This window comes from Acetobacter sp. ESL1128, from assembly GCF_058505085.1.
Map to the genome: position 1 here is coordinate 115,343 of NZ_CP196370.1, position 55,200 is coordinate 170,542.

At 58.6% G+C, this 55,200-nt stretch carries 60 protein-coding genes and 1 pseudogene (2 of these 61 only partly in view); 34 read left to right on the top strand and 27 right to left on the bottom strand.

What is annotated here, in order from left to right; all coding sequences use genetic code 11:
• The 3 genes in view from ACSYTG_RS13575 to ACSYTG_RS13585 are tightly spaced (at most 29 nt apart) and all read right to left on the bottom strand, a layout consistent with a single transcriptional unit that may run on beyond the window.
• Positions 1-1,377 carry the 5' portion of a hypothetical protein gene (locus ACSYTG_RS13575; protein WP_489784086.1) on the bottom strand. The gene continues 456 nt to the left of window position 1, outside the view, so only the first 1,377 of its 1,833 coding nucleotides appear in the window; the start codon lies at positions 1,375-1,377; the stop codon falls past the left edge of the window.
• A gap of 16 nt (positions 1,378-1,393) precedes the next feature.
• On the bottom strand, positions 1,394-2,539 hold the full coding sequence (locus ACSYTG_RS13580) for a conjugal transfer protein TraW family protein (RefSeq protein ID WP_491706484.1): 1,146 nt from the start codon (positions 2,537-2,539) through the stop codon (positions 1,394-1,396).
• Positions 2,540-2,568: 29 nt separating this feature from the next.
• Positions 2,569-2,988: a hypothetical protein gene (locus ACSYTG_RS13585; RefSeq protein ID WP_491706476.1), complete on the bottom strand. Its 420-nt coding sequence runs from the start codon at positions 2,986-2,988 to the stop codon at positions 2,569-2,571.
• Positions 2,989-3,410: 422 nt separating this feature from the next.
• Here ACSYTG_RS13585 and ACSYTG_RS13590 point away from each other — a divergent pair, with 422 nt between their 5' ends.
• The 26 genes from ACSYTG_RS13590 to ACSYTG_RS13715 all read left to right on the top strand — a co-directional run bounded on the left by ACSYTG_RS13590 (position 3,411) and on the right by ACSYTG_RS13715 (position 28,769).
• Positions 3,411-3,701 (top strand): nucleotidyltransferase family protein, encoded by a 291-nt coding sequence (locus ACSYTG_RS13590; protein WP_165926259.1) that lies wholly within the window; start codon positions 3,411-3,413, stop codon positions 3,699-3,701.
• 35 nt (positions 3,702-3,736) lie between these two features.
• A complete protein-coding gene (locus ACSYTG_RS13595) occupies positions 3,737-4,060 on the top strand; it encodes a HepT-like ribonuclease domain-containing protein (RefSeq protein ID WP_472231469.1) in 324 nt (107 codons plus the stop codon).
• A 1,066-nt stretch (positions 4,061-5,126) separates the two neighbouring features.
• The gene (locus ACSYTG_RS13600) at positions 5,127-5,765 is read left to right on the top strand and encodes a DotI/IcmL/TraM family protein (RefSeq protein WP_489784083.1); all 639 of its coding nucleotides are present in this window, start codon (positions 5,127-5,129) and stop codon (positions 5,763-5,765) included.
• A 23-nt stretch (positions 5,766-5,788) separates the two neighbouring features.
• Positions 5,789-6,709 (top strand): DotH/IcmK family type IV secretion protein, encoded by a 921-nt coding sequence (locus tag ACSYTG_RS13605; RefSeq protein WP_491706477.1) that lies wholly within the window; start codon positions 5,789-5,791, stop codon positions 6,707-6,709.
• The gene (locus ACSYTG_RS13610; protein WP_489784081.1) at positions 6,706-7,989 is read left to right on the top strand and encodes a DotG/IcmE/VirB10 family type IV secretion system protein; all 1,284 of its coding nucleotides are present in this window, start codon (positions 6,706-6,708) and stop codon (positions 7,987-7,989) included. Before ACSYTG_RS13605 ends, ACSYTG_RS13610 begins: the two co-directional genes overlap by 4 nt.
• 623 nt (positions 7,990-8,612) lie before the next feature.
• Positions 8,613-9,119 (top strand): hypothetical protein, encoded by a 507-nt coding sequence (locus tag ACSYTG_RS13615; RefSeq protein ID WP_491706478.1) that lies wholly within the window; start codon positions 8,613-8,615, stop codon positions 9,117-9,119.
• 12 nt (positions 9,120-9,131) lie between these two features.
• Positions 9,132-9,692 (top strand): hypothetical protein, encoded by a 561-nt coding sequence (locus ACSYTG_RS13620; RefSeq protein ID WP_489784079.1) that lies wholly within the window; start codon positions 9,132-9,134, stop codon positions 9,690-9,692.
• Positions 9,693-9,711: 19 nt separating this feature from the next.
• On the top strand, positions 9,712-10,101 hold the full coding sequence (locus tag ACSYTG_RS13625) for a hypothetical protein (protein ID WP_472231476.1): 390 nt from the start codon (positions 9,712-9,714) through the stop codon (positions 10,099-10,101).
• On the top strand, positions 10,101-10,631 hold the full coding sequence (locus ACSYTG_RS13630; RefSeq protein WP_472231477.1) for a hypothetical protein: 531 nt from the start codon (positions 10,101-10,103) through the stop codon (positions 10,629-10,631). Before ACSYTG_RS13625 ends, ACSYTG_RS13630 begins: the two co-directional genes overlap by 1 nt.
• Entirely contained in the window at positions 10,628-13,753 is a 3,126-nt protein-coding gene (locus ACSYTG_RS13635; RefSeq protein ID WP_489784078.1) for a type IV secretion protein DotO, read from the top strand. The genes ACSYTG_RS13630 and ACSYTG_RS13635 overlap by 4 nt, the downstream gene beginning before the upstream one ends.
• A gap of 41 nt (positions 13,754-13,794) precedes the next feature.
• Positions 13,795-14,760 (top strand): TrbG/VirB9 family P-type conjugative transfer protein, encoded by a 966-nt coding sequence (locus ACSYTG_RS13640; RefSeq protein WP_489784077.1) that lies wholly within the window; start codon positions 13,795-13,797, stop codon positions 14,758-14,760.
• Complete coding sequence (locus tag ACSYTG_RS13645; RefSeq protein WP_086647389.1) at positions 14,757-15,575, top strand: toxin co-regulated pilus biosynthesis Q family protein; 819 nt, start codon at positions 14,757-14,759, stop codon at positions 15,573-15,575. The genes ACSYTG_RS13640 and ACSYTG_RS13645 overlap by 4 nt, the downstream gene beginning before the upstream one ends.
• Positions 15,572-17,293 carry a secretin GspD/PilQ domain-containing protein gene (locus tag ACSYTG_RS13650; protein WP_489784076.1) on the top strand — a complete coding sequence of 574 codons (1,722 nt, stop codon included), beginning with the start codon at positions 15,572-15,574 and terminating at the stop codon, positions 17,291-17,293. The genes ACSYTG_RS13645 and ACSYTG_RS13650 overlap by 4 nt, the downstream gene beginning before the upstream one ends.
• Entirely contained in the window at positions 17,290-18,246 is a 957-nt protein-coding gene (locus tag ACSYTG_RS13655) for a hypothetical protein (protein WP_489784075.1), read from the top strand. Before ACSYTG_RS13650 ends, ACSYTG_RS13655 begins: the two co-directional genes overlap by 4 nt.
• 33 nt (positions 18,247-18,279) lie before the next feature.
• Entirely contained in the window at positions 18,280-18,792 is a 513-nt protein-coding gene (locus tag ACSYTG_RS13660; protein ID WP_489784074.1) for a type 4 pilus major pilin, read from the top strand.
• Positions 18,793-18,797: 5 nt separating this feature from the next.
• Positions 18,798-19,265 carry a type IV pilus biogenesis protein PilM gene (pilM, locus tag ACSYTG_RS13665; RefSeq protein ID WP_415420814.1) on the top strand — a complete coding sequence of 156 codons (468 nt, stop codon included), beginning with the start codon at positions 18,798-18,800 and terminating at the stop codon, positions 19,263-19,265.
• Positions 19,266-20,513 (top strand): shufflon system plasmid conjugative transfer pilus tip adhesin PilV, encoded by a 1,248-nt coding sequence (pilV, locus tag ACSYTG_RS13670; RefSeq protein ID WP_086647392.1) that lies wholly within the window; start codon positions 19,266-19,268, stop codon positions 20,511-20,513.
• 104 nt (positions 20,514-20,617) lie between these two features.
• A complete protein-coding gene (locus ACSYTG_RS13675) occupies positions 20,618-21,319 on the top strand; it encodes a transglycosylase SLT domain-containing protein (RefSeq protein WP_472231486.1) in 702 nt (233 codons plus the stop codon).
• A gap of 152 nt (positions 21,320-21,471) precedes the next feature.
• The gene (locus tag ACSYTG_RS13680; protein ID WP_489784073.1) at positions 21,472-21,870 is read left to right on the top strand and encodes a DotD/TraH family lipoprotein; all 399 of its coding nucleotides are present in this window, start codon (positions 21,472-21,474) and stop codon (positions 21,868-21,870) included.
• Between the two features lie 208 nt (positions 21,871-22,078).
• Positions 22,079-22,792 carry a type IV secretion system DotC family protein gene (locus ACSYTG_RS13685; protein WP_489784072.1) on the top strand — a complete coding sequence of 238 codons (714 nt, stop codon included), beginning with the start codon at positions 22,079-22,081 and terminating at the stop codon, positions 22,790-22,792.
• Positions 22,789-23,937, top strand: a complete 1,149-nt coding sequence (locus tag ACSYTG_RS13690; protein WP_489784071.1) for a secretion/conjugation apparatus DotM-related subunit — start codon at positions 22,789-22,791, stop codon at positions 23,935-23,937. The genes ACSYTG_RS13685 and ACSYTG_RS13690 overlap by 4 nt, the downstream gene beginning before the upstream one ends.
• Positions 23,934-24,305, top strand: coding sequence for a hypothetical protein (locus ACSYTG_RS13695; RefSeq protein ID WP_354859868.1), 372 nt, complete (start codon positions 23,934-23,936; stop codon positions 24,303-24,305). Before ACSYTG_RS13690 ends, ACSYTG_RS13695 begins: the two co-directional genes overlap by 4 nt.
• Positions 24,302-25,417: a type IV pilus twitching motility protein PilT gene (locus ACSYTG_RS13700; RefSeq protein ID WP_489784070.1), complete on the top strand. Its 1,116-nt coding sequence runs from the start codon at positions 24,302-24,304 to the stop codon at positions 25,415-25,417. The genes ACSYTG_RS13695 and ACSYTG_RS13700 overlap by 4 nt, the downstream gene beginning before the upstream one ends.
• Entirely contained in the window at positions 25,417-25,665 is a 249-nt protein-coding gene (gene icmT / locus ACSYTG_RS13705; protein WP_489784069.1) for an IcmT/TraK family protein, read from the top strand. Before ACSYTG_RS13700 ends, icmT begins: the two co-directional genes overlap by 1 nt.
• On the top strand, positions 25,662-26,060 hold the full coding sequence (locus ACSYTG_RS13710) for a hypothetical protein (protein WP_472231490.1): 399 nt from the start codon (positions 25,662-25,664) through the stop codon (positions 26,058-26,060). Before icmT ends, ACSYTG_RS13710 begins: the two co-directional genes overlap by 4 nt.
• 453 nt (positions 26,061-26,513) lie before the next feature.
• Positions 26,514-28,769, top strand: a complete 2,256-nt coding sequence (locus tag ACSYTG_RS13715; protein WP_489784068.1) for a type IV secretion system DNA-binding domain-containing protein — start codon at positions 26,514-26,516, stop codon at positions 28,767-28,769.
• Between the two features lie 15 nt (positions 28,770-28,784).
• On the opposite strand, the pseudogene ACSYTG_RS13720 reads toward ACSYTG_RS13715, so the two are convergent.
• Positions 28,785-28,913 (bottom strand): annotated as a pseudogene (locus ACSYTG_RS13720) (IS5/IS1182 family transposase); the annotation flags it as partial.
• Between the two features lie 98 nt (positions 28,914-29,011).
• Positions 29,012-30,481 carry a glycine betaine/L-proline transporter ProP gene (gene proP / locus ACSYTG_RS13725; RefSeq protein WP_489784067.1) on the bottom strand — a complete coding sequence of 490 codons (1,470 nt, stop codon included), beginning with the start codon at positions 30,479-30,481 and terminating at the stop codon, positions 29,012-29,014.
• Positions 30,482-31,087: 606 nt separating this feature from the next.
• On the opposite strand from proP, the gene ACSYTG_RS13730 reads away from it, so the two are divergent.
• Positions 31,088-32,145 (top strand): IS630 family transposase gene (locus ACSYTG_RS13730; RefSeq protein ID WP_148299137.1). Its coding sequence is split into 2 segments (ribosomal slippage): positions 31,088-31,580 and positions 31,580-32,145, totalling 1,059 coding nucleotides; the frame shifts between segments, so codons are not numbered across the junction.
• Positions 32,146-32,204: 59 nt separating this feature from the next.
• Here ACSYTG_RS13730 and ACSYTG_RS13735 read toward each other — a convergent pair.
• From ACSYTG_RS13735 to ACSYTG_RS13755, 5 genes are all read right to left on the bottom strand, one after another.
• Positions 32,205-32,519, bottom strand: coding sequence for a hypothetical protein (locus ACSYTG_RS13735; protein ID WP_354859852.1), 315 nt, complete (start codon positions 32,517-32,519; stop codon positions 32,205-32,207).
• A complete protein-coding gene (gene mobF, locus ACSYTG_RS13740; protein ID WP_489784170.1) occupies positions 32,516-35,737 on the bottom strand; it encodes a MobF family relaxase in 3,222 nt (1,073 codons plus the stop codon). Before mobF ends, ACSYTG_RS13735 begins: the two co-directional genes overlap by 4 nt.
• Positions 35,734-35,994, bottom strand: coding sequence for a hypothetical protein (locus ACSYTG_RS13745; protein WP_489784171.1), 261 nt, complete (start codon positions 35,992-35,994; stop codon positions 35,734-35,736). The genes mobF and ACSYTG_RS13745 overlap by 4 nt, the downstream gene beginning before the upstream one ends.
• 81 nt (positions 35,995-36,075) lie before the next feature.
• On the bottom strand, positions 36,076-36,441 hold the full coding sequence (locus ACSYTG_RS13750) for a type II toxin-antitoxin system PemK/MazF family toxin (protein WP_489784172.1): 366 nt from the start codon (positions 36,439-36,441) through the stop codon (positions 36,076-36,078).
• Positions 36,428-36,757 carry a type II toxin-antitoxin system PrlF family antitoxin gene (locus ACSYTG_RS13755; RefSeq protein WP_489784173.1) on the bottom strand — a complete coding sequence of 110 codons (330 nt, stop codon included), beginning with the start codon at positions 36,755-36,757 and terminating at the stop codon, positions 36,428-36,430. The genes ACSYTG_RS13750 and ACSYTG_RS13755 overlap by 14 nt, the downstream gene beginning before the upstream one ends.
• A 231-nt stretch (positions 36,758-36,988) precedes the next feature.
• On the opposite strand from ACSYTG_RS13755, the gene ACSYTG_RS13760 reads away from it, so the two are divergent.
• From ACSYTG_RS13760 to ACSYTG_RS13770, 3 genes are all read left to right on the top strand, one after another.
• A complete protein-coding gene (locus tag ACSYTG_RS13760; protein ID WP_489784174.1) occupies positions 36,989-37,846 on the top strand; it encodes a hypothetical protein in 858 nt (285 codons plus the stop codon).
• A 191-nt stretch (positions 37,847-38,037) separates the two neighbouring features.
• Positions 38,038-38,724 carry a hypothetical protein gene (locus ACSYTG_RS13765; protein WP_489784175.1) on the top strand — a complete coding sequence of 229 codons (687 nt, stop codon included), beginning with the start codon at positions 38,038-38,040 and terminating at the stop codon, positions 38,722-38,724.
• Positions 38,712-39,341, top strand: coding sequence for a hypothetical protein (locus ACSYTG_RS13770; protein WP_489784176.1), 630 nt, complete (start codon positions 38,712-38,714; stop codon positions 39,339-39,341). The genes ACSYTG_RS13765 and ACSYTG_RS13770 overlap by 13 nt, the downstream gene beginning before the upstream one ends.
• Positions 39,342-39,391: 50 nt before the next feature.
• Here the strand turns inward: ACSYTG_RS13770 and ssb are convergent, their stop codons facing one another.
• From ssb to ACSYTG_RS13790, 4 genes are all read right to left on the bottom strand, one after another.
• The gene (ssb, locus tag ACSYTG_RS13775) at positions 39,392-39,847 is read right to left on the bottom strand and encodes a single-stranded DNA-binding protein (RefSeq protein ID WP_489784177.1); all 456 of its coding nucleotides are present in this window, start codon (positions 39,845-39,847) and stop codon (positions 39,392-39,394) included.
• A gap of 53 nt (positions 39,848-39,900) precedes the next feature.
• Positions 39,901-40,290, bottom strand: a complete 390-nt coding sequence (locus tag ACSYTG_RS13780) for a hypothetical protein (RefSeq protein WP_489784178.1) — start codon at positions 40,288-40,290, stop codon at positions 39,901-39,903.
• Positions 40,291-40,996: 706 nt separating this feature from the next.
• Positions 40,997-41,128, bottom strand: coding sequence for a hypothetical protein (locus tag ACSYTG_RS13785; protein WP_257125309.1), 132 nt, complete (start codon positions 41,126-41,128; stop codon positions 40,997-40,999).
• Between the two features lie 509 nt (positions 41,129-41,637).
• Entirely contained in the window at positions 41,638-42,315 is a 678-nt protein-coding gene (locus ACSYTG_RS13790; protein ID WP_489784180.1) for a hypothetical protein, read from the bottom strand.
• A gap of 725 nt (positions 42,316-43,040) precedes the next feature.
• On the opposite strand from ACSYTG_RS13790, the gene ACSYTG_RS13795 reads away from it, so the two are divergent.
• Together ACSYTG_RS13795 and ACSYTG_RS13800 are read left to right on the top strand one after the other, a co-directional pair.
• The gene (locus ACSYTG_RS13795) at positions 43,041-43,457 is read left to right on the top strand and encodes a hypothetical protein (protein WP_489784181.1); all 417 of its coding nucleotides are present in this window, start codon (positions 43,041-43,043) and stop codon (positions 43,455-43,457) included.
• Between the two features lie 73 nt (positions 43,458-43,530).
• A complete protein-coding gene (locus tag ACSYTG_RS13800; protein WP_489784182.1) occupies positions 43,531-43,863 on the top strand; it encodes a hypothetical protein in 333 nt (110 codons plus the stop codon).
• Here the strand turns inward: ACSYTG_RS13800 and ACSYTG_RS13805 are convergent.
• Together ACSYTG_RS13805 and ACSYTG_RS13810 are read right to left on the bottom strand one after the other, a co-directional pair.
• Positions 43,830-44,684, bottom strand: coding sequence for a hypothetical protein (locus tag ACSYTG_RS13805; RefSeq protein ID WP_491706479.1), 855 nt, complete (start codon positions 44,682-44,684; stop codon positions 43,830-43,832). The two genes, ACSYTG_RS13800 and ACSYTG_RS13805, sit on opposite strands and share 34 nt — an antisense overlap.
• Positions 44,636-44,992: a hypothetical protein gene (locus ACSYTG_RS13810; protein WP_354859820.1), complete on the bottom strand. Its 357-nt coding sequence runs from the start codon at positions 44,990-44,992 to the stop codon at positions 44,636-44,638. The genes ACSYTG_RS13805 and ACSYTG_RS13810 overlap by 49 nt, the downstream gene beginning before the upstream one ends.
• 167 nt (positions 44,993-45,159) lie before the next feature.
• Between ACSYTG_RS13810 and ACSYTG_RS13815 the strand changes: the two genes are divergently transcribed.
• Entirely contained in the window at positions 45,160-45,549 is a 390-nt protein-coding gene (locus tag ACSYTG_RS13815) for a hypothetical protein (RefSeq protein ID WP_491706480.1), read from the top strand.
• Here ACSYTG_RS13815 and ACSYTG_RS13820 read toward each other — a convergent pair.
• The 9 genes from ACSYTG_RS13820 to ACSYTG_RS13860 all read right to left on the bottom strand — a co-directional run bounded on the left by ACSYTG_RS13820 (position 45,474) and on the right by ACSYTG_RS13860 (position 53,514).
• Entirely contained in the window at positions 45,474-46,400 is a 927-nt protein-coding gene (locus ACSYTG_RS13820; protein WP_489784185.1) for an ArdC family protein, read from the bottom strand. The genes ACSYTG_RS13815 and ACSYTG_RS13820 overlap by 76 nt on opposite strands.
• A gap of 247 nt (positions 46,401-46,647) precedes the next feature.
• Positions 46,648-46,905 carry a DUF2312 domain-containing protein gene (locus ACSYTG_RS13825; RefSeq protein WP_415499135.1) on the bottom strand — a complete coding sequence of 86 codons (258 nt, stop codon included), beginning with the start codon at positions 46,903-46,905 and terminating at the stop codon, positions 46,648-46,650.
• Between the two features lie 74 nt (positions 46,906-46,979).
• On the bottom strand, positions 46,980-47,432 hold the full coding sequence (locus tag ACSYTG_RS13830; RefSeq protein WP_415499085.1) for a transcriptional regulator: 453 nt from the start codon (positions 47,430-47,432) through the stop codon (positions 46,980-46,982).
• 79 nt (positions 47,433-47,511) lie between these two features.
• Positions 47,512-48,894: a DUF1173 family protein gene (locus tag ACSYTG_RS13835; RefSeq protein WP_489784186.1), complete on the bottom strand. Its 1,383-nt coding sequence runs from the start codon at positions 48,892-48,894 to the stop codon at positions 47,512-47,514.
• Entirely contained in the window at positions 48,851-49,381 is a 531-nt protein-coding gene (locus ACSYTG_RS13840; protein WP_489784187.1) for a hypothetical protein, read from the bottom strand. The genes ACSYTG_RS13835 and ACSYTG_RS13840 overlap by 44 nt, the downstream gene beginning before the upstream one ends.
• 21 nt (positions 49,382-49,402) lie before the next feature.
• The gene (locus ACSYTG_RS13845) at positions 49,403-50,065 is read right to left on the bottom strand and encodes an HD-GYP domain-containing protein (protein WP_491706481.1); all 663 of its coding nucleotides are present in this window, start codon (positions 50,063-50,065) and stop codon (positions 49,403-49,405) included.
• A 44-nt stretch (positions 50,066-50,109) separates the two neighbouring features.
• Positions 50,110-52,137, bottom strand: a complete 2,028-nt coding sequence (locus ACSYTG_RS13850) for an ATP-dependent helicase (protein ID WP_489784189.1) — start codon at positions 52,135-52,137, stop codon at positions 50,110-50,112.
• On the bottom strand, positions 52,115-52,828 hold the full coding sequence (locus tag ACSYTG_RS13855; RefSeq protein ID WP_489784190.1) for a hypothetical protein: 714 nt from the start codon (positions 52,826-52,828) through the stop codon (positions 52,115-52,117). Before ACSYTG_RS13855 ends, ACSYTG_RS13850 begins: the two co-directional genes overlap by 23 nt.
• Before the next feature lie 98 nt (positions 52,829-52,926).
• A complete protein-coding gene (locus tag ACSYTG_RS13860; RefSeq protein WP_489784191.1) occupies positions 52,927-53,514 on the bottom strand; it encodes a DUF3991 domain-containing protein in 588 nt (195 codons plus the stop codon).
• A 247-nt stretch (positions 53,515-53,761) separates the two neighbouring features.
• On the opposite strand from ACSYTG_RS13860, the gene ACSYTG_RS13865 reads away from it, so the two are divergent.
• Positions 53,762-54,025: a WGR domain-containing protein gene (locus ACSYTG_RS13865; protein ID WP_415499078.1), complete on the top strand. Its 264-nt coding sequence runs from the start codon at positions 53,762-53,764 to the stop codon at positions 54,023-54,025.
• 4 nt (positions 54,026-54,029) lie between these two features.
• On the opposite strand, the gene ACSYTG_RS13870 is transcribed toward ACSYTG_RS13865, so the two are convergent.
• The gene (locus ACSYTG_RS13870) at positions 54,030-54,290 is read right to left on the bottom strand and encodes a hypothetical protein (RefSeq protein WP_415499077.1); all 261 of its coding nucleotides are present in this window, start codon (positions 54,288-54,290) and stop codon (positions 54,030-54,032) included.
• Positions 54,291-54,295: 5 nt separating this feature from the next.
• Positions 54,296-55,200 carry the 3' portion of a DNA/RNA non-specific endonuclease gene (locus tag ACSYTG_RS13875; protein ID WP_491706482.1) on the bottom strand. The gene runs 76 nt beyond the window's last position, so 905 of the gene's 981 nt are visible here — the last part of the coding sequence; its start codon lies off the right edge, out of view; its stop codon occupies positions 54,296-54,298.

Sequence of the window (55,200 nt, forward strand, 5' to 3'; positions counted from 1 at the left end):
TTTGAGATCCTGATAGTTCGTGTCGGCTGTACGGATGTCACTGTCTACCGTTGCGACCAGACTATCGATCCGGCGCTGGTCAGATGCGACAGCCTGATTTGCTAACCACGATTTGGCAATATTGGCCACCTTGGACACAGCATGCCCTGCCAGACTACCTACAGGAGCCTGTGCCGGTTGGGCTTGCGTGGGTTGCGCTTGAGCCGTGGTCTGAGCCTGTTCAACCTGCGTCGCTTTAGCGTCTAATTGCTTATCACCTGCGCGTAGGGTTTGGCTCTGGGTGTTGCCCTGCCCCGTCTGCCCGTTGGTCTGCTCCGCCTGCTTCTGCTGAGTCCCTTGCTGCTGCTCAGGGGGGGTATTTTGGGCTTCCTGTTGGTTGTTCATGTCTTTGTTGCGGATATCGTTCTCTTGGTCTTCCGACATGCCGGCTGGCACAACCGGTTCCCCGGCTGTCTGATTGGCCGCCTGTGCGGGCTGTGGAGCCTTCGGCTCTCCTCCCGGCGCTTCTACTGCTTCGCCAGCACGGGAGACAGGATTACCGTTTTCGTCACCAAACGGAATATTCATGGAAGCATGGCCGTGTGAGGGATCATCCTGGTCCACGTCCGGATCGCTGGCAGGTCGCATGGTCTCACCCACCTCCTGTCGCGGATCAACTGTCGCCTCATGAGACGCCGCCTGCGTGGTGCTTTCGGCGACAACGCTCGCCGCAACCGCAGACACCGGCTCCACAACGCCGGGCTCGGACTGAGCGACAGCTGGGCCAGTCTGTGCAACATTTTCTGAAACAACTTCAGGAGCGACCACGGACGCTTCTGGCGCCACGACCGGCGCAGGCTGTGGAGCCGGAGCGGGTTGCGCAACAGGGACCTGCTGCTGTACGGGCGCGACACCGGCCTGCGCCGCTCTGGCCTCAAGGGCGTTTACCCCGGCCGTAATCAGAAAAGAGGTCTGCTGTTCCGCCGGTAAGGAGCCCAGCTCCACGCTGGCGTTACGAATATCCGCGACAAGCTGGCGGTCATTCATGGAAGCAGTCTGCTGGAGCATGGATGCCATCTGCGGATTGCTCATGCCGGGATACTGAGCCGCCATTGAGGTCAGTCCTGCCTGCAGAAGCGGGGACACCTGCACCCCCTGCCCCGTGCCACTGAATTTCGGCCAGTCCTGCATAAGCCATGCAACATGGGTGGCAAATTTCGGATCATTCTCCAATGAAGGATCGTTTTCGAGCTGCTCCTGCAACTCTTTCAGCCGGTCGGCCAGCCCACGCTGGTCTTCAGGCACAGATTGCTGCTGCTGCCCCATTGCCTGCAGCACACCGCTGATGGTTGAGGAGGGGGACGTCGTTGGCTGCACGGCCGAGAGTGCATCGGACATGGTGTTTCCTTATGGTTTAGGGAGAGGGAACCGGCAGGGTGCCGGCAGAATGGCGGCTGAGGGCCTCATCGGCCTCGATCGCAAGACGTTTTGCATCCGCGACTGCGGTCATTTCCCGAAGCTTGTAGGTGTTCCACAGGAGCCAGTTACGCTGGGCATCCAGAAGGGCGATCTGGATCAGAACGGACTTTTCCGATGACATTGCCTGCAGATCGGCCTGCCAGTCCGTGCCGGAATACTTCCGGTTAATCTCCAGCTCTGTCGCCTGCCACGATGACCCCTTATCGGACACCGTAAGCCCTTCACGCTGTGCTTCCGCCTTCTGGGCCGCTGTCAGAGTGATGGTCTCAGCGCGTTGGCTCAGAACGTGGTCAACAATCATGTGCGCCAGATGCATCGCCGCATTGTAGGAGCGGCGAAACGGCATAAGCTGTTGCCCCTGTGTGGAGGTGATGGCGCTACCGCGTTGCGCAGCTGGGGCAACCGGTTCGATCAGGGTGACGGCATAGGCATTCGCCCGGTCAATCGCGTCCTGACCGGTATAAACAGGGGGCGTAAACATGCTGGTCGCCGCCTCATCCGCCCCCTTCATCGTGGTGTCGGCAAGTTTGCACAGCCCTGCGTCCGCCTCCGCATCGTCGCAGTATTTGCCAAAATGGGCGTTGTTGTTGGCCTGTGCCCCCTGCCCGCCGCCAGCCCAGGAGGGCGTGCCTTTTTCAGCACGCGTACGCGCGCCCTTGACAACGTCGAGTGCTAACGCGACATCGCTGGATTGGCGGGCTGCGATAATCTGTGCTTGTCCGCCTTCGAGATTCAAACAGTCCTGACGATTTACCGCATGTAGATCCTGAATTTCTGCATGGCGAATTTCCTTGGCGAGCTGCGCCTGCACCATGTTATTGGCGTCTGCGATCTGCTGCTGTGCGCCAATTTGGCCCTTCAGGTAGTTGGTGATCTGATTGAACCCCATCCCCAGCTTGTCATTAAGCAAACCCAGCGACCCATTAAGAACTTTCTGAGCGGTCGTGGTGACTGTGGTGATGGCGCTTTGAGCGGCAGCTATTGCAGCTACAATAGGGCCAATATCAAACCCAAAAGCCTGCGCTGGACGGGGCGCGGCCATCTGGCCCAGAAACAAACCACCCATGAGGATGAAAATCACCCCCAATCGGGGAGACGGTCGTGACATGGTCAGTCACCCCCCGAAAGGCCAAAAGCCTTGGCCGCATCGCCCAGCTTATAGCCGTCAGGCAACTGCAGGGTGCCATTCACATCCCAATGGTTCGTGCCCGTTCCATTGGTTCCACTGCTGATCAGCGTGTCGCCACCACCGCCGAAGCTCACCGTTGGACAGACGGTTCCCGAACCAAGACCAAGGTCGAAGTTTGTATCCGGCCCGGTGAGGGTCAGCCCGCATTCGACGGCACCTTGCAAGCTGTCCCATGCCGAAGTGAGCTGACTGCAGATTTTCCCCATTGCACTGCGGGCTATGGATTGTGCGCTGAGACCATTGGTCAGCATGTCCAGACCGACACCGTTAAAGAAGCTGTCGAGGCAGGTGAATTTGGTCACTGACTCCGGCATCTTGATCAGGGAATCATCAGCTTTCATCTGGGCCGCAGCACCTGTCGCCGCCGCCTGAACCAGCGCCTGGCAGCCTTCAGATGTGGCCGAGGCAACGCCAGCCGAGATAACCAGCCACCCCGAAGCACCAAGGACCAGTCGCGATACAGGCCCCCATCTCATGATGTCGTCTCCTTCTGCTGTGTCTGCGCAGCAGACGAAATAGCAATGAGAGGCTCGTCACCCGGGAAGGCAATGGCATCGAGAATACGCTGGGCATAGTCACGTGTAAGCCACTCAGGCGTAGGGGAAGCCTTTTGGGATATGGATTGAGGAACGGTCATGGTCTGTCCTTGTGAGGTTTCACAAAGTCAGTATGCGCTCGGCCGTTGTGACGGCGGACGTGTGCTCAGGAAGGGCTACAACATGCCGTCATTCTTATGATATACTGAACAAGAGGAGACCGGATCATGCGCCCATCAGAAGTGCTTGCACTGCATCGTGACGCCATTGTGAAGCTAACGGCACACTGGAATCTTACAAACCCTCGGGTGTTCGGCTCTGCTCTGAAACACCATGACAATGATCAGAGTGATCTGGATATTCTTGTCGATGCACCAAATGGTGCAACGTTGTTGGCACTAGGCGGCCTACAGAACGATCTCGAAGAACTCCTTGGAGTGCGTGTTGATTTATTGACACCTACCGAATTGCCCGTGGGATTTCGTGACAAAGTTCTGGCTGAAGCCCGCCCCGTATGAGAGGCGCCTTCCGTTTTCAGGACTATTTGATTCATATGCGCGATGCACAGGCTGATGCGGCCAGCTTCATAGGTACCATGTCGCGTGAGGAATTTCTTCAGGATCGGCGAACCCAACAGGCTGTTGTGATGAGTCTGATCATTATAGGTGAAGCGGCGTCGAAAATTATCAATGCATGGCCGGAGATCAAGGATACCTACCCAGACATTCCATGGGGCGCGATGCGCGGCATGCGCAATCGTATCGCGCACGGTTACTTTGCCGTTGATTATGGCATGGTATGGGACACGGTAAGAGAAGCTCTTCCCGCCTTAGGACAGCAACTGGATTTATTACTGAAAGAAATTCAGAGACCTTAATTCTGGAAGATATATTCTATTAACCACTCCACTGGCGGCAAAAAATAAGAGTGATGATACGTGTAATTTTTGGACACGGATGGCCGCACCAGCTATGCGCCAAGTACAAGCCAGACTAGACGAAATGTGAACCGAGGCAGAAAACGGTAATATATCTACAGATTGTAAAACCCCGTTTCGTTTTTCCGCCTGTTCAAAACAGATAAAAAAGGATGCGGAATACGATTCCGTTATGATAACGAAGGGAGATATTCAATTCCGACATTGCTGGAGCCCACACAGTGCAGAGCCTGTCCCGGAGAACGACCCAAACCACCCAACTGGCGTGGTTCTTTCCCACTACACAGCAAGTCGCACTGGGGACAGGCTTTCGTGGCCCCCCAACAACGCGCTCCGGCTGGTCCCGTGATGAAGAACTCTATCTCGCGCGGACCTACCCTACGAAAACGGAAGCCCCTTTCATTTCAAAATTGATCGGGCGTACACTTGGTGCCGTACGCCGCAAGGCTCAGCGCCTTGGGCTACGGCGACCGCTACGCGGTCGGGCGGCTAAAGCCGCCTTTGCATTGACGCCCCCCCCCCCCCCCCGCACAATCTGGGGATAACTTCAACACTTGCCCACGCATTTTCTGATTACTTTTCTGCCATTCGTCGTACATCTTCCGGACGACTGATATGGGATGGCACGGCGATTGATCTTCTCGCCGATCTCTGGAAACGCCTGTTTTCCGTCACCTGTATTGCCCGGATGCTGGGTATCAAACGCACAGCAGTTTCAGAAGCCGCACGGCGTGCCGGGCTTCCTGAACGTGCAGGCCTCACCTTGGAACATAACATCCCACAGGGTAGCCCTCAGGATGTTCCCGTTAACGATACAATCGCCAGCCAGATAATCCGAAAAATCTGCAAAATTACAGGACGGCCATTTTTCGTACGCCCCCGTGACGTGCGGAAAATCCATTACAGTTTCCTCGGAAAACTGTTTCTGGCACGGCGACGTGGCACTCTCGAGGGTATCGGCGAGTATGTATCACACGCGCTTGATACAGACCGCCTCGCCTGAGCCATGCGTAATACCTATGACGCCGTAACCAGACGGCTCAATGACCCAGCATTCGCACGGCAGGTCATCCGTTATCTGTCTCTTGTCCTTCTGGCGGCACTTTGTGAAAGCTTCACAGTGTCAACAGCCCTCTTTTACGAGGTCACCCACAGGCCAAAGCCTCAGCACATCTATCATGACCCATTTGGCAAGCCCCGCGAACTGATCGTGACCGACCAACCGTATTTTACGGACTCTCAGGTCATGAACTGGACTGCGGACAAGATTACCAACCTCTACACGTTCAATTATCTCGACTACGGCAAACATCTCGACAGTTGCGCCGGATACTTTACCAGTGATGCATGGAACAGCTGGGCCGCCGCCTTTCAGGGGCCGGGCAATATTGAATTCATTCGCACGAAACAGGTGCTCCTCACAGCCGCCCTGAAAACGGCTGCCAGCGTCGAAAGTTCAGGTCTAAACCGGCATGGCGTGTTCGAATGGCACGTCGCATTCCCCATGTATCTGAAATGGACTAACGCGGCCGGTGAAAAAACTGATGTGCTTGCGGTAAGGGTTACGATTCAAAGGACAAATGATCCGCTTCATCCCGATGGCCTGATCATCACGCAGCTCAACGCACCCAAGGCAACAACCTGATGCGTATAAACAGGATTTTTCTCGTGCTCATTCTGGGCATGATGGTCTGCGCATCCTCCACAGCGTTCGCGCAGTCTCGCCAGAACGGCGGTCCCGATGATCGGGAGAAGGATCATCTTGATCCAATCTATGCCGGGTCATTGCCGCCACCTCCAGCAGCGCGCCAGAACCTGTATGACCGCTACGACACAGGCCAGAAGTCTCTGGATGCGGAGGACGATCCGCATATGCTCGCAAGTCCCACCTCGCGATCTCTGAACATATCTTTCGAGCCGGGCGCGCAAATTCCCATAGTGCGCCTCGCACAAGGCTATCCAGCAGCGATTACCTTTCTGGATGCGACTGGTCAGCCCTGGCCAATTGCATGGGATCTCGCCACCAACAAAGCTGCAAGCTGCGACGAGAAAGGTAACGGCGATAAATCCACCGTGCGCGCAGTTGGCATCAATGCCTGTGTTCCACAGCCTGACTCCAATGTTCTGCAGATCACCCCGGTATCGCGCTATCCGCGCGGCGGCATACTGGTGACGCTCAAGGATGCCCCAAAACCCATAAGTTTCATGATTGTCGCTGGCACGGGCACCTATGACGCAGATCTTACCGTCAGGATCACCCGAAGAGGGCCAAACGCCAAAGATCAGGCTTCAACGCTGGGTGCAGTGCCAGACACCTCTGATCCGGTCCTGAACAATCTGCTTGATGGCATTCCCCCCGTAGAGGCGGTGCCATTGCTCGTTTCTGGCGTGAGCGCTGACCGTTTGCGCGCCTGGAAGCTGAAAAACATCATGTATATCCGCACAACCTTCGAGCTATCTTCACCGGCTGCCACCGCGCATCTCAGCGCGTTTGACGTGACGGCCTATGCAGCACCCTATTCTTCGCGGCTTCTTGTCTCAACCGGACAACGCCTGGTTCCGGTCTCCGTGCAGGAGGATGGGCCGTGAGCGACGAACCGCAGACGAGCGGCACACAACACCTCAAGTCCTCGTTCGACGGTACCCGTCGGCTACTTCCATGGGTGGGAGGCGTTGTTATTATTGTTGTGGTTGGGGGATATTTATTCTTTGGCACAACAGCCCATGTCCCTGAATCCGCTCAGATTACGCACCCGGACATGAAGAGCCCCGCAGGTGGCTCCAATCATTCAAAAACCATAGATGACCTCGCACGCAAGCGTGACGAACAGGCGGCCCAGGCTGCCCGCAAGGCGGGAAAGTCCTACACCAGTGCCCTTTCGGGACAGGATTTGCCTGATCCACAGGAAGTCGCCGCAGAAATAGGCGATACCCCGGACACCACCCAGAAGCCAGCACCTTCGCCGCCGCCTGCTCCCCCTGCGACTTTCACCACACCGTCACCCGCGCCGCCAACTCCGTCCTTCACGCCATCAACACCACCTCCCTCAAGCGGTCATTTCAACACGGCTCCCGCTGAAAAACCGGCACCGCCAGAGCAGATGTCTGAACGCGCAGAAATGGAACTGATCGCCGCATGGTCTGGCGGACCTCGGGTCGGCCTCGAAATACCTGGTGCAAAAGGCAGTCATGGCGGATCAGGTGACAGCGGGTTTCAGGCAGATGCCACCGAACCCGCAACATTCACACAGCCCTCAGTTGCGACGGCTACCACTACCCGCACGGATGCGGAACTCGCATCGCAGGCCACCCGGTCAGGGAAAGGTACACTCCTGCTCCCTGCCGGGCGGGGCGTTTATGGACACTCCATCCTCACCGTCAATAGCGACCTGGGGAATGCCGTGCTGATGCAGATCGATAGCGGACCATTCCGAAACGCACGCATCAGCGGAACATTCGAGATGAAAAGCGAGCGACTGGTCATCAAGTTCAACAGACTCATGATCGGTGATGCTGATCCCATTTCGGTCTCTGGCTATGCGGTATCGCCCCAAACCGCAGAAGTTGGTGTCGCCTCCGAAGTCAGGGAGCATCTGGCAACACGGATCATCCTCCCCGCTGCAGCCGCGTTCGTCGAAGGGCTGGGTAGTGCCATGTCGAACTCCAACACGACAAATTACAGCAATGGATCGGGGATGTCGTCCTTCACGCATCTTAATCTAGGCGAGCAGATGGGTGCTGCCGCCGGCACGATGGGGCAGCAAGTAGGCCAACTCATCCAGAAACAGACCCCTCAACAGGCCACCGTCATCCTCAAACAGAATGACAGTGTCGGCGTCATATTCGATGAGCCCGTCTACCGCCCCTGAACGGCGTCACAACGGAATGGACGATACTGAAAAGACAACCTCAAGGAGCCACCATGAGAGGCCTCGCCATGACCACCGAACACGAAACAGCATCTGTCACGATGCTACGCAAGCCTGGCACATCCGCAGCTGAACCACCCGCCAGCACACCGCCGCCCGCCACGACACAGGCGACACCGACAACCACACCCGCCCCAGAACCCGGTAGACGGATTTCTCAATCAAAAACCCTGCGGGCTGGCCTCGTCATTGTCGCAGCAGCGGGCATAGGCGCATCAGCCGTCTATGTCACATCATCCCACGGCCCTGCGCCACATACTCGGTCGGCCGCCCACGTGGCTGTTGCAAGTGAAGCACCTGTGAACAGCTCGGGCATCACCCCGCCCGATCTCGGTATGCCTCCAGCGTCACCCGCAAAGCAGGCGACAGCGCCAGCAGCGAGCGCACAGACGGCGGCGCCGACAAACACCGACAAGCCGCCCGTCCCGGCGTCAACCCCGCTCACACAGCCATCGCCGTCTCTGGATGCACCCGCGCAGGCAACTTCTGAAAAGACGGTATCCGGCAGCCAGATAGATCAGACAGCACCTACCCCCACAACGACCGCCGAAGATCAGCTTTTCATGGAAATGAGCCACAAGCTCACCGAGATGACAAACCGGCTGGACATGCTCGAACAGAAATTCAACAATAGCCAGCAGGCGCTGCACGATCAGCTCGTCTCCGGACTGGGCACCGTCGGCGGCCGCCTTGACGAACTGCGCCACCGTGAGGACACGCTGGAGGCCACTCAGAGCGTCCATGTCGCATCACCTCCCCCAACGGCTGCCAATGTAACTGCCAGCAGCACTGCGCCAGCAGCACCGGCACGGAATAACAGCCACAAGGCCACAGAAACAGCCGCCATGCATCATGCGTCTTCTGATGCGCAGCCCGCCGAACACCCGGCTCCACGTCCACACTACACCGTTCAGGCTGGCGCTCCAGACATCGCCATTCTCGAAAGCCCGCTTGGTCAGCCCGTGCGCGTACAGCCCGGCTCCATGCTGGATGGATGGGGTGCTGTCACAGCGATCACGCAGTCCGGTAGCGGCTGGGTGGTCCACACCGAACATGGCACCATCCGTTAAGGCGTACAAACCATGTTGCAGGACCTTGTGGATTTCGCAGGCTCAATTGGCAATGCCTTTGGGATCGCGCTGCCAACAGTACTCTATATTAGCGGCTCGGCCTGCCTGCTGGGCAGCCTGTTGGGTCTCTACAGCCGAGGCAAGGGTGCAACCGGAGCGGCAAGCAGCCTTCCCGTATGCGTTGCTCTGATCACAGCAGGGGCGACATTGCTCTCCTTTCCCGAATTCCTCAACATGGGCAACGCAACGCTGGGCCTGTCGGCAAGGGCTAGCGTAGGCGGCGTCAATTCGGCCGGGCAGGTGACGTTTTCGTCTGACAGCCTCAAAGCAGCGGTCTCTCAGGGGCCGACCGCAACACTGACCGCGATACTGCACATCTTCCGATACTACTTCATGAGTTACGGTGCCTTCTGGGTCTACGTCGCGATCATGCGCCAGCTCAGCTCCATGAAGGGCCGAAGCAATACGTCGACGACCACCAATCTCTGCATGGTCATTGGCGGGTTTCTTCTGATGAACGCCGACACCGTAGGGCCAGCACTCGCAAAGAAACTGCACTTACTGTCCTCTTAATTTTCCAAGGGTTCCCGTCATGAACATCCGAATCAACAACCGCGTTGTCATCGCTCTTTGTCTGGCCGCACTTGTTATGCCCGCCCTGACAGATGTCTGCCACGCACAGGACTTTGAGGAACTGGCGCGCAGCGCAAGCAACCGCGTGAACAACGGGTGGGGCTATCTGATAAATTCGTTCTGCTATATCGTTGGCGGTGGCCTTCTGATCGGCTCTCTAATCTTCGCCTATCGGAAACACAACCGTATGGGTAGCAACGACGTCGGCTATGGCAAGATCCTGATGGCCCTTGTTGTCGGCACCTGTCTTCTGGCCCTGCCACGCTACGCAGGGACGGCGAGTTCGACGATCTTTGGCCTCAAAGCGACGATCACGGGCGAACAGCAGACAATCAAATTCGACGAGTAATGGACGATCTGGTCATCCATTTCCGCGCGCCCAAAGGGAGCTTGACGACCCTCTCGCTTCCTACAGATGGCCAGACCGCATGCGTTTGCTGCGGTCTGGCAGGCGCAACCCTCACCGTCAACGAGACCCCACTCTGCCTTGTCTGTGCGCCTGCCTATGCCGCGGACGACCAGCAGATCGACCAACACGCAGCACTCATATGGCTCCCTCAACTCGATCAGGGCAGCCTGTCGCGGCTGATACGTGCCGCATGGACGGCCCTGCTGGTCTGGAGCCCCGGACACCCCGGACGAGACCGTGCGCTGACGATACTTGATGATCTGTCCGGACGTCGTGAAACCGCCGTCGAGAAGATCGGCACCTATCATCCGTCGCATCTGCGTCTCGCCGTGTCCACCCTCTCCCCCCATCACATGCTCAAACGCCAGAACGGGCTTTCAGGTCTGCGCATCCTACCTGTCGCCGCATGGCGCGAACAGAATAGCGAAGCCCTCAGCACGCTGCTGGTCAACCGGAGCCCTACCCCATGAAACGTCTGTGGCAGAAGAAGATCACCCAGGCACCAGCACCAGCATCCTCAGAGACACCCATCCGCACTACCGAGCGGGACAGTCCTGTTCCACTCAAAAGAGGTTTCCGGCCGCTGGATCTGCTGCTGCGGGGGATCGGCTATCTGTCGCAAATGTCCAAGCGGGATCTGTCGTCGTTCTGCGATCTCGCGACATGCGATGACCATGGCCTCATCACCTTCAGTGGCGACTACGTCACGCTGTTGCGGGTCAAGGGGCTGCGACAGATGGCAAGCCGCGCAGAGATAAAGGAAAAGGCCGAGACCTTGCGACAGGCCATCGGTGGACAGATGGACGGTCCTGCTCATGCCATGCAGTTTTTCTATATGGCCGAGCCGGACGCGTCCGCCTTCGTCAACCGCAACCTCGCTGATCGACGCAGAATTGCTGCGGCCCTGAATGCCCAGTTTGAAGACATTCTGACCGAACGCGAGCGCGTTCTCATTCCCAAAATGCGCCATGAGCGAACATGGCTGGCCCTATGGAGCCGTCAGGGATGCCTGTCCAAACAGGAAATTGCGGCAACCAAGGCCGCGCGCGCGGAGGCATCAAAATTACTCCCCGATCTGGGCGATGGACAAAACCCGCTTATGGGGTCAGTGGAACTCGCGACAATCCATACGGCCTTCGTGACCCATGTCCGCCACACCTTCGAACATCAGGGTATCCTGATGGATGAACTCACACCAGTGGATGCACTACGGGCTATCCGTGAGGAAATATATCCCGAGGTCCACGGCTCACGCTGGACCCCCTCCACACCCAGCAGACGCCCTCCCTCCATCATCCCCGACGAAGAACCTCCCGCCAACGCCGCAGATGCCCTCTGGGCGCCCTTGCGGGAACAGATTTTCATGGATGACGCCTATAAACCGGACTTCTCTACGGTGACGCTGGGAACCCGTGACTGGCGCCCTGTTGATCTGGAGGTAATGTCCGAGACCCCCACACCCTTTGTTGAACTGTCATCCCGGTTAGCCGCTCACCGCATGCCATGGCGGATGAACACGACCATCCAGGGAACAGGCCCACGCTTCATGGGGTGGAAAAAGGAGGTCGCAACCCTCTTACGCTTCGGGCCCAACCGCCTGGTCTATGAAGCGTTCATGGATCTGGAGCGCCGGCGCGAGGCAGGCGAGGCCGTCATTTCCGCCAGGACGTCCTTTGCCACCTGCGCAACCACCGGCGAGCGTATCCAGCTGGCCAGACGAGCCTCGACCCTCGAACAGGCTATTGGTGGCTGGGGAGGGGCGTCGGCCAGTCGCCTGTGCGGCGATCCGCTAGCAGGTGCCCTGTCGTCAATCCCCGGGATCGCACTGGCCTCTACAGCTCCAGCAACCGCCGCTCCGCTGGATGAAACCCTGATGACCATGCCCTGTTTCAGGATGGCAGCCCCCTGGCCGGACGGCGCGGCTCTGCTGCGCGCCAATGACGGCACAATCGTCCCCTTCGACCCGACCGGCAGCGGACGTGTCGCGACACTCGACCTCTTTGTCGCTCCGTCACGGCGCGGTAAGTCCATGCTTGCCAACTCCCTGCTACTGGCCACGGTTCTGAGCACTGCCTCGCTGACCGATGCCGGACCGCGACTTCCGTTGATCGGCAAGTTGGACATCGGCGACGCGGCAAGTGGCTTTATCGACATGATCCGTAACGGGCTGCGAGCCGAGGATGCCCATCAGGCGCTTTTTATCCCGTTCGATTTCCGCCCCGACCATGCCTACAATATCTTCGACACCGAAGCCTGCTGCCGCCAGCCCCTGGAACATCACCGCGCCTTTCTGACCAATTTCCTCTCAACCGTGTGCATGCCGCTCACAGGTGAGCCCTTCGAGGGGATGAACCAGATCATCGATGCGACCGTCAGCACGGCCTATCAGATGTGTTCGGACGAAACTTACTCGACACACATCAAAAAATACCGAACGGGCGACAACCCATTCGTTGATACAGAAGTGACACGACAGGGTTTGACGATCGACGACTACACCACGTGGTGGGATGTCGCAGACGGGTTTGCAGCGCGCGGCGACATCCGTATGGCACGGATTGCCACACAGCATGCCGTACCCATTGTGCAGGACCTGATCGCTGCAACTTACCAGCCTCAGGTGAAAGACAACTACGGCTCCAACACACCCACATCTGGCGGGGAAACCGGACTTGCAATCTTCCAGCGTTACGTAAAGACCTTCATTGGCAAATACCCGACGCTCAACCAGCCCACCCGTCTCGATCTGGGCGATGCCCGCGTCGTCGCCATCGACATCGGCCGTGTCGCCCCCGAAGGCCTTGGCGAGAATGCCCGCCAGTCGGAGCTGATGTATCTCCTCGGTTTTCAGATCATCGGACGGAACTTTTTCCTCGACCCCGATGAAGCCGAAAAAGTGCCTGCTCACGTCCGGGAGATCCATCGTGAGCGCTTCCGCGAATTCCGCGAAAGCTACAAACGCCTTGAATGCGACGAATTCCAGCGCGCGGCCGCTGCGCCCTTCGTGCTGAAGCTTTTCGAAGAAGCGGCACGAAGGGCCGCCAAGCTGGGTGTGCGTCTGGGACTGACCAGCCAGAAAATCACCGATTTTGGCAGCTTTCTCACCACCCATTCGACTGGCCGCTTCATTCTGGGGACAGCAAACCCGACGGAAGCAGATGACACCGCGAGGATACTCGGCCTGAGTGCCGCGGGACGACAGATTGTCCACACCGCCCTGCAGGGGCCACGCCCCGATGGTAGCGGCGCACCCCTGCTACTCCAGATCAAGGTCGGAGAGGACTGGTATGAAATGTTCCTCCTCAACACACTCGGACCAATCGAACTCTGGGCACTCTCGACACGACCCGAGGATGTCGCTTTGCGCAAGCGCGTCTATCACGCGCTCGGGTCAGTTGAAGCCCGCCGCCGCCTGTCGCACGTGTTCCCCAAAGGCAGTGCCGCCGATGAAATCGAGCGTCGCAAAAACGAACAGATGGCCGAAACAAACTCCCTTGACGCACAGGCCGCACTCGGTGGCGTCATCACCGGCCTGGCGGGCGAAATCTGTGACGCGGTCGGTCTGGGTGCGACACTCAGAGCCGCCGCCTGAGGGATGCACAGCGTCACAACGGTCTGCGCGATACTGAGGATATGAAGAAGGCACACCTCCTCGCAGCGCTATGTATCCTGAGTGGATGCGCGCACGACCATGACGCGGACACCGCTCCGGTGCGCGTCGATACCCCCGGGATGCCATCGGCTGAGCTTGCCTTGCAGCAGAGCATCGACCGCGTCCACGGCTTCATCGCCAATATGCGTCAGCGGCTGAGCGACGACCCGGCCCTACACATCCGGCCCGGTCTCGCAGTGCAGAGCGGCAGCGTCATGGCCAGCCATGTGCCGCCGCCAAAGCCTGCCACGACGCCCATACCACCAACCAGTGCGTCACCGCGCAATGCGACGCCAATCGTCGGCAAGGGAGGTGTGACCTGGTTCGCCTTTGGGGACGGCACGCCCACAATAAACTGTCACTATCCAGATATCTGCATCCTGCGACTGGATCGTAGCGAAACCGCCCTGAGCTCTGACCTCACGGTAGAAGATGCGTCCAACTGGCATGCCGATCTGGTTCGCGGGGGCAAAGGTATCCATCAGGGTTGGGCCGTCGCAATCGATCCCGGCGCAAGGGCTTCACGGACGACCCTGACCCTCAATGGCAGCCAGCATACTTACAAGGTGGTTCTGGACACCCGCGGAGACAGCATGAGAACCATCGCGTTCACACATGCCCCCGGCGAACCTCTGAGCCAGCCCGATATTGCACAGCGCTCCGGGATTACAGGCACGCCAGACTTTGCTTACCAGATGACGGGCGACGCTCCGTGGAAGCCCATGCGTGTCTACCGTGAAGGTGGGAAAACCTTCATTCAATTTCCACCCGGCGGAATCAATGCCGCCCCCCGGCTCGTTGTCGTGTCGCCTGGTGGCAAGACCACTCAGGATTATACCATCATTGGAGACTCTTACGTTATCCCCCGTGCCGTCGATGACGCACTGCTGGTTGGTAACGAAGCGGGTTCTCCTCAAATCCACATAACACATGGAGGAACGGAGTGACCCGCCTCACCCGCCACGCCGCAACGGGTATTCTGCTCGTCGGGCTCACAGGATGTGCTCAGAACGCACCATCGACGACCTCGCATGTCTCGGGTGCGACCTTCAGGGATGCCTCGGCACTGACTGTCTTTATCGCGGACATCCTCGCCAACAGCATGGATGCACCCAACAGCATCATTCAGCTTGCCCCATATGAAGGGCCTGATCCCAACCATACGGCCGTGCTGCTGATGGACACCTTGCGAGAACGGGGCTTTGCCCTCTCTCCTGACGGTATGGCGTATCCCGGTGCGCATAGTGTCCGTTATGCAGTCAGCCCCGTCGGCCAGAACCTCCTGCTCGAACTGGACACCGATGATGCGCAGGCAACCTGCCTGTACGGACATACAGAAGACGGCGCCCTGCAACGGGCTGGCAGTTGCACAATTCACAACGGGCAGAGCCTCGTTCTGAAAATCCCCAATATCGAGCAAGCCCGTCAGATACCCCTCAAGACAACACCAGTTGCGCCACAGCCCACACGGGCGGCCGTTCCCGCCATCGTCAAACCACCGGCCGAAGAATGGACACTCGTCGAGGGTCAGCCCATCCGCGAGCAGATGGTCGCATGGGGTGACCGCGCAGGCTGGAAAGTGTTCTGGCCCCACGATCTGAACTGGATGGTGCCAGCAATGACCACATACAGCGGGGACTATCAGAAGGTCATGACAGACATCATCCACACCATATCGGACGAAGGCAAAAGCATTCACGCCGACTTCCATACGCCCAATCACACTCTGGTCGTCACCAGCCCCGGGGGGCGCGGCGAATGAAACTTCTTCCTACACTCCTGACCACCGCATCATGCGTGACGCTGCTGAGCGGATGTGCAGATTTCAAGGCCGTACAGAAGGTCGAACGGGATGCCGAAACAGCGGACAAAAACTATAAAATTCCCCAAAACCCCGTCGTAACGGTGTCGGACAAACCATGGCTGCTTGGAGAAAACGTCCATGAGTCCGAGAAAATCCCGGAAATTCTCCTGCACCCCGCAGGGATTACCCTTTCACGACCAGTGTCATTGCGTGACGCCGCCATCATCGCCGGGCGCGTGACGCATATTCCCGTCAGTGTCATGCCCGATGCCGAAATGGACTTTGCTTCTTCCGGCGGCGGCTCCAGTTACAGTGCAGCAGATCTGCCACCACCACCGGCCGCGTCGGGAGGAACTTCCCGGTCTGACAGTGATGCCGGGCAAAACCGCTCGGCCCCGCGCTTTGAAAGCAAACCATCCAGCAATGAAAACTGGTCAGGTGTTGGGAACTGGCTCCAGTATCAGGGCACCCGTGAAGGTGTTTTCCAGACACTCGCCACTCGCTTTGGTGTGTGGCAACGCTGGACCAACGGGCAGGTTGAATTTTACCGCACGCTGACAAAGACGTGGTCAATCCCTGCATTTTCCGGGGACTCGACGTCTGACTCCTCAATCGTTGCCTACACTGGGGGTGGTAGCGGCTCGTCCGGTATGGGCATGGGAATGGGTGGCGGCAGCGCCATGATGTCCGGGGGAATGTCCGGTGGTGGCATGAACGGTAGCGGCGGATCCTCAGGTCAGTCGTCCGGCATGGCTTCCATCGTCGCACACAGTAAAACAAACCGCTGGCAGACGATCCAGAAAACCGCAGCGGTCATTGCTGGCGATGCTCATGTCATCGCAGATGAAGGACTGGGAACTGTTTCGGTCACTGGGACACCAGACCAGATTGCGCGCGTGGAAGACTGGGTTCAGGGACTGCGTGACGACATGCTCAAGCAGGTCGCTGTCGAAGTGCATGTCTATACTGTCAAGATTACCCGCGAGAGCAACTACGGGTTCAGCCCGACACTGTCTTTCTCCTCCCATGGAGGCCTGCTCGGCATCACATCCACGCCTGCCACCATGCCCCAGCTCCAGACCTCGGATACGCCATTTTCGTTCGGCGCATCCATTCTGGATACAGGGAAAGGGACAGGGGGGCTTTTCTCAGGATCGAAAGTGGTCGTGCAGGCGCTGCAGCAGCTGGGACATGTTACCGAGCAATACGACCGCTCTGTTGTCACGACGAACAATCAGACAGCGCCGTTCCAGAACGGCATCAATACGACCTATCTGGCCAACAGCTCGTCCGTGCTCGCCACCAACTCCGGCAGTTCCAACTCCCTGTCCCCCGGTGTCGTGATGTCCGGGTTCATGGGGTCAGTAACACCCAAAATCGTTGATAGCCGGATACTGCTGCACCTGAACTTCCTGCTGCAGACACTCCAGACCATCACCACCATCTCAAGCGGTGGCTCCTCCATCCAGGCTCCCAAAACATCCAGCACATCTTTGGATGATACCGTCGCATTGCAAAACAACAGCACGTTGGTTCTGAGCGGCTATGTCGATGACGCGACCTCCCGCAAACACAACGGCGTCGGTTCTGCCATGGACTGGTTCCTTGGCGGCGGTGGAGACGCAACCCTCGATAAAACCCACGTCGTCGTCACTGTTGAGGCCCATACCCTATGAAAAAAGCCCTGATCGCCTCACTCGCACTCACAGTGAGCCTCCCCGCCGTATCGCGGGCAGCACCTCCCGATTGCGCACAGCACCTGCAGGAGCCAGGAGCTGACGGCCGGCTCTCTCAGGAGCAGATCGATGCTAACAACGCCTGTCTGAACATCGTTGAAACTCAAAAGAAGATTTCAGAAGGACTGGCCGCCATCGCTGACAACGAGCGACGGACAAAAAATGGCGGGGCCGCTTATCAGGCCCCTGCTGTGCGCAATGATTCCGCATCCGCACATATGCCGTTCCTGCGGATAATGGGAACCGAAATTCTCCCCGGTCTGATCTCGGGGCCAATGGCACCCAAACATCCCAGTTCCAGCCAGAAGATACTTATGGTCGCATCCGACCTCGCGTCAGGTTGGTATGCTGCGATAACTCTTGGGCTGGTGTTGTCCATAGGGCTGATCGTCTGGTTCAGCCTGCGGCGCGCAACAGGACATTTCCGCGTTATCCTCGAACGCTTCCCGCCATGGTCTATCTACCGGGACGTTCAGGGATATGTCTGGATCACGGCGTTCCTCTCCCTCGTTCTGGCTAAAGTGCCAGACAAAGAGGCATTGCGGATTCAGGCTGTCGGAGCGTCTCCATGGCTTAAGGAGCGTCTTGACGCCATCCTGACCAACCTCACGATAAATGGCCTGACGTTTCCAGACTCATTGCTGGCAACTGGGTTCGAATTCCCATCTCCACGCATCATTGACGATGTGGAAGCCAACTGGGTGAGCAAGGAAGGCTACATCCGCCTACATGAGACAGCAACGGTCTGGGCCAATGCGACTGAGCAACGCACGATCGCCTTCGCAAACAAGGCGGAGAACGTCTTCCTCCTTATCATGATCGGCCTCGTCGTCATCCTTGGTGCTGCCTGTGACAATCTCGGTGCGGATTTGTCGCACTCCGTCTCCTTCTGAACATTCGTTTATTTTCCAAGAGGAAATCCTACTATGGACCTTATTGTTGCCATTCTCTCCAAATACGGCCTTCAAGCACTGGCTCTCGTTCTTGTCATGGGGAGTGTTTATGAAGCTTTTCACAAGTCCAACGCGCAGACGGCAGCAAGCTGGGAAAGCGAACTGGTCACCAATATTGACGGCTTTTTCCAAGGTGGCCTGACTGCCAGAAACTTCAGTGGGCTCAATAACTCGGTTGCAATCAAAGCAGGGCTCGTTCCCAAAGGAATGCTTACAGGGGATGGCAGCACCATCAAAGGTCCATGGCCCAACTCATATGTTTCGCTAAGCCCGACCAGTAACGGCATGGGCTTCATGGCCACATGGAGTGAGGTTTCCAGCGATGACTGTGCAACCTTTGCCCGGTCACAAAGTGCCAACATGGTGAGCGTCAACGGCACAACGATCGACCCGACCAACAATGCCGCAGCAGCAGGCATCGCCATGGCCTGCGACGCTGGAACATCGTCCTCGACGGCAACAATCGCGTTCGAACACGACAGCTAAGGGCCATGGCCTATATCATCCTCGCGTTTGCTCTCATCCTGGGTGCGTTTGCTGACACGAAAGGGCTAGCTACTCTAGCCCTGCAGCAGACCATCTACGAAGAACCCAGCAACGCCGCCCAACAATGGCTGGCTTACCGAAGTGCTGTGCAATCTTACGTAGACCGACACCCGGACTTCTCGGGAAGCCTGAACCTGTCGGATATTGGCATGGCCAATGAAACGCTCTTTCTGCCTGGTGTGGGGAATGACGTGTCCAAAGGGAAAGATGGGACGACCATCGTAACCTGGATGCCTCTCCCACCAGACGTCATTGCAGACACGATCCGGCTGGCCGATGGCGACCGAAGCATCGGGATCGCACACGATACAAGCTGGTCTTCCCCATTTTTTGGCAACATGGGGAACCTGCCAGTCTCTGTCCCGGAAGGGGACATCATCTCTGTTGTCACATTCACAGGTCCGAGGTTCTAGATGGCTTCCCTTATTGCCGTACTCGCAGCCATACTGGTATCGCTATGGCCCACAGTCCGCTATTACAGCATGACGCAGGATGCGAATAACCGTTCCGTCATCGCTGTAACGGGAGGACAGTTTGATATTCTTCTTGCCGGCGTCAAAAAATATATCCGCGCCCACAGCAACGAACTGATCAACACCATTCCGGTTGGCAGCTCCACAGCTGTTTCTCTGGCCACATTGATCAAGGAACGCGACCTCCCGGCCGGGTTCACCAGCACCAACCCCTACAATCAGACCTGGACAGCTTACATCACGCAATCTGATAGTGGCGTGCTGGACGGCCGGATCATTTCTTACGGCGGCCTTACCCTGTCTCCCAAGGATGCCGTTGCCATTGCGCTCAAAGCGGGTGCTCAAGGGGGCTACGTCCCGCCAAACGGACTGATCAATGGCCTGAATTCCAATATGGCCGTCGGGGCTAGTGGCACATGGTCCCAGACAATTTCCGGCTTCCCCAATCCCGGTGCAGGCCATCTGGTCGGACTGGTGGCATCAGCTGATGATGCTGACAACAACCCGAACTATCTCTACCGCGATGCCATATCCGGCCATGAGGAACTCAACGCCATGAATGCCCCCCTGAATATGACAGGGAACAACATCAACAGCGCCGGGGATGTGCATGCCTATGGCTCCCTGAGTGCTGGGAGTGACGATGATAATAAAAATGCCAACGCCTACATCAGCGAAGACGGCAGGGTTAACGCCACCAAAGACATTCGTGGTCAGGTGTTCCGCCCCAACTATATCGCGCAAAATGGTGCACCATGCGATGGGGTTGCCATCAACACCGGCGTTATGGACAGCGTTGAGTCCAATAATGCCCAGGACACGTTCACAACCCAGACCGGAGATCTCGCCCGGGATCAGAACGGAAACACCCTCAACTGTGTGAACGGAAGCTGGAGAGTTCTCGGCGCATCCTTTGCTACCCTCATTCAGGCGTCCTGTGATGGATGGAGTTATTATACGCTGAACTCATCAGACCTTCCCATTCTGGTCGAGGCCGTTGTCTATGCCGGCCATAAGGGCGCTACCGCAGACGCCTATGTGAACGGCCAGTCGGTGGCGCATATCGAATGGAGCGGCGACAACTCACGTGTCGATCAGACCATGACATTCGTTGTCCCGCCGGGTCAGGGCTGGTCGATAAGCCCAGAAAACAGGGTCAGCAGCGTTTGCTATCACGTTTACCAGTAACAGCGAACAACGTGTCCACCTCAACCTGAGGCAGGCACTGCAGCATGCGAAACTCCGTCTGTAGTGCCTGAACTCCCTAAGCTTCCTACATTTCGAGACCCGTCATGATCATACCACCCTGCGTTGACCAGATTGCTGAATACTACCATGTCCAGCCCGCATCCATTCTGCAGATCATCCGCAAAAGTCATGACGGTGCGATCGGTCCTATGGGTATACAGCCCGGCTGGCTGCCAATTCTGGAAAAAGCCGGGTTTTCACCGGAGGCAGTCAAAAACAACGCCTGCATAAATATTGCGGCCGGCGCATGGATACTGGCCTATGCCGTCCAGAATAAACCCGTGGATGTACAAAAACCGCCCTCCCCTTCTGTGCCATTGTCCATTCCATCAGCTCTCCCCGCAGACCTGCGCACATGCGCAGTGAACGCGGCAAGCCAGTATCGGATTTCAGTGCCCCTGTTTTTAGGCCTGCTTGCAACAGAAGGAGGGCATGTTGGCCAGATCGTGAAGAACACCAATGGGACATATGACATGGGGCCAGCCCAGATCAATTCTTCCCACCTGCGCGAGCTCGCGGCCAGAGGCATTACGCGCGATCAGATCATCAACGATGGATGTCTCAATATCCACATCGGTGCATGGATACTGGCAAAGGAACTGGGAAATGAGACGCCCAGACACCCCAAGGAATTCTGGCAGCGCGTAGGCAACTACAACTCACGCACTCCCGACCATAATCAGGCCTACCAGCTCAAGGTCTGGAGCCACGTTGTCGGCATCTCTCATCAACAACCGCACGGCTAGCAAAGAGGGTGCCGCGGCATACGACAACCCGACAAACCCCGCGCCACTATCCCCCGGGCAGGCAAAGGTCTGACAACGGCTGGAGACCAGCACAGCGTCACAACGGGTGAGCGCACAATGAGGGGATGAACAACATATCCCTCAGAGGCGTCATGCTCATCCTTCCCCTTGCGTTAGCCGCCTGTCATCGGCCTCCTCCACCGCAACCCACACTTGGCCAGCAGATGGCCACCCTCGATGCGCAGGCCAACGTACTGGCCGTTACCCGTTACCCCGTGCGCCGCCCCGGTTCCGTGTTGCCTGCCGAACTGGAAAAGCCGGTCAGCTGGCACTGGACAGGCACCCTTCGCAACGGCCTGCGCCAGATAGCCAGCCAGATCGGTTATCGCCTCATCATGGACGACATCGGTCCTGGCCCGGTTGTCGCCATCAGTCAGACCAATACGACACAGGCACTCCTTATTGACGCACTCAGCCTCGCCGCAGGCCCGAGCTATGTCGTGGACATCAACATCCCCACCCACGAAATCAGGGTGTTGCGTCATGGCTAGGCCCGGCATTTACCTGCGATGCAGCCTGCTCGCGCTGATCATGGCGACACCCTCTTTTGCAGCATCCAGTGGACCGGTCGCCCTACCAGTGCCCTCCACACCCACCCTATCGCCTGGAGCGGCAAGCCCGATCGACACACCGCTGACTGGCGCGGCCGAGACACCGCACATCAGTGACACGACACGCCCACCCTCCATGGAAGCGCTCATGGCTGTCCGGCCGGGCTACTCTCCTCGCGCAGACGCCGGTACGAATCATGACGACGCCGTACGACAAGCCGCATGGGCCTACGGCGCACAAGGTGGACTGGCAGCCCGCTCTTTCGCGCTAAACGATATGCTCGGCCGATATGAGACGACACTCGACCAGACCTTCGACTTCCGCCCCCTCGTCCTGCCCGCAGGCAATGGGCAGACCCTTTTGCGTCCTCCTGTCGTCTCTGAGGCCCAAATGGCTATGGCCCTTGATCCATCCGGACAGACTGCGCGGGAGACACGACGGATATTCCGCGTCACCCGCGAAGCCCAGCTTGTATCAACCCCTCCCCAATGGCGCACATGGCTCGTCCGCTCCATTTCAATGCCCGAAACACCACCAGATGCAGTCCGCCCCCGAACCCGCCACGAGGTCGGCGTCTGGCGCGAAGGCGTCGCACGGGGTTGGGCGGCCGGAGAGCGCCAGGCAGTCGAAATCTTCCTCGATGACCTCGCGCGCCTTGAACGTGATCTGATCGGAATGGCCCGCTACCGGGTGCTCCTGAAGGCCGGCAAGGTCGAAGCTCCCGAAGTCGCCTTCTTCCAGCGCGACACCACCGGCGGCAAGGACGTACTGCGCGAGGGCGACACAGAAATCCGTATCCGCTCCCAGCCCGGCCTCGATGCGAACCGCGCCCACTGGCATGTCGGAGAGGACGCGCCATGAACCGCATGAACGCAGCAGGGCGTGAGACCGGAGTGGAACAGATCCTGTTCCTGATCGGTGGCACACTCTTCATGCTCTGTGTTGTGGCCTACATTCTGTGGCAAGTGGCGCACACGCAGATCGTCATGGCCGTCCTGTTCGAGCAGCGCCTGATCCTGCATATCGCCTCCCTGTTCACCGACAGTTACGCCCCCCTGCTCGACAAGATGGCGCTTGCCAAGCCTGCGAAAGTCAGTGCGGGAACACTCTGGCAGCTGCTGGGAATTACCGGCTTTCTTACACTGTTTCCGGTTCTGGCCCTGTTTGGTGTCTTAGCACTCCTCTGCGCAACTCGCGCGCCCGGCACAATCTACCGTAACCGGTTCGGACTGGACGGCATGAAACACGCGCTCGCGCAGATCCATCCCATCGGACGGGCATGGATTGGCTACAGCGCAAAACTCCGTGAGCCCCCGACTGCGGAAAAGCCGCTCCGCCCCATGGATCCGTTCCTGCGGCCGCAGGAATGGCTGGCCCGTTACGCAGGTGACACTCCGGGCACCGACGCTTACGCGTGCGCGGCCCAGAGCGCACTGGCAGCACAACTCGGGCGTCCATGGACCGGTCCACAGAGCCTCAGCCCCGTCGAACAATGCCTGTTCATGGTCTTCACGCTTGTCTGCGCCCGTCGTGTCGAAGAAGCCCAGAAACTACTTGAAACCCTGTCGCTCGCACTCTCTGGCCGATGGAAAAAGGGAGAAATAGCCGCCCCCCTCACCATTCCGCGCAAGACCGTCGCGACTTTGGAAAAGGCGTTGGCGTCTGGGGATTGGCAGATCGGCATTCAGATCGCTCAGGGTCACGCCTGGTCACGCACGGTTCTGATGGCACTTCTCCAGGCGGCCCGCCAGAAGGCCGGTGTCCTCAATCCCAGTCTCTTCTCGATGATCCAGCTTGTCGATCGAGATCTCTGGCTCATCCTCTCTGCCCTCCCATATCCCATGCCCGGTCGCCCCATGCACGCAATCATCACGACAGCCTGCACGGAAGCGGCCGGAGCGCTGGAACACTGGCGCGCGGAATGTCGTCAGGGTGAGCCGCTACCCGAACCCAACACCAGCGCGACACTTGATGCCCTGCTCAGAACCGACCGGAAGCCGTCATGACCACTCCCGATATGCAACTTGGCGCCCTCTATCTCGCCGCCCGCAGCACGACCCAGACACTGCGCAGCTGGGTCATAAAAACCTACATGCTGCGCGACAGCCAGCTCGACGTTGCAATGGCAACAGCCCTCGGCCAACTCGATCAGGTTTACCGCTTCGCTCTGTATTACGGCTACGACGTGTCCAACGCCCCCGAGGCACTGCGCCAGCCCATCACCGCCTATGTCGCCGCTCTGCGACAAGGCTCCAGCAGCCTGCCCGGTGAGCGGCCGTCACGGCATCTCTTCAAGGTTCATCGGAGCATCGAAAACCTTGTCCTCGGCCCGGACCGCCCCCCACACACACTATCAGACGGAGACCCCTCATGAACGACATCATTGACCGCCTGAAGTCCCTGCCCCCGAGCACCAATCTCGATACCATCCTGACCAGCTGCGTCGAAATGGGAGCATCGCGTATTCACCTGCAAACAGACACCTCCCTCAAGGTTCGCGTGCATGGACGCAATTATACCGTGCCAAGCATGCGCTGGAACGGGCGGGAAGTCGAAGACGCACTGGCCATAATGTATAAATCCTCAACCGGCGCAGCACGGCTGAGCCAGGGTGCGGCCATCGACACCAGCTACATTATATGGCCTGACCGGCGCAAACGCCGTTATGGTTTCCGTGTAAACGCCGTCGCCTCGACCATTGGCTCAAATGACGGGATCGGGATCATTCTACGCCCACTCCCCGAAAAGCCCACCCCGCTTGAAGAACAGTATGTCGAACCCCGTCTGGCCGAAGCTCTGGAAGGAGAGACGGGCGGCTATCTGATCTGTGGCGTCACGGGCAGTGGCAAGACCACCCTGATGGGGGGCGTCACCCGCCAGCGTCTCGAAAATCCGGACTGCCACTGTGACATTGTCGAAGGTGCCGCCCCACTGGAGCTTTTCTATGATCTGATCGAGCAGAAAAACGCCAGTATTCAGCAGACAGAGATCCCCCGCCAGTTGGCCACCTTCCCGGACTTCATCCGTGCGGCCATGCGTCAGGAACCCACCGACATCAATATCGGCGAGTGTCGTGACGCCGAAACCATGGAGGCGACCATACAGGCCATCATCTCGGGCCACCGCACCACCACATCCGTGCATACCAATGATCCGCCAGCGACAGTCCGACGTGTCGTCTCTCTGTGTCCAGCCAGTGATCGCGACAGCCTCGCCATCGCTCTGGTCGACAACCTCAAACTCATCGTTAACCAGCGTCTACTACGCTCTACGGACGGCAAACGTACAGCCATCCGCTCGTTCCTGCCGTTCAACCGCAAGATCCGTGAAACCCTGCTCGATGCGCCTCAGGCACGCTGGCCCAATATGGTGCGCGGCTTCGTGGAACAACACGGTCAGACCTTCGAACAGTCCATCAAGGATGTCCACGCTCAGGGCCGCATCAGTGATGACGTTGCGGCCCGTGCCATGAAGGAACTGCACTGATGTGGCGTCACTCCGCAAAGCCCGTCTACTTCTTCGTTGTCGACTGTCGCTGCCTGCTGGGCATGGTGTTCTGGCTGGCCCACATGCGCATATGGACTTTCATTGCCGCGGTCGTGATCACCGTCCTGTTCGGGTTTCTGGCCTGGATGGGCCTTACCCTGCCCGTAGCATGCCGCATGGCACGGGTGCTTCTGGTTGGCCCACATCGACCACGCCTACCACTCTGGAAGCAAAGGGACTACGCGTGATTCCCCTTGAACGTCTGATCGACGCCCTCGCCAGCCTGCTGGAAACACGCGGCTATCACGTCACGCTCTCATCAAATGACACCACAGCACTGACACCCAGACGCCTGCTGGCACCCGACTGCCTGCTGCCTGTACTCATGCGGATGGCCGAGGAAACCTGGAAGAGACAGGCAGGACAGGTCAGTTTCGGGTTGGCCGTGGAACCAGACGGGCACGCCCTGTGCGGGCAACGCCTGCACGCAATCCATCATGCTCCCCTGTCCCTGCTTGTCCTGTGCACCGATCAGGTCCTGCAAAAGGTCGCCGACCCGCACGGTCTCATGACCGTCGAAGCCCTTGAACGTCACGCCGACGTCCTGTGTGGCGCACCACCGTCACAACCAGCCGCCGTATGATCATCGCCCATCACAGGAGCATCTCAATGGACATCTTTCTCTCTCCGGGCGACAGTCCCGTGACCATCACTCCAGGCGACACCACCCTCCATCTCCGTGTGTTGTCCGCCGCAGACGCTACCATTCATAGCGCGCCGCCGCGCGCCCTGCCGGTTGTCGCACCTGCCACCGCAGAGCGTGAGACTGTCGTCAGAAGCCCCACGCGCTGGAAACGTCCCACCATAATCGGGCTCGGATTTCTGGCTATGGTCTGTATTGGACTTTACTCACGTATGGGGGAGACCCCTATTCCAGTATCACACTCCCTACAGCCCGATGCAGTTCTCTCTACCCCACCAGAGTTCCCATCCCGGCCTCTCCCGCGACAGCAGACACTACCCCCCCAACTGCCCGGCGCGGCCCCCGTACAACACACCCCCTCACCACTCAACCAAGCGTTCGGGCTGCACTGAAATGGCACAGTTCGGACGCCGGATCGACGGCCCACAGGACCATCATGAGCAAAGAGACGGTATCGCCTATCGTGATACCCGAACACTGGGTAGCCGTATTCTCGGTGGGCTCAGGACAGGGCTATCCTCCGCACCGTTCATCGGATTTGCAGGGCTGGCTGTCACCTGTCCGGCTCTGACAACCCTGCTGGTCCCGCCCGCACTCGCCTATACGGCGTTCGTGCTGACCCGCCCGACCATCATGCCCCTGCGCCTGCCCGCCAGTTCGAAGCGCAAGGATTCCGGCAACCCGGTGCCAGATCCTAAACGAGTAGGCGTGGACAAGCCTGACAAGGCCAGAGGCGACTGGCTACTTGGCTGGGATGAAGTCAGCAGGCAGCAGATCTGGGTTTCGGGTAGCGACATGACCATGCACGGGGTGCTGCCCGGCGCGACAGGGTCCGGAAAAACCCAGTTCATCTACAGCCTGCTCGCTTCCGCCATGGCACAGGGAACCGGCTTCACAATTGTGGATGGGAAAGGGTCCAATAACCTCGTCTTTTCGCTGCAGGCTTTGCAGGAACACTGGGGCGCGGCCGCAAACATGCGGGTCATTAACTTTCAGGTGGCGAGCGGCGATAGAAAATCCCACACATGGAACCCCTTTTCGAGCGTCAATGCCGAAGGCATGGCCGAGCTGCTCCGCACGCTCTTCCTGCCGGACAAAAGTCAGGGAGGTGGTAACTCAGATTTTTTCGCGAACAGAGCCAGTTCCCTGATCGGCGCGATGTCAAAAGTTTTTGTGTGGATGCGTGACCACGAAGGCATTCCCATCACAGCCTCAACCATGCGCGCGAATTTCTCCGACATTCAGGCACTGATCGATCTAACCCGCACTCAGGACAATACAAACGCAAGCCGGCGGTTTAGATATTTCAGTGCGCGGACGCAAAAGGTCGAACGTATTCCCCTACCCGACGATTTCCCGGAAGAACTACTGCACGACATCAGGTCCTATGTTCAGGAAACCGGCGGCTATTCCCAAAAAGCCGGGGATGCGGATGGCCAGGAGAAAGTCCGCCAGCAACATGGCTTCGTCATTGGGGGCTTTGCCAAGACCTTCATGATGATGAAAACAACCTACGGACACATCTTCAACTGCGACGTGCCCGATGTTGAACTGAGCGATGTCATTTTCAACCGGCGCAATCTTGTTGTGCTCCTCCCTTCGCTGGAAAACGACCCCGATACCAACGCGGCGATCGGCAAGACCTTCATCACCGCCCAGCGCTACGCCCTCGCAGCGGCCCTTGGCGCATCAATCGAAGGTGATTACGTTGACCTCGTTGAAAACCGGCCATCGTCAGCACGCACGCCGTATCTTATGCTCTATGACGAAAGCAATTACTTCGCGACACGCGGCATCGACGTGATGATGGCTCAGGGGCGCGAACTGAACGTGTCGATCTGGATGTCCTTTCAGGAAGTGGGATCGCTTTATGCGACACTCGGCCGGGACCGGTCTGTTCCCCTGCTCGGCAACCCCAAACTGAAGATTTTCGAGCAGATCGAAGATGCTGGCCCCACACGTGAATGGGTCGAGCAGGCGGGCGGAACCATGCAGGTGGGTGTGTTATCCGGATATGAGAACACCGAGATTATCGGGGACTACACAACACAGGCCCGTGCGGATATCCGGGAAGTGAAACGCATCTCGTGGAACGACATTCAGGCACTCAGGCAGGGACAGGCCATCATCATGTTCCGCGGCAAGCGTCTCTACACGCGCCTGTTCTATGCGGGGATTAAACCACAGGGTGCAAACCGTCTCTATGCGCCCCTGTCTGTCTCCCGTAGCGGCAGTAACACTCTGCCATCCCGATCCGCGCTTCCCAACCCCGAGGATCAGGCGGTAGTCGAAGCCCTCATCAAGGGAACCGATCTGGTTAATCCCGAGAAACTTCCCGCACTACCCGGCCCTCTGGGAGAAATTTACAACCGGATGGCCGTTGTTCTGCAGCACCAGGATTGCACACAGGACATGAACCTGCTGTTCACAGAGCCTCTTCCCGCAGGCGATTATGTGCCGTTCCGCGCATTATTCAGGGATATGCCGGCCCCTTACACAGGGCCGACCAAAGGGGCTAATGGGTTGGTTAACCCGAAGGTCGACCGTAGGCTGTTCGAAACTATGGTCGCTTTCGAGATACGGGCGGGTGCAACAGAAGCACACGCCAGAAAAAGTGTTGCTTCAGCACTCAATCAGGCCGCCGTTTAGGCGGCCTGAGGGCTATCCGCCTTTGCTACCATCCGAATAAGCCAGAGCCTTCTCCAGATCGGAGCGGGAGGCTTCAAGCTGATCGCCAAGCCCTCTCAAACGAGCAAGCCGCTCTTCAACATCAAAGAAACCCGGCTGCTTCACTATTCATCCACCCCATTACCATAGGCGGCATGGAAACACAGATACGAACACAGAACCATGGAGTTTTTAGAACCCTCCATATATCTCTCTCTATTATCCTAAGAGTTTTCATTCTGAGAAATTGGTGGCAATTTTAAATCTACTGTTAAAGGTTTATTACCTTTCATAAACGCTTCAAGTTCCTCTTCTGTACCAACCGCAGGTGGCGATCCGCGCAGAGGTAAACGAGCAGTTTCTTTCACGGTCAGCATGGTCAGGATACCTATGATTGCAGCACCCATGAGATAGTAGGCTGGAAACATTAAATTATCAGTCCGCCGAATAAGCCACGCAGTTATTAAAGGTGTAGTGCCACCAAAAATTGAAACTGATAGATTAAATGCAAAAGACAATGCTGTGTATCTTACAGGAGTATAGAACAAAGCTGGCAATGTAGCAGGCATCGAACTGGTAAAACATACCAAAGATATTCCTAGAAGCATCAATCCAAAGAAAATCATCCAGTCATTGTTGCTCTGTATTAACCATAGACTTGGTATCGCCAGAAAAAAAAGTGCTAGACATGCGCCAATAATCATTGGCCGTCGCCCCAGTCGATCACTAAATAGCCCGCCCACAATGTTCAAAGGCATCATGACCAACATTACAAGAATAATGAGCAATAGACCTTTTGTTTCTGGGTAGCCAAGGGTCACGCTGAGATAGCTCGGCATATATGTTAATACCATATAGTAAGTAACATTAAAAACTAGAACCAGTCCTATACATTTGGCTAGTTGCTTCCAGTGGACGACGAACAGATCACGCCAACCGGGTTTTTCTTTTTCACGCTTTTGCGCTTCTTCAGTGTAGCTCTGAAAAGCTGGTGTTTCTTCCAGTTTGTTGCGCATATAAAGACCGAGTAAACCCAATGGCCCAGCAACTAAAAATGGAATACGCCAACCCCAGGAGGTCATCTGACTATCTACGAGTGTTAATTGCAGAATTGTCACCGCGCCTGCGCCAGCAACGTAACCACCTAAAGTACCAAATTCCATCCAGCTTCCCATAAAACCACGGCTTTTGTCTGTGGAGTACTCAGCTATAAAGGTAGCTGCCCCGCCATACTCGCCGCCGGTAGAAAAACCTTGGATCATACGCGCCAGTAATAAGAGTGCCGGAGCCCATAAACCGATACTGTTGTAGGATGGTATAAGCCCTATACAGAATGTACTGGAAGCCATCATAATCATGGTGACGGCCAATATTTTCTGACGTCCATATTTATCACCTAGGGGGCCAAAAACCATACCTCCTAATGGGCGAACAAGAAAAGCTACGGTGAAAGTGGCAAATGTTGCAATCAATTGTGCTGTAGCATCAACAGATGGAAAAAACACTCGACCGATTACAACAGCTATATAACCGTAAACACCAAAGTCGAACCATTCCATAGCATTGCCTAACGCGGCTGCTCCTACAGCGCGTTTAAGCATATCCCTATCGACAAGGGTGATATCATCTACGTTGATATGCTTTCGGCGCTTAAACCAGCCAAAATGAGCATATTTCGAGTCAGCATCGTGCATAAAAATTTTATCCTTTTCCAAAAATAATATCACTTTTTATTTAAATTTAATAGACAAATGATTATATTTTTACGAATTTAGAGATATAGAATAAAAACAATATTTCACGATTGTATAAAAAATTACGCCGCAAGATTTTATTGATAATAATTTAATTATATTATTTCATTTATACGGCAATAATTAATATTAATTTCAGAATTGCCGCATGTTTCGAAGAGTGGTCTATTGCCTGTTAGGGCTCAGACTCATTCAGAGCCAGAAAGCCAGAGCCGTGGCGAGAGCGACACCCGCCGCGCTCCCGGCCGGTTCTTCAGCAGGTGCGGCTCGATCGCCGCCCAAGCCTCGTCCAACAACCAGAACAGCGCCATCCCTACACTCTCGTGACACACTCCCGCAGTGGATCAGGAATGCCGCTCCGCCTCAAGTCGCTGATCAAGTCTTGCGGCCTGGTGTCATCGAATGAACCAGCAACTGACCAACGTGAAACGCGCCTTTTAGACGCCCTAATACCAATTTGTTTTGGCTGTGACTCAGGGGGGGGGGGTACACATAGGCGTTGAATTGTGATTCACAGGATACCGTCATTGAAGGAAGGTATCCCTGATGAGCAAGGCGGTCGCACTCCGAGAAGATTATGATGCAGCGAGCATGCGAGGTCTGGCGCGACGAAGCAGACATGCGGCCCAGTCGCGGCGCCTTCTGGCGCTTGCCGCGATTTATGACGGGGCAACGCGTGGCGAGGCGGCCCGTCTTGCGGGAACGGATCGACAGATCGTTCGGGACTGGGTTTTGCGCTTTAACGCGCAAGGGCCTGCGGGGCTGATTGATCGTCATGGTGGGGGTGCTGCCCGCCGCATCACACCTTCCGTCATGGAGGCTCTGGCGCAGCGGATTGAAGACGGTCCCATTCCTTCGGCTCATGGCGTGGTGCGCTGGCGATTGCGTGATCTGTGCGCCTGGCTTCATGAAGAGCACGGGGTCAGCCTGTCTGTTTCCTGGTTGAGCAGGATTGTCCGCAGTGAGAATTTTCGTCTGCTGACGCCACGCCCCCGGCATTATGCCCAGAACCCGGATGCCCAGGACATTTTTAAAAAGATTTTCCTGATGCCCTTGCCGCAATCAGCGCCTGTCACCCCGGAGAAAATATCGAACTGTGGTGGGCGGATGAAGCAAGGATCGGCCAGAAAACGAAGCTGACACGGCGCTGGGCGAAGCGGGGAACCCGCCCCCGGGCGACAGCCGACCTAAGGACCCGATCCGCCTGGATTTTCGGGGCAATCTGCCCCGCTCAGGGAAAAGGGGCTGCTCTTGTTCTCCCCGTGTGCAACATTCATGCGATGAATTTCCATCTCAAGGAAATCGCCCAGGTCGTTGCACCGCAAAGTCACGCCGTCCTCATCCTGGATCAGGCAGCATGGCATACCAGTCTGAAACTGACGGTTCCCCCCAACATCACCATCATGCCGCTCCCGCCACGCTCTCCCGAACTCAATCCTGTGGAAAACGTCTGGCAGTTTATGCGCAATACATGGCTCTCAAACAGAATCTTCAGAACCTATGACGATATCGTCGATATCGCCTGCCATGCGTGGAACCAGCTCACCGAGCAGCCATGGCGCATTATGTCCCTCGGATTGCGCGACTGGGCTCATGGGTCATAGCAAAAACAAATTGGTATAAGTTGGTGGACGAATACGGCTTGTGCCGCGCCAACCATCGTTTACCCAACCCAATCATGTAGCCCTTTCCACGCCTCGTTCAACAGGCGCCCGGCAACCGCCCTGTCGGAGGAGGAGCCTTCCAGCTCAGGATGTCGCAGCACAGCATAGTAGATCTCGCGCATGTCCTCTATGGTCGCATCATCGCGCATCCATCCGCAGGCGCGTAACTGATTGATGACCTGCCGGTTCAACTCGGCATGCCTAGCCCGGAAGGCTTCATAATCCTCCTGAGTGTCAAGCTGCTCCGCCTCCCGTTCGACATGAATAAGGGGCAACGCGCGCGCTACGATTTCTTCCACCAGCGGGTTACTCATGAATCCACTCCCATATCCGTTGAAGGCCGCACCACACGGCCCTTAGAGCTGTTCGGTGCTGGCGTTTGTGTCCTGTCCTGAAACATATCTTTTTCAGTACCCCGCGCGGCAAGTCTGTTAGCCCGTTCCGCCGCATCCTGCGCGATCAACGCCTGACGCCTGAGATTGCGGCCCAGATCGTCCCACCGCTCAGCGGGAACTTTGCGCAACGACACAGATGCGGCCCGGCTCCGTGCGCGTTCCCCGGGCTGCTGCTCAGTTTCTTCAATTTCTTCCCGCCCCCTCTCACGACGGATCCACTCGATTTGTCCCTGCCTGACCTTCATTTCCTCGCCCGTCAGGTCAATTGCGACGGACTTGTAAGGGTGCTTGCCCATGTCACCCGCTACACGGTTCAGCAGATCCTCATACGTTACCGGGGTCTTATCACCCAGAGGCCTCGAAAACGCCTCAGCCTCCCTCACAGACGCTTCGCCAACCATTGTCCATGACGCATGGACATGCCGGGTTTCCGCAACATAGGCCGTAAACCCTGTCATCGACGAACTACCCCGTGGTAGCGCATTAATATGCTCGTCCGATGTCGCCCCCTGTGCCGCATCAATCGTCATCGCATGACCAAAACCGAGGGAAATGCGCCCGGTCTCCCGATCCGCGAAGGAATCCCATGGGACGAACCCCTCAGTGCCCGCGCGGTTCTTGAGAATAAGGCCGTGATCCGTCCATCCCATAACATCAACAAAATCACCGTTTGAACCCAGTTCCAACCACCGCGACCCATAGGCTCGTTGAGCACGACAGCGCACCTTGCTGAAAAGCCTCAGGCGGTCACCAACAGCGATCGGGAGATCATAACTCTCGCCCCGTTGGTCAATCGCGGCCCGAACGATTTCTTCCTTCCCGACCTCTCCGCGTTCACGCAGGCGCTCACGCACCGCCATACTGAGCGCCATGACGTCCTCATTCGTGGGAGCGGACATCGTAATACCGCGCCGGCTCCCGGACGCGCGGAGCATGTCCCTGCGTTTCAGGTAGAACTCCGCAATATGGGCGACAACCTGCGCGTGATCGCCACCAACCAGGCTGAACGTCCCATCCGCCCGCTTGAGATCGATAGCCTTTCGGGCACGCTGGGCATCCAGATCATTCTGTTCTTCCTCGGATTTCGTGAGGTCACGCCCCTCGCCACGAAACAGACCCGCTATCATCCGGCCGCGCTCGGTTTTCTGACGGATGGTGCTCAGCAGCTCAAACCGCACACCCGCAGGCACCGAACGCATCATAAGTTCCACGCTATCACCCGCTTCAATAGCCTGCGCCTGCTCACGGTCCGCAATGATCCGCACGGAAAAGCCCACCTCCTTCTGCAGCCGCAGGAGCTTGAGCATCTGGTTCGGTGCGATCTGACTTCCCTCGTCAATAATGAGAACCGAGTTGGGAGCGATCGCAAGCCGCCCCGCCTCGATCTCGCGCAACAGAGGAGACAACGCCACGGTCCGATCCACCCCGGCATCCTTGAGCGCGTCCGCCTGCCGCCAGGCCATGGCCGTACCGATAACCTGCCGCCCTTCCTCCTTCCATGCTGTGACCAGCGGCGACAGGAGCGCCGTCTTCCCTGAACCAGCTGCCCCGGTCAGGAAGCCAAGCCGCCCCGAAAGCCCGAGGCCATAAATGGCTGCCAGCTGGGCGCGGCCATGATCGGGCTCGCGATCAAAATCCAGCCCGGACGCCTCAATCGCCCTTTGCAGCGCATCGCGCGACAACGCCCCGTCCGTGTTGCGTGCCGCCAGCGCTACCAGTTCGGAGAACTCTTTCTCCACGCTGATCTGGAACTGGGACGTGACACGCTGACGCCCATGCAGCGTTTGCACGACAAGCGAGGTCGGCTCTCCTTCCAGAACGACGACCCGCTGCAGAATCATGTCGCGGACATGGTCCATGTCGTCCGCCTCATGGATCCCGGCCGCAATCAGGCCGTGAGCTGCGTGCATCCTCAGAACGTCCAGATCGAGAACCGCACTGCTCTTGAAGTCTTCCGCGACCAGCCGCGCCGCAATCGCGTAGGCTTCCTCAAACCGTTCAGCATCGGTCTTCGTCGCATACACGGCATCCGTCAGCGAGGTTGTGTGCTTCCAGCCCAGCTCGTCCGCCTGCTCCCGCCATATCTCCCGGTCGTTGCTCCCGGTATATTTCTTCGCCCGGTAAGCCAGATTGGCCTGATGCAGAACCTTGAATTTCTGGTCGGCCGACATCGTCTTCCAGTCACCACCCTGTCGCGCGACAAACGCCTTCGCCTGCTTTTCGGCCTGCTTGCTCCGTTTAGAGAACGCCTCGCAGACCTCTTTGGGGATGTCGTCAATAACGATCGCCCGGCCCCGAGCATCAATGCTGACCTTGATCCCCAGTTCGCGGAGCAGCTGAGCGAGCTGCGCCTGAAAGTAGGCCCCGAAGATATGGGGCATCGTTTTCGTGATCCGGGCGGAATCCAGAGAGCCGACGTGTCCGTCCGCCGTGGCTACCATATTCAACAGAATGTTATGAATATGGGCCTGCGGATCGCCGGGCACTGGAATTTCGACCGAAGCCGTGGGGCCAGACGCACCATCCTGTATCTGCATGGCTGGGCGGGCCGCGTAGTGTCGGAAGGACACCCAACCAACCTCGCCCTGCTCGTCGATCTGCATGCCGTTCACCATCCGTCGCGCCCAACCCAGCTCCGCCGCTATCAGCCTGAGCGCCCGATCATTCGCCGTATGGATGGCGTGCCAGATCAGCGCCTGCTCGGCTTTCGTAGACGCAAACTCAGCGGCAAGCGTGACGGACTTGTCGGGTGAAGCCGTAAAATCAAACCCAGAGATCGTGCGTTTGCGGCCACCCGCTTTACGGCCCGCCTGTTCGGTCGTCTTGTCACCCTCAATGTCGTGCCATTCCTCGCCAGTATCGGCACGCTTGGCTTCGAACAGGTTGCAGAGTGCTTCGTCCGAGGGCGGAGCCGTTAGATCAATGCCGAGTGCGCGGGCTGCAAGCGGGCCAATGTCAGGCCCCCAGTCGCCACGCCCTTCCCGGCCAGTATAGTAGTTGTTGAGACGGCCGCCCTTTTCCTGACCGTTGCCCGGCGACGCTTCAGCCCCAGGCGCGACATCCATCTGATGCTCGCGCAAGTAGGCCATGATAAGCTTCCCCGCCCCATCGGCCGAGAGTTTACGAAACGTCATCATGACGTGACCTCCATTTTGGAGACCAGCGTCTGGACTGCAGACTGCATCTGAACAGTGGCCTGTGTCAGGGCCGCGACATTCTCCGCCACAGCTTCCAACGCTTTGGCAAGGCGGTTGCCCTCATCGTCATCAGGGGGCGTCAGCAGCCCTATAATCGTAGTGTTACCTTTTATCGTCTGCTCCACCTGGGTCTGCAGCAGCATCAGAATCTTTGTGTGTGTCTGCAGCGTGTCGCGCAGCTGCGCTATCTCGGACATCAGTCTGTTCTCCGTTGTAAAGCGGAGAACAGAGTCACACAGATGGTTGTGACGCCTGTTCGCGAAACCTGATTGGCCGCGCTACTGCCCGGGCGGGCAGCCGTCGCGCAATGACGACGATAACTTCGCCACGACCTGCATGACCGCTTCCCGGTGCTCTGCGGGTAGAGTGCCGATCCGCTGAGCATCGGCCGCTTCAATCGTCGCGATCTTCGCCGGGCGAACCATAGACGGGGCTGGAAGACCAGCCGCCCTGAAATCGTCGATGTCGATATCGTCCGCCCACCGCCTGTGGGAGGACGACGTAACCATCAGCACCCAGAGCAGATCAGGCGCACCGGCGGACTGCACCACCCGCACGACAAGTGCCGGGCGATGCTGCCGGACGGGACGATTTGTATAGGGGAACGGAACCTTGAGCAGGTCCCAGACCTCAAAGCCCGGCATAGGCGTGTTGATCGGCTACAGAATTCCACTCGCTGAATGTCGCGAAGGGATCATCCTGCTCTGCCGCTGCGGATACCCGGGTCAGGATGACCTGCCCGTTCTCCACGACGTAACCTATCTCGTCACCAGGCTGCAGGCCCAGTGTCGCACGGACAGCCTGCGGAATGGTCGTCTGGGACTTACTTGTGAGGCGGCTTCTGATCATGTCCCCAAGGTAAGGAATTTCCTTGCCAACCGCAAGTGTTCTGTCGCCAGCACGACACCCACTGCCCCGAATAGCCCCACCAGGATGCAAGGCGGCGGGGACCAGCAACACGCCATCAACCCGATCAGCGACTGCTCTTTAACCGGATGGCTGACGCGCCGCAGGCGCGGCAAACGGAACGTTTGCATTTGTATATGGAGAAATCTTTTTGGTGATGTTGAAGTGAAGTAGTCATGAGGTAGAGCGCGAGCAAAGCTGATGCTTTATTGATGCGGAACTGATGGCGTGTTATAGGGTGCGTGCGCGGTCACAGTTGAGCGCAGAGGACAGGGAACGAGTAAAATGTCGGCAACAGGCATCGGGATAGAAGGGGCACTGGAGGCGCTTGACGGCGCTGCTGGCGTCGCATCTGTACGGGCATGGATGGAGCGCCATCGCGAGGCGTTGCTGGCACATCAGGACGGGCGCCGGATCAACTGGCGGGCGCTGTGCGATTGGTTCGCCTCGGTCGGATTGCTGAACGGCAAGGGCCAGACGCCGAGCGTCCGCTGCGCCCAGCTGACTTGGTACCGGGTCGGGAAATGGCTTGAGCGACGGAATGAGCGCGCTGCGGAACGCGCTGCAGAAACCCTGCGCCTCGAAGCGGAACGCGAGAGCGAAAAAGCGGCTATTCAGGCGGAAATCCGCCAGCGCCGCGAGGCGGAAGCCGCCGAAAAGGCCGCCCTGCGCGACAAGATGGAAAAGACAGAAAGGGCGGCGGCATGGCGGCGCCAGGAAGCCGCCCACGTGGCGGAACACAACCAGCGCATGGCGGCAGAAGCCGAAGCACGAAAGGCGCGGGCGGCCACTGTTGCCAATCCGCAGTCAACAGCAGGACACAATGCTGCCGCGCTGACTGGCGACACGCCACTCGTCACCCTTGATCTGCCTAAAATCGTAGGGGTATCGTATCGCGCCTATGAGCCGTTCGACCCCTCCCTACCGCCAGTTCGCAAAGGGGAAATCAACCCCCTGAGTGGGAACGCATGGAAGTTTGGCGACGATCTACCGGGCTACCCTAGCAAGAGAGGCTATGAGTTCGAAGATGACTGGCTGAAAGATGTAGGCCGCCTTATAAACGCTCAGCACGAAACGACCCGCTCCATGACGGAGGAAGAAAAGTTCGTCTACCGGGTCGCTCGTGGAAGACGACATCTCTGAACCATAGACCTGCACGCAGCGTCACAACCGAATGAGCGACAATGGTGAAAGATAGGCATCGTGCCCGTCTTTACATCAGAAGGTCTCATTCTATGGCTGACACCAGCAAAGTCCCCCCAGCTCCCACACGCCCCCCCCGCGCCCTCTGGCGCATAGGCCGCGGCCGCAGCGGCGGTAGTCTGGGCTGCGCCGTGATCGCACGACATGCCATCGAGCTGGGGCACAAGGTGCTTGTCGCCGATGGCGACATCAACAACCCGATGCTGTCACGCCTCTATCCACCCAATGGGCCACATGGGGTTGAGCGCCCTGCTGACGCGACACTCGAAACCTGCAAGGTCTGGCTGGCCGATACATTAGCGTTGGCACTAAAGAAAAATGCCTCGGTAGTCATCGACATGGGCGGTGGCGACAGAATCAGCGAGGAACTCGCAGCGGAATCCGATCTGGGCCATTTTCTTGCCGCATCAAACCTGATCCCGACCTACGCCTATTTTACCGGCCCGGAGCGCGATGATTTCGAGCATATGCACCGCATCTGGAGCAGCGGCGCGTTTCAGGGAGGAACAAGCCTGCTTTTCCTGAACGCTGGCCTACAACGCAACGCCAGTCGGGCAGTGGATCCCTTCGAATGGCTGCGCGAAGATCCCCGAATGGTCACAATGTTTGAGGCGGGCGTCATCCCCATCGACATGCCTGCGCTCACAGCAATGAAATATATAGAAGAGGAAGGGCTGAGTGTATTCGAGGCAATTGCCAACAAAACGGGGCAGTCAGGACGACCTCTTAACCCTCTGTGGGTCCATATGGCCCAGAAATGGCTGAAGGACTTCACCACTAATCTGACTAAGGAAGGCGCTGACGAATGGATGCCGTAAGCCATCCCGCCAGCAGAACCCCAGAAGAGGGAGCGCGACAGCGCTTCCTCGGTAGCCTCCACGATGCGGGCATCGATCTGAATAGCCCGCTTGGGTTGCTGCTGGCCCGTCTAAGCGATGCGACAGCCGAAACATGCCAGAACGTCAACGCCGCTGCCGCACGGATAGCCGCCGCCGAAGAAACTGCACAGATCAGCCTGGCGCAGCTTCGCAAAGACCTGGCGAACGGACTGGAAGCTGTGCGGGCGATCAGCTCGGCAGGCGAACACCGAATCAAGATGGAAGAGGAGCGCCTTAAACAGCATCAACAGGTGACCATCGACAAGATGATCGCCTCAATCATGGGAGGACTGAAAACGGAGCTGTATGACCGGCTGAAACAGCAGATGCCGCACCATGAACAGGGGTTCTATCTTGCGACACGGTGGAAAGCGATTTCACGTCTGGCACTAGCCGGGGCGCTGCTTTTCTGTGGCGGTCTGCTAGCACATTATGCGGTGGTTTCGCATACGCTGGAACGGGCGCGCTACTGTGAGGGCCATAGCTACGTTACGGAAAGCGGACAGGCTTGGTGTGATCTCACACCCTTGCGCATCCCGGCCCAGAACCAGAACTAATCTTTTGTGTCCAAAATGGCGCGCGTTAACCGCGCGCCATGTCCACCAATTCAGAACGGGATTTCGTCTACCGGACCGGCGTTGCCGTAGGCAGGAGCCGCCTGCCTGCGTTCGGGGGCTGAACCATAATGCCCGCCCGCTTCGTCGCTGTCCGGGCGGCTGTCCAGCAGAACCAGCTCGCCACGGAAGCGGTCCACAACCACCTCGGTCGTATAGCGTTCCTGCCCGCCCTGATCGGTCCATTTACGGGTTTGCAACGCGCCCTCAAGGTACACCTTGCGGCCTTTGCGCAGGAAGCGTTCGGCAACGTCGGCTAGCCGGTCATTAAAAATGACAACACGGTGCCATTCGGTCCGCTCGCGCTTTTCGCCCGTTGCACGGTCGTTCCATGTGTCGCCAGTGGCAAGCGAGAAAGAGACGATCTTCGCGCCACTCTGCCCATGACGCACCTCGGGGTCTTTGCCCAGATTACCCACCAGAATGACTTTGTTGACGCTGCCTGACATTTGCTTGTTCCACTAAAAATATTGATAAGAATATCACAGATCTGAAGGACGATTTAAGCGGCTTTCAGCTTGGCCCGTTCCATCTGGACGTACTGTTCCGCCCATTTATTGACCTGGGCAGCAATCTCCGCAGGGGTTCCTTCCCGGCCGTCCCAGTCTTTGAGCAGGTCAAACCCATAATGCAGGGCGATATACCGACGGCTTTCCGGGTCTTTGGAGTAATTGGCTCCAAGATACCGCGCGCCATTGGGCACCAGATCTCCATCGGGACCCAGCCCGGCAAACAGACGCTCCACACCGCTCGCAGGCCGGTTCGGGTTATGATAGTGCCAGCCATGATGTTCCACCAAGGCAGCAAGTGTCCGATCTGAGTAATGCGGCCCCTCCTCGCTACCTTGCGGTGATGCAGGCAAATTGCTTACAGTGTTCTTTACGTCGGACATGAAACCAACCCTTTCTGTTCTGGCTAGTCCCGGTCTGGTGGTCGAAACACCGACCGGGGCGTTTTGTTGTTCGGGCCTATTCCCTCTCAACAAGTAAAGATTAGTACACACCGACAAACAGAGCAAGAGAAAAAGCGCGGAAAACTGCGATAAAAGCGTGTTTTTTCAGTCTTTTTTGCACGAATAAACGTAACATTATTTCGCGTTAGATTTCTGTATTTATTGTAACGTCTTTACAACAAGAACAAATTGTGCCGGTTCTTTTTGTTATTGTATTTCTGATCGTTCTATACATCACGCCCCCTTGCGCCCACAACGCAGAACGGTGGGCAAGAGGCATGGCCGCCCCACCCCACTCCTTGCCTCCTGAGCAAAAAGGCCACCTCCCCGGCACAAGGGACTGGCTGCACCAGAGGGCGCGTGTGACGCGCCAGCCGTAGGCCGCCGAAGGCGTCTGGTGAAACCGCCGGCCTTGCGTACTGGGGCAGGCACAAGGTCATGACTGTCCACAAATCCATAGGAGGGACCCAAGGGCCGGGCGACACGACCGCCAAGAGTCTGGTGGCGCACGGCCCTTGGGAGGTAACTGTGGAATTGTGGATAGCCCGCCGGGACAACGATACGGCTTTTTTACCGGCCGGGAAAAACCGAATCAGGAATGAAGGCTAAAACGCATCACGGCGGGCTAGAGCCCGCCGGTCTCGGTTTAGTTGCGCTCCAATGACTCCCGCCATTTGGCAAGGCGTGTCGCAATCGGACCAAGAGACAGGCCAATAATTGCCGTACCGAGGCAGAAAGGCACTGCATAGACCAGAATGGCGCGTGTGGTATCGTCCATATTTTAGTCCTCCTCTTTCGGAGTATACGGGATATAAAGCAGGAAAAGCAAAGACAGTGTTTCAATACCGAGCGCGACAATCAAAGCGAGGGCCGCTGTACCCGGCACAAGGTGAGAGGGCGGAGAAAACAAAGGGGTGATAAGCCCGACCCCCACAACTGCCAGCGCGATTGTCTGCAAGGCGGATGCTATGGCCTTCAACCGGTCCTCGCGGTGTTTTGGTGTTTGCACGGGCGGCAATAAAGCTCGCAAAACGGGATGAGGCTTTGTGTTGTCCAATGCTTCTATTCCGACAATTGGGGAAAGGTTACGGTTCCGCTCACGACCCATTCAGCGGGTTGTGTGACGCATCCGGCAGACCATTTTTCAGAGATTAATTCATACACTATTCCGGCGGGGCATACAGCAAACCACACGCCTTCTTCACGCCACACAGATTTAAAGTCGTCCATTTTCATCTCGGCCGTTGGTGTTGGTGCGCCGGGCCTTTCGGCCCGGCTGGTTGTTGTTCAGATACCAAGCGCCTCGTCTAGAGCGGCGGCGGCTTCCTGTGACACTGTGCGGTTATTCGCACGGGACTGGTAGGGCTGCCATTCTTCGCCCATGACTTCGGCATAAGCCGTGCAGGCTCCGCTGGCGATATGGTACAGAGCGTATGCCTTCACTGCATGTTCGGCTGCGACCCGGCGCAGGCGGCCTGTGTAGTTATCCTGTCCGTCGATGCCCATGCGGTCGTCGTCGCGGTGTTCGTTCGCCCATTTATCCTTTGCGTCTTTTGCAAGCTGGCGGCGGGTTTCGTAGTAATTCGCTGCACCATGAGCCGAGCGCACAAGCGCATCTACGATACGGTCAAGATGTATCTTGATCGCCTTAAAATCATCTTCGCCGTTAAAAGAGGTGACCAGAACGGGCCGTAACACCTCATACTGATCTCGAACGGTGCTCAGGCCGAGGCCAATCATTTCGTCAACGTCTGCAACGTCCAGACCGAAACGTGCGCTGATAAGAGCAATCTGGTCGTCCGTGGGAGCCAGCAGCTGCACACTATCCAAAGAAGGAGACCGCTGCGCTTTCATGCGCTGTTCCGTTTCGTGGAACTGACGGGCGCGGGCGGGAGAGACGGAACCGGCGGCATCGCCCTTGCGGGGGGAGTTCGCCTTGCTTACAGTGTTCTTTACGTCGGACATGAAACCAACCCTTTCTGTTCTGGCTAGTCCCGGTCTGGTGGTCGAAACACCGACCGGGGCGTTTTGTTGTTCGGGCCTATTCCCTCTCAACAAGTAAAGATTAGTACACACCGACAAACAGAGCAAGAGAAAAAGCGCGGAAAACTGCGATAAAAGCGTGTTTTTTCAGTCTTTTTTGCACGAATAAACGTAACATTATTTCGCGTTAGATTTCTGTATTTATTGTAACGTCTTTACAACAAGAACAAATTGTGCCGGTTCTTTTTGTTATTGTATTTCTGATCGTTCTATACATCACGCCCCCTTGCGCCCACAACGCAGAACGGTGGGCAAGAGGCATGGCCGCCCCACCCCACTCCTTGCCTCCTGAGCAAAAAGGCCACCTCCCCGGCACAAGGGACTGGCTGCACCAGAGGGCGCGTGTGACGCGCCAGCCGTAGGCCGCCGAAGGCGTCTGGTGAAACCGCCGGCCTTGCGTACTGGGGCAGGCACAAGGTCATGACTGTCCACAAATCCATAGGAGGGACCCAAGGGCCGGGCGACACGACCGCCAAGAGTCTGGTGGCGCGCGGCCCTTGGGAGGTAACTGTGGAGTTGTGGGCAGCACGCGGGAGGACACGGTGCTCCATACCCGGACAGAGCCCGCCCGACAGGCGTCACAACCGGTTGCGTCATACTGCAAAGAGCGAGCGGAACTGCGCTCGCGCAAACAGAAAGCAGAGACCATGACGCCAACACCAGAAACCATTCCCACATCTCAGGAAAACCCTGAACAGCCTCCCCGGCCGGTCTTTATCCGGGACATTTTCTCTTCACCGGTTCAGGAAGTCATTTCCGGACTGGCCCGGGGATTGGTCTATTTCTCGTTCGAACTGGTCGAAATATGTCTCAAGGCGTTTTTCATCTTCCTGTTCGTGAATTTCTGCGCCTTATCCATCCTGTTCATGGGCGACTACATTTTCTGCCATGGCACACACGCGGAGCGTTTCTACGACATCGCCAATATCATTGCGTCCCATATGACTGCGCAGAACGTTTTTTCCTTCATTGGTTTGTATTGGCTGTGCAAAAGAGGGGGCACTGAGTCCGGGGTATGTGCCACAATAACCGCCAGAGAAATGCAGTCCCACACCGCGAACTGACCCCAGCAGTTGCCGGTGTCCTCTGACCAACCGGCAACCCGCCCCCGACCTTTCCCAAACACAGGAGCCAGACATGGCACGACAGGGCGACCTGTTCGGATGGAAGCGGCCACGCAGTGCGCCGCGCATCCTCGCGCACCTGACCGATTGCGGCGATCACGGCTGTGTTTACCAGCCGGGTATGCGCATGGTCGCACTTTTCACCTGCCCGCGCTGCGAGTGGGAAAGCGGCTGGATCGAAATGCCCAGCGTTACGGCCTGCCGCAAAGGCATCGCCTGTGAGCCGTGCAATGCTGAACGGGGCAAAGCCCGTAACAGCGTTGCCCAGCCTCACACAGCCCGGCAGAGGCCATCTCACAGCGCACCAGCGCGTCAGAACAGAATTGCGTCCCAGTCCGGGCCATAAAGCACTTTCATGCGGCGCGCGTAGCGATCGTAACGCGCGGCCGCTTCACGCGCCTGGGCTTCAGCATCCGCCTCATAGGCCCGCCATTTCGCGCACCAACCAGCCAGTTCCGGAAAACGCCGAGACAGCTGATCCACATCGAGCCACTCCTTCGCTCCGATCCGGCCATACGCGGTCATGTCGCTCATGACCGTCACCTGCGTAGAGACGGTATGAAGCACGATATTGCGGGCAGGATCGTACAGAGTGTTTGGTCGCTCCGGCACCCACGCCTCCAGAACACGCCACGGGCCAATGTCATGCGAACCGGGCGGGATGCCGCGAAATCCCGCACCCACCCGGGCAAAGGGCCGTATATCGGCGATGCTGGTATCCGATTCAAACAGCATGACACGGGCTGTCCTGCGCCCCCGCCGGGGCCGTGTTACACCCAGCAGAGCCGCGAAATACCCGCTCCTGTGCACACGACCAGCCTGCCATATCTCAAGCACCGTTTTGGCATAGCGCGAGGTGTCATCAGGGTTTTCCCATGTTAGGGTGTGCACCAGCCGGGGATACCGGCTCGTAAGGCGGGTCATGAGTGGCGTGTAGAAACTCTGGTGCATGGGCTCCAGCCCGAAAGACAGCAGCTTTCGGGTCGTGCGTATCCCAAAGACCGGTGGTGGCCAGCCCCCCGTATCGCGACATGCCGCACGTAACCAGTCCCGCAATGCCGCACGATCGCGCGCAGGCCCACGTACCTGGACGCGCACATCAGGTAGCTCCATGTCGCTCATACGCTGCCCTCCCTGCGGGTAACGGCAAACCAGTGGCGATACCATTCCCCATCATCCAGCGGCGGGGGCGGGGCATTGCGCTGCACATGCTGGCTCGGCAGGCCGGGAACCGCCTGTTCAACCAAAGCACGCATCATGCAAGCCAGTGCTGTGCGATTGCACTCGGGCATGTCGCTTCCATAGCAGACGCGCACCAACTCGTCGGCCAGACGCTCACGCGCGCTCCAGACCCTGTCGCACGGAGCAATCGACACCGAGATCAGGGCTACCTGTTGCCCTCTCGCCAGCACATCTGCGGGCATGTTCGAGGGTACACCTTTCCAAAGTGGAGTAATGGCGATCTGTGTGTGCATTATTATCTTTCTCCTTCATCCCTCTGCCGCTGCATGGGACCGGGACGGGGGCAACGGACGCGCGCAGCGCGAGCCTGCGACCGTTGCGGCCGCCCCGATCCCATGCGAGGCGTCACAACACTTTGTGGCAGCCTGATCGCCTGTTCTTTTCTGCTATGGTTTTTCTGATGCTTTTTCTGCGCACCTTTGTTACCCGTGCCCGCCCCGCCGTTTCACTCTGCTGGTATGGGGTATCCGTTTTCGGGCTGAGCCTGCTCGTGCTTTACGGCATCCTCGGTATCGGCCTTCAGGCCAGCCTGATGGTTGTCGCCAACACGCCGCGCCTGAGCATGCCCGTCCTTTACTGGCTTTCGCATCAGAGCAGCGGGCAGCTGCTCGATACGATTGCCCGCAAGAGCCAGATCATCGACCAGCTCTTTCGCGGGATCAGCGGCGCCATAGCCCTGGGCGCGGTGGCGCTGCGCCTCTGGCGTCGCCGCCGTCAGGCGGCAAGCCGCATGTCCACCGGCGATGCTTGCGCTGCGGCCAGCAAAAACTCCACAGCCGTCGATGCGTGACGCGCGGCTGTGAAAATGGCCCGCTTGTCCGCCTTCATGATTTTGATCCAGCTCTGAAGATACGCCGCATGACGCGTGGTCGGCGGCACGCCCTTCACAGCACAGATCTGTGCCGCTGCCAGTTCGGCGACAAGCTCTTCCATCTGGTACGCCGCGTCACCAAAACGCTGGCCGAACGTCCTGTCCAGACGGTGCACGGCACCTGTCCAATGGGCCAATTCGTGAGACTGAACCCGGAACAGGTCAAAGGCGTTTTCAAAGGCCTCTGGCTGTGGACACTGGATGTAATCGCGTGAGGGAACGTAATAGGCTTCATCGCCTCCAAACCGGATGTCAGCCCCGGTTGCGTCGACAAATGCGTCCAGTGCCGCATCGGCGACAATCGGAGTGCTGACGACTGGCTCCAGCACGTCAACCCCCTCGATCTGGTCAAGGTTGAAGACAGTATAGCGCTTCAGAAAAGGCACTGCACGCGGGTCTTCCTCGCTCCCTTCGGAACGTTCGCGCTCACTCTGAGGGACATAAGTGGACGCTTTCACGATCATCGTTCCGCGTTCACCGCGGCGCACATGCCCACCCACCTGCATGGCCTGCAGATAGGTCATCCAGCGGCTACTCGAATAGCCCTTCATGGCCCCGGAAAGCCACAGCAAAACGACGTTAATCCCCGAATACCGGTTCGTGGTCAGGGCGTTTGTCGGCAGACCGACCGCCCCCGTTGTATTCCATGGCCGTGTCCATGGCAGCGTGCCGCCTTCCATCTGGGAAAGAATGGTCTGCGTCACCTCAGCATACAGGTCGAGACGGTCACTGAGGGCATCATTGTCTGTAGATGTGCTGTTTCTGGCCATGTGTGTTTTCCTTCCTGACGTCGCCGCCCGAAGGGGCGGCTGATACGCAACCGGAAGGGGTCGCCACAGGCAGGCCAATCACGCGCAGCGCCGTAGCGCAGCGAAGGACCGTAGGTTGATTGGCATGCCGGCGGCCCCAGAAGGGCGTGTCAGCCGCCCCTTCGGGCCGCCAAGTCCCTTCTGAGTGTTTCCTTTGGTTTTATTCCCTCTTTTTCCTTGGTATGTCCTTGTCGTGAGCCGGATTGCCCTACATTCCCAGCGCACGCCGGTAGATATCGAGCAGCGTTTCCTGCTCTTCCACTTCCGAAGGTTCCTGTTTGCGCTGGCGGATGATCTGGCGGATGACCTTCACATCGAACCCCGCCGATTTCGCCTCGGTGAAGATATCCTTGACGTCGCCGGACAGTGCTTTGCGCTCTTCTTCCAGCCGCTCCACCCGCTCGATGATCGAGCGTAGCCGATCTGCGGCAATCCCGCCTACGGCTGCATCCGCACTGGCATCCATGGTGCTGTCCTCAGCATTGTCCTCATGGAAATGTCCATCCAACATGATCTGTCCTTTCGTGTTAACGCGGCCCGTCAGGGCCGCGGATAAAGCCGATGGCCGTCTTCGAGCAGTTCCAGCCACCGGGATTCCCGCGCGTTCAGTGTCTCACCTGCATCCAGACGGCGCCGCAAAGCGGTGCGATGCTCACCCAGATACCCCGCAAGCTGGCGTTCCGACCAGCCGATCACCAACTGAATCCGCAACACCCCCCACCGCCCCAAAGGTGGCCGATTACCACCCGGGCGGACAGTGATCGCCAGCGGAGAAGGATAACGGACATGAACCGCCTGCAGAGCGATCAGCCATGCCCGGAACGGTTCAGGCATCCCCCCTTGACGCATCCACCGCGTAATCTCGTGCCGCCCATAGCCCGAGCGCCGCGATAGCTGCTGGAGCGGCCAGCCAATCCGCACCAGAGCCGTGCCGATCAGCACAGCATCGGCATGGCGGACCGGCCGCTCCCCGGGTTTATCCAGAGCGGTCACAACTTGCGCACCATTCTGTCCACAGATTCTGGGGATAACTTCCGGTCCCATCCTGCCAGCAGAGGTGAGGCGGCGTGCATTACGCATCCTCTTCCCCACCCACGCGCGCGAGCGCTGTCGGGAAGGCGGGCCAGCGGTCTGGAGACGCGACAGCATCCCAGCTCCACCAATGCTCCTGCCCGTAGACCTCGTCGTAATAGCGTGCCTTTTCTGCCCGGCGGGCCGCATAAGCTTCATCCGCCCGCCCGAATACCTCCATGGGTGTGCCGCGCGCATCTTCGGTATCCGTCAGGACAAAATCCGGCAGGACCACATCACGCGCAGCATCGAAACGCAGAGGTCGGATAAAGCTCCGGCGCTCGTGTACCAGCGCACGGGCAATCGCCAGTTCATGGGCACTCGACACGGGTGTGAGCGTATCAGGCTCAACCTCCATGAGCGCAATGTCATCCGCGCGACAGCGCACCAGAACCTCACCCTGCTTCACTTCAACCCGCACGGTTGCTGTCACCAGCCCCACAACCCGGATAACGCGCTCTGCGCGGGGTAACGCCAGGGCCGCCATGGCCATCGGATAGCGGCGCGTGAGACGCTCATGCCACATAGGTGCAGCACTGACCCGCAGATGATAGTCCTGAACCCCATCGAAACGCAGTGAGCAGAACTGCCGGCCCCTGGTCCAATCCACCACTGCGATGTCGTCCACAATGCCCAGCAGCAGAATCCTCCACGTGGCGCCACAGCTCCGCGCGGTCTCGCGCAACAGCGCAGGACCATCCTCATCGGCATAACCAATCATGGCCAGCCTGTCTGACAAGGTCTGGTTGCGGGCCGGCACAATCCGCACAGCGGCTCTGTCGAGTGCTTCACGGACGAAAGACCAGCGCCGCCTGACGCGTCCCAGAGGAGGGCTCCAGCCATTCAGACCAGCCTCCTCCCAGAGCAGGTGCAACAGGCCCAGCTCGGTCATGCGCGCCTGTCGCACCGCTCCCTGCCCGCCCCCCTGTCGCGCGGCCTGCGCAGGCTCCGCCGGGGCGGCCGCCACGTCGATGCAACGCAGCCCCCGGCGCAGGGCAATGCCAATCCTGCCATCATCGCGCTCGCGGACCACACCATCGGCGTATCCTCCCCGACCATCACGCCGCGGGTCGGCCTCGTGAAAGGAACAGGCAACAGCGTGCAAAGCCCCCTGATTGCGCAGACGCGCCAGATGATAGACCTCAACCTGACGGCCATCACGCGGGCGAAGACAGCGGTGTACGGACAGCCCCATCGGCTGCCCCTGATAACGACAGTCGCAGACCGGTCGCTCGTCTCCGCCCCATGCCTGCGCCAGGCGGTGCTGCCAGGCGCCTGCCCTCTGCGGGTCGGCGTCCCATGACCGCCGCCCCCGCGTCCCGTCGGGAAACGTCACCCAGTCACGCATGACGCACATCCGCAAAAATCCGACCAGATGCGCCATGTCGCACTTCCATCGCCATCCGGCGGCTGATCATGCGGTAATGACCGGATGCCTTCGCTTCGCAAATCAGCCCGGCTTCCTCGAGCTCCGCCAGAGCCGCACGGATCTGGGTCAGGGGAAGCAATAAATCATCCGCCAGTTCAGCAGCATCCGCGCCTGCGCGGCGTTCGCTGGACAGGACGCCAATAATGAGGTCTGCCGTCACATCAGCACGGACCGCACTGGCCTGTGGCATCCACGGCACGGCCGCATAGACGCTGTGGCCAAGGGATGCGACTTCTCCTGCATCGAGGAGACTACGCAGCACCACGGGGAAGGCACCCTTCATTTCGGCGGGCACGCAGGCACGCAACTCAAGCGCCGTATGGGGGCTTTTCTGGAGAGCATCACGCACCGCGATCATGATCTCGCGGCGCGCCTTCCCCTGTTCTACATCACTGAGCTTGTCCCACATACGCGGGGTAATGTTCTGTTTTTTTCGGGCCATGAGGCACCTCCTGTCTGTGAATCAGGGCTTGAGTATCGCTGGGTCCGTTGTGACGGCGTGTGGAAGCCCCGCCTGAGCGCGGGCCTGCAGCAGCTCCGGCCAGATCCGCAGAGCGAGATCGGTCAGAATGGGATCAAACTTCACACCCCGCCCCCTGAGCACGAGGGTGCGGACAAGATCGGGCGGCATGGCCGTTTTGTAGACGCGCGGAGACGCCAGGGCGTCGATGAAATCCGCAATGGCGACAAGCCGGGCCAGCAAAGGGATGGCCGCACCGGACAGCCCGATCGGATATCCAGACCCGTCCCAGTTTTCGTGATGGAGAAGCACACAGTCAGCGACATCCTGAGGCACTTCGTCCAAAGCCCGGCACAGGATCTCCAGCCCCAGAATGGTGTGCAGACGCATGATCGTCCATTCGGCAGGCGTCAGCCGCCGGGGCGCATCGAGAACTTCTGTCGGGATGTGACGTTTGCCAATGTCGTGCAGCTGCGCGCCCAGCGCGAGCAGTGCCGTAGAGGGCAGGCCCTGATGGGCATGCCCAAGAGCCTGAGCCATGCCGGCCACACGGTTACCGTGGCCATCGAGGTCAAGACCTGCCTGTTGTGCCAGTGCCCGGAGCTGGCGGTGTTCCGAACCAGGTGACAACTCTACCTTGGTTGCGGACGGGCATATGGGTGTCATGCACGCCAGTGTGCCTGAACCCGTTGTGACGCTGTTTCGAGGGGCTAGATCCCCAGCGCCTCATCCTGTGCTGCCCTGATTGCCAACGCTTCAGCACGGCTTGTCGCCTTGCCCAGCCAGCCCGAATACCGGGCCTCAGGCGGGATGTCCCCGACAAAGGGCGACATGTCGGCCGAACGGCCATTGCGCCACGCGCACCAGCTGATGGACACACGCTGGCGCCCGCGTGTCAGAGCGACATAAGCCAGCCTACGCTCCTCGTCGAGATTGGTGGGCGACAGACCGGGGAACAGCGTGTCCTCCCACCCCATCAGAAAGACATGCTCGAATTCAAGGCCTTTGGAACCGTGGATCGTCATCAGGCGGACACGCCCCTGCCCCGCCTCGGTGGAGGCCGCAGCACCAAGGGCTGCATGATCGAACAGATCCTCGACACGGGTGAAGTCCATTGCCAGGGAGAACAGTTCGTCGAGGTTTTCGAGGCCATCCCCACCGTCCTCTCCCGCCGCGCGCAACATATTGAGATACCCTGAACGCTCCGCCAGTATGCGCATCCGCGTCCCCAGTGCGGTCTCACTGCCTTGCGTCTCTTCACGGATCATACGCAGGAATTCACGTACCCGCTCGGCCGTTTTACTCTGGCTGGTGGCGTAAATCTTCTCGGCCGCGACAAACAGCGAGACGACTTCCTCCCGGGCCAGCTGCTCGATCCGAGCAAGTGTCTTGGCCCCCACGCCCCGGGCAGGCTGATTGATGACCCGCCGGAACGCTTCATCACCCTGCAGGGCATCGGGATTATCGACAAGGCGGAGAAGGGCCAGCACGTCCTTGACGACCGCGCGCTGCCAGAAGGCCGTATCATTGACCAGCTCATAGGGAATATGCGCCCGCAGCAGTTCCTCTTCGAGCATGCGTGAGAGAAAATTAAACCGGTAGAGGATCGCCATATCCTCAAGGGCGACACCGGCGAGCTGGCGACGACCGATTTCGCGCGCCAGACCCTGCGCTTCCTGCTGGCCACCGGAGAAAGCGACAATCTCGATGGGTGCGCCCTCATCCTGTTCAGTGAACAGGGTCTTGTCCAGCCGACTGCGATCACGGGCGACAACACTGTTGGCAGCGGCGAGGATATGACCGGTGGAGCGGAAATTCTGTTCCAGAGGGATCATCCGCCCATTGGGGAATTCCCTAAGAAAGTCGCGGATAAAACCAACGCTGGCCCCGCGCCACGAATAGATCGACTGATCGTCGTCACCCACGGCGAAAAGCTCTCCATGGTCACGCGACAGCAGTTTCAGCCAAAGATACTGCAAACGGTTCACGTCCTGGAACTCGTCGGCCAGTATGGCGTCAAAGCGGCGTGCCCAATCGAGACGGTATTGCTCATCGCGGAGCATGGTCACGGTCGGCCACAGCAGCAGATCGCCAAAATCAGCGCAGTTCACTTCGCGCAATGCCGCCTGATACGCTGGGTAGAGAGCCGCGGCCATCTGCCAGGCCATCAGGTCCTCATCGGTTTTTGCACCAAAGCGCGCGATCTGAGTGTCCAGCACGGCCTCAGCCTGATCGGGTAGAACCAGACTGTCCTTCATGAGAGCAATCCGTTGGGTAACCGAACGTACGCGGGCACGGAACGTGTCCGCATCACCCGGGTCCCATGCGCCATCATCGGCTGCCCGTTGCAACAGGCGCTTGACGATCCGGCGGCTATCCTCGGCATCACAGATGTCGAAGCCCGGACGCAGCACCGCAATCTCGGGATCAGCCCGCAACTGGCGGCGACCATGCCCGTGGAACGTGCCAATCCACGAAGGGGCAGCACCCAGACCCAGCACGGCATTGATGCGCGTACGCATTTCGTCGGCGGCCTTGTTGGTAAAGGTCACCGCCAGTATGCGCTGGGCTGGCATGCCGCGTCGCACGATCCTGTCCACCACCCCGGCGACAAGAGTTTTGGTTTTGCCTGTACCTGCGCCCGCGAGCACGACAACCGGGCCTTCCTGGCAGGCAGCCTCACGCTGCATGGCCGTAAGGCCAGCCAGCGCATCTTCAGCCGCGACGTTTGAGGTCATACTGTTTGCCTCCCGTGAGGAATGTCACGGAATCAGCCTGATCGGCCAGCAGCCCCACGGTTCGGCCGTTGGGCAACAGCAGCTCCACAAACTGCTCCATGTCCCACAACCCGGTGGAATCCAGCGTGCCGTCGATGATCAACCCCCGGTAGCATTTATCCTGAAACCGCAATTCGACCAACGTGTCAGGCATCGCCCCGCAACCGTGGCGTGCTGCAAACACCGCCCAATGCGCCCGCAAAGCAGGCCGGGCCGCCCATGCCGCACTGGCGGCCTGCACCTCTTTCAGAAGCGCAATGCAATCCGGACGGCGCGGCCCGATACCCGGCACGCTGCCCTGCTGACGCGCATTCACCGTCGCACCGTTCACCGTCAGGAAGGTGCCAGGATGGCGGGCTCGACCTGTGAACAGCACAAAGTCTGTCGTCAGATCCCACTTCCCGTTTGAAAAGTCGCCTGCCACCACCAATCCCGACACGCGTCTGCCCGTCTCATCCGTAAAGGAAGCGATCGTCCACGGGATCTCATGGCCCAGTCCGGGCGTGCGTTCTTGCCAGCCTGCCAGTTCAGGATGCACGAACAGGGCCTGCTGCGCCGCACTCACGTCTTCGCCTAGGTTCGAAAGGAAATCCAGCGGATCACTGTCGTCATGGGGGTTGGGCTCGTGCGAGCGAGGAGTAAGGTTTGTCATGAAGATGTCCTTGTTACAGTAGTCGCCGGATCCGCGAGGCGGGACAGACGTGCCTCGCTGGGTACAGCGCCACCATTGATTGCGTATTCATTTCTGTTTCAGGCGGCCTGCGCCCGGTTTTTGAGTGTCTGGTTGAAGTCTTTGGCGCGATCGGGTGGGAGGCGACGCATGAAGGCAACCCCCGCGTCATCGGCCAGACGGTAGAGCGTGTCCGCGAATGCGTTTCCGGCATCATCATCATCGGTCGCGACAACCAGAACCGCATCAGGCCGGGCTTTCATGTCCGCAAGATGCGCCTGAATGGCGGCAATGGTCTCAGGGCCCATACCCCCGGCAGTGGAGGCGTAGAGTGTGCCCGGCACACGTGCCTGATCCAGCGCGGCAAAAGACAGCGCATCGATCGCCGCCTCGCAGATCACCAGACGACGCACCGGCTGAACACTGCCCGGCTGGAAACGGAACAGGGTTTTGACTGAACCGCCCAGACAGAGATGGGTGTCCGGGCCACGCAGTTCCGCGCCGCAGACCGCACCCTGCGCGTCCGTATGGGCGAACCATGCGGCATGATACCCGTCACGCAGGCAGCCCTTGGCCACTGCCGCACGCACGATAGCTTCAGGCAGGCAGCGCTCACGGATCAGATAGTTCCACAGCCGTAGGCCGCCGAAGGCGTCTGGTGAACCCACGGACTGATCGCGCGGAAAGACTACCGTACAACCCAACGCACATGGAAAAACCCCGACTGGCTCACACTCTGTCCAGTCTATGGCATCGCGTTGTGGCGCTCTTTGCTCGTCGTTTTTCCCGCAGGCCGCCAGAGACCCCGACCGCTTACGGGTCTCAGGGGGGCTGCATTCCCCTTAGGGAGCCGGTTCTGGTACTCCCTTCGCAACCACGCTATACTCAGGGCGTGAGCCACATGAAGGGCATTGCATGGAACAGATCCCTCTATTCCCCCTGGAAGCCCGCGTGACGCGCATTGATGCCGCGCGAAACACATGGCGCTTTTACGAAATGAGCATCCAGCATGATCTGTTCGGGGGCGCTGTTCTTCTCCGACGCTGGGGCAGGATCGGCACCGCAGGGCGCCTGCGTCTGGACCTGCACGCCGATGAAGGCACCGCTGCGAATGCCCTTGCCCGTCTGCTGCGTCGCAAGATCAAACGCGGCTATCATTGGGCCTCGACACCCGCTTAACCCCTCAGGCGAAGGGGTTGGTCATTGGATGGGTCCTGGGCGCTATCTGCGCATGCTCAGGCAGCGCCGATTCAGCCTCCAACCGGGCGACAACCGCATTGAGCAGGGCCGCCAGAGCCCGGGCATTATCCAGCCCGTCCCGGTCATGCGTAATGTCCAGACGCCCATACACGCTCACACGCGCGGGATCATTTTCCACGGTCATCTGATCAATGGTCTGCACCTGTGCATCATCTCCAAAGGGGATGAAAGCTTTACATGGCATTATGATCACTCCTCTTCCTGTTCGAGCGCATGTCTAAGCGCCTTCATGCCAGCCCGCGCAAGTTTGCGCTCCAGACGTTTCTGCAAACGCTCCCAGTCCCGGTTCTCCTGCGAGCGTGGCGCATACGGGCTGGCCTGTGGTTCGGGCAGTGCCATGGCCTGCGCTTTGACAGCCTCCCCGACACCCGGGAAAGGGTCAATCCCGATCCGTGCGGTCAATGACGCAACACTCAGGGTCTGACAGGACGGGTTGTCCGTGTTCTGGCACAGATAGGCTCCAGCTTCGCGGCGTACCGGGTCATAGACCGCTTTCCATGTCGCCGTCGGAACCAGCACATTCTGACCGATTGCACGGCGGCTGCCGGTGAAATCCGGGCCTGTCACCACATAGACCCCTCCCTCACGCAAGGCCATGGCACGCACCGCCATTTCCACACCCGTCCAGATCCCTTCGTTGAGGGCGGCGGTCTGGGGCACGACATTGGAGAGCGTGTAGGTCTGTTCCTGCGTCTCAACAGAACCCGCATCGGCCGATGGCGTCATGTGCCCCCGGTCAAAGCCCGAACGACGGTAATCCGCCAGCGTTGCCCCCTCTCCTGCCGGTAAACGGTCATCAGCGACAAACGTGTTTGTTGTGCGGCCAATTTTACGACCACCCTGCACCGCTGTGGCGTCAAGATACTCAGCCGACCAGAGCGGTTCGCGCACCTGCCCGGAATTGAGGACGGCATAGGCCGTATTGCACAGCAATGTGGTACGAGGCTGAAGTTTTTCATTCAGGAGCACCGGCAGAGCGTTTTCCGGGCCGAACTGCGTGCAGGTCTCTGCGGCCCGCAGGGGATCTGCCGTCAGAAGCATGAGGCCTGTGATCAGGGCAGCACCTGACACGCACAGGGGGAAACGGAACACGG

Coding starts and splice junctions, on each gene's coding strand:
- ACSYTG_RS13845 (WP_491706481.1), bottom strand. CDS start 50,065: ATGACACCCATATGCCCGTCCGCAACCAAGGTAGAGTTGTCACCTGGT.
- ACSYTG_RS13870 (WP_415499077.1), bottom strand. CDS start 54,290: ATGCCATGTAAAGCTTTCATCCCCTTTGGAGATGATGCACAGGTGCAG.
- mobF (WP_489784170.1), bottom strand. CDS start 35,737: ATGATGACGTTTCGTAAACTCTCGGCCGATGGGGCGGGGAAGCTTATC.
- ACSYTG_RS13640 (WP_489784077.1), top strand. CDS start 13,795: ATGAAGAAGGCACACCTCCTCGCAGCGCTATGTATCCTGAGTGGATGC.
- ACSYTG_RS13800 (WP_489784182.1), top strand. CDS start 43,531: ATGGCACGACAGGGCGACCTGTTCGGATGGAAGCGGCCACGCAGTGCG.
- ACSYTG_RS13625 (WP_472231476.1), top strand. CDS start 9,712: ATGAACATCCGAATCAACAACCGCGTTGTCATCGCTCTTTGTCTGGCC.
- ACSYTG_RS13655 (WP_489784075.1), top strand. CDS start 17,290: ATGAAAAAAGCCCTGATCGCCTCACTCGCACTCACAGTGAGCCTCCCC.
- ACSYTG_RS13785 (WP_257125309.1), bottom strand. CDS start 41,128: ATGGACGATACCACACGCGCCATTCTGGTCTATGCAGTGCCTTTCTGC.
- ACSYTG_RS13675 (WP_472231486.1), top strand. CDS start 20,618: ATGATCATACCACCCTGCGTTGACCAGATTGCTGAATACTACCATGTC.
- ACSYTG_RS13660 (WP_489784074.1), top strand. CDS start 18,280: ATGGACCTTATTGTTGCCATTCTCTCCAAATACGGCCTTCAAGCACTG.
- ACSYTG_RS13600 (WP_489784083.1), top strand. CDS start 5,127: ATGCGTAATACCTATGACGCCGTAACCAGACGGCTCAATGACCCAGCA.
- ACSYTG_RS13620 (WP_489784079.1), top strand. CDS start 9,132: ATGTTGCAGGACCTTGTGGATTTCGCAGGCTCAATTGGCAATGCCTTT.
- ACSYTG_RS13650 (WP_489784076.1), top strand. CDS start 15,572: ATGAAACTTCTTCCTACACTCCTGACCACCGCATCATGCGTGACGCTG.
- ACSYTG_RS13585 (WP_491706476.1), bottom strand. CDS start 2,988: ATGAAAGCTGATGATTCCCTGATCAAGATGCCGGAGTCAGTGACCAAA.
- icmT (WP_489784069.1), top strand. CDS start 25,417: ATGTGGCGTCACTCCGCAAAGCCCGTCTACTTCTTCGTTGTCGACTGT.
- ACSYTG_RS13760 (WP_489784174.1), top strand. CDS start 36,989: ATGTCGGCAACAGGCATCGGGATAGAAGGGGCACTGGAGGCGCTTGAC.
- ssb (WP_489784177.1), bottom strand. CDS start 39,847: ATGTCAGGCAGCGTCAACAAAGTCATTCTGGTGGGTAATCTGGGCAAA.
- ACSYTG_RS13750 (WP_489784172.1), bottom strand. CDS start 36,441: ATGCCGGGCTTTGAGGTCTGGGACCTGCTCAAGGTTCCGTTCCCCTAT.
- ACSYTG_RS13795 (WP_489784181.1), top strand. CDS start 43,041: ATGACGCCAACACCAGAAACCATTCCCACATCTCAGGAAAACCCTGAA.
- ACSYTG_RS13855 (WP_489784190.1), bottom strand. CDS start 52,828: ATGACAAACCTTACTCCTCGCTCGCACGAGCCCAACCCCCATGACGAC.
- ACSYTG_RS13780 (WP_489784178.1), bottom strand. CDS start 40,290: ATGTCCGACGTAAAGAACACTGTAAGCAATTTGCCTGCATCACCGCAA.
- ACSYTG_RS13715 (WP_489784068.1), top strand. CDS start 26,514: ATGGCACAGTTCGGACGCCGGATCGACGGCCCACAGGACCATCATGAG.
- ACSYTG_RS13630 (WP_472231477.1), top strand. CDS start 10,101: ATGGACGATCTGGTCATCCATTTCCGCGCGCCCAAAGGGAGCTTGACG.
- ACSYTG_RS13635 (WP_489784078.1), top strand. CDS start 10,628: ATGAAACGTCTGTGGCAGAAGAAGATCACCCAGGCACCAGCACCAGCA.
- ACSYTG_RS13840 (WP_489784187.1), bottom strand. CDS start 49,381: ATGGCCCGAAAAAAACAGAACATTACCCCGCGTATGTGGGACAAGCTC.
- proP (WP_489784067.1), bottom strand. CDS start 30,481: ATGCACGATGCTGACTCGAAATATGCTCATTTTGGCTGGTTTAAGCGC.
- ACSYTG_RS13770 (WP_489784176.1), top strand. CDS start 38,712: ATGGATGCCGTAAGCCATCCCGCCAGCAGAACCCCAGAAGAGGGAGCG.
- ACSYTG_RS13865 (WP_415499078.1), top strand. CDS start 53,762: ATGGAACAGATCCCTCTATTCCCCCTGGAAGCCCGCGTGACGCGCATT.
- ACSYTG_RS13805 (WP_491706479.1), bottom strand. CDS start 44,684: ATGGTATCGCCACTGGTTTGCCGTTACCCGCAGGGAGGGCAGCGTATG.
- ACSYTG_RS13790 (WP_489784180.1), bottom strand. CDS start 42,315: ATGTCCGACGTAAAGAACACTGTAAGCAAGGCGAACTCCCCCCGCAAG.
- pilV (WP_086647392.1), top strand. CDS start 19,266: ATGGCTTCCCTTATTGCCGTACTCGCAGCCATACTGGTATCGCTATGG.
- ACSYTG_RS13815 (WP_491706480.1), top strand. CDS start 45,160: ATGCTTTTTCTGCGCACCTTTGTTACCCGTGCCCGCCCCGCCGTTTCA.
- ACSYTG_RS13615 (WP_491706478.1), top strand. CDS start 8,613: ATGGAAATGAGCCACAAGCTCACCGAGATGACAAACCGGCTGGACATG.
- ACSYTG_RS13820 (WP_489784185.1), bottom strand. CDS start 46,400: ATGGCCAGAAACAGCACATCTACAGACAATGATGCCCTCAGTGACCGT.
- ACSYTG_RS13690 (WP_489784071.1), top strand. CDS start 22,789: ATGAACCGCATGAACGCAGCAGGGCGTGAGACCGGAGTGGAACAGATC.
- ACSYTG_RS13685 (WP_489784072.1), top strand. CDS start 22,079: ATGGCTGTCCGGCCGGGCTACTCTCCTCGCGCAGACGCCGGTACGAAT.
- ACSYTG_RS13590 (WP_165926259.1), top strand. CDS start 3,411: ATGCGCCCATCAGAAGTGCTTGCACTGCATCGTGACGCCATTGTGAAG.
- pilM (WP_415420814.1), top strand. CDS start 18,798: ATGGCCTATATCATCCTCGCGTTTGCTCTCATCCTGGGTGCGTTTGCT.
- ACSYTG_RS13680 (WP_489784073.1), top strand. CDS start 21,472: ATGCTCATCCTTCCCCTTGCGTTAGCCGCCTGTCATCGGCCTCCTCCA.
- ACSYTG_RS13810 (WP_354859820.1), bottom strand. CDS start 44,992: ATGCACACACAGATCGCCATTACTCCACTTTGGAAAGGTGTACCCTCG.
- ACSYTG_RS13850 (WP_489784189.1), bottom strand. CDS start 52,137: ATGACCTCAAACGTCGCGGCTGAAGATGCGCTGGCTGGCCTTACGGCC.
- ACSYTG_RS13745 (WP_489784171.1), bottom strand. CDS start 35,994: ATGTCCGAGATAGCGCAGCTGCGCGACACGCTGCAGACACACACAAAG.
- ACSYTG_RS13595 (WP_472231469.1), top strand. CDS start 3,737: ATGCGCGATGCACAGGCTGATGCGGCCAGCTTCATAGGTACCATGTCG.
- ACSYTG_RS13700 (WP_489784070.1), top strand. CDS start 24,302: ATGAACGACATCATTGACCGCCTGAAGTCCCTGCCCCCGAGCACCAAT.
- ACSYTG_RS13735 (WP_354859852.1), bottom strand. CDS start 32,519: ATGAGTAACCCGCTGGTGGAAGAAATCGTAGCGCGCGCGTTGCCCCTT.
- ACSYTG_RS13695 (WP_354859868.1), top strand. CDS start 23,934: ATGACCACTCCCGATATGCAACTTGGCGCCCTCTATCTCGCCGCCCGC.
- ACSYTG_RS13825 (WP_415499135.1), bottom strand. CDS start 46,905: ATGGATGCCAGTGCGGATGCAGCCGTAGGCGGGATTGCCGCAGATCGG.
- ACSYTG_RS13835 (WP_489784186.1), bottom strand. CDS start 48,894: ATGGCGCATCTGGTCGGATTTTTGCGGATGTGCGTCATGCGTGACTGG.